The 56674-nt window shown below is 67.3% G+C and carries 50 protein-coding genes (1 of these 50 cut by a window edge); 28 read left to right on the forward strand and 22 right to left on the reverse strand.

Features of this window, described 5'->3' with window-relative positions; translation table 11 throughout:
- On the reverse strand, positions 1-830 hold an 830-nt coding region (locus ACFW0B_RS00005), incomplete at its 3' end, for a dihydroxy-acid dehydratase domain-containing protein (protein WP_449145913.1).
- A 362-nt stretch (positions 831-1192) separates the two neighbouring features.
- Between ACFW0B_RS00005 and ACFW0B_RS00010 the strand changes: the two genes are divergently transcribed.
- The 3 genes from ACFW0B_RS00010 (at position 1193) to ACFW0B_RS00020 (ending at position 2413) form a co-directional block, all read left to right on the forward strand.
- On the forward strand, positions 1193-1321 hold the full coding sequence (locus ACFW0B_RS00010) for a hypothetical protein (RefSeq protein ID WP_449145914.1): 129 nt from the start codon (positions 1193-1195) through the stop codon (positions 1319-1321).
- Between the two features lie 63 nt (positions 1322-1384).
- Positions 1385-1810: an organic hydroperoxide resistance protein gene (locus ACFW0B_RS00015; protein WP_449145915.1), complete on the forward strand. Its 426-nt coding sequence runs from the start codon at positions 1385-1387 to the stop codon at positions 1808-1810.
- Between the two features lie 285 nt (positions 1811-2095).
- On the forward strand, positions 2096-2413 hold the full coding sequence (locus ACFW0B_RS00020) for a heavy metal-binding domain-containing protein (RefSeq protein ID WP_449145916.1): 318 nt from the start codon (positions 2096-2098) through the stop codon (positions 2411-2413).
- 1 nt (position 2414) lies between these two features.
- Here ACFW0B_RS00020 and ACFW0B_RS00025 read toward each other — a convergent pair whose 3' ends face one another.
- From ACFW0B_RS00025 to rfaH, 3 genes are all read right to left on the reverse strand, one after another.
- Positions 2415-3887: an MltF family protein gene (locus ACFW0B_RS00025; RefSeq protein WP_449145917.1), complete on the reverse strand. Its 1473-nt coding sequence runs from the start codon at positions 3885-3887 to the stop codon at positions 2415-2417.
- Between the two features lie 32 nt (positions 3888-3919).
- The gene (gene ppk2, locus ACFW0B_RS00030) at positions 3920-4744 is read right to left on the reverse strand and encodes a polyphosphate kinase 2 (protein ID WP_449145918.1); all 825 of its coding nucleotides are present in this window, start codon (positions 4742-4744) and stop codon (positions 3920-3922) included.
- Positions 4745-5144: 400 nt separating this feature from the next.
- Positions 5145-5807, reverse strand: coding sequence for a transcription/translation regulatory transformer protein RfaH (gene rfaH, locus ACFW0B_RS00035; RefSeq protein WP_449145919.1), 663 nt, complete (start codon positions 5805-5807; stop codon positions 5145-5147).
- A gap of 357 nt (positions 5808-6164) precedes the next feature.
- On the opposite strand from rfaH, the gene ACFW0B_RS00040 reads away from it, so the two are divergent.
- The 22 genes from ACFW0B_RS00040 (at position 6165) to ACFW0B_RS00145 (ending at position 36999) form a co-directional block, all read left to right on the forward strand.
- Positions 6165-8054, forward strand: a complete 1890-nt coding sequence (locus ACFW0B_RS00040) for a phage tail sheath family protein (protein ID WP_449145920.1) — start codon at positions 6165-6167, stop codon at positions 8052-8054.
- 13 nt (positions 8055-8067) lie between these two features.
- Positions 8068-8586: a phage tail protein gene (locus ACFW0B_RS00045; RefSeq protein WP_449145921.1), complete on the forward strand. Its 519-nt coding sequence runs from the start codon at positions 8068-8070 to the stop codon at positions 8584-8586.
- 8 nt (positions 8587-8594) lie between these two features.
- Positions 8595-9329, forward strand: coding sequence for a hypothetical protein (locus tag ACFW0B_RS00050; RefSeq protein WP_449145922.1), 735 nt, complete (start codon positions 8595-8597; stop codon positions 9327-9329).
- Positions 9329-10165, forward strand: coding sequence for a hypothetical protein (locus ACFW0B_RS00055; protein WP_449145923.1), 837 nt, complete (start codon positions 9329-9331; stop codon positions 10163-10165). The genes ACFW0B_RS00050 and ACFW0B_RS00055 overlap by 1 nt, the downstream gene beginning before the upstream one ends.
- A gap of 2 nt (positions 10166-10167) precedes the next feature.
- Positions 10168-11337 (forward strand): Pvc16 family protein, encoded by a 1170-nt coding sequence (locus tag ACFW0B_RS00060; RefSeq protein ID WP_449145924.1) that lies wholly within the window; start codon positions 10168-10170, stop codon positions 11335-11337.
- Positions 11334-13445 carry an ATP-binding protein gene (locus ACFW0B_RS00065; RefSeq protein ID WP_449145925.1) on the forward strand — a complete coding sequence of 704 codons (2112 nt, stop codon included), beginning with the start codon at positions 11334-11336 and terminating at the stop codon, positions 13443-13445. Before ACFW0B_RS00060 ends, ACFW0B_RS00065 begins: the two co-directional genes overlap by 4 nt.
- A 16-nt stretch (positions 13446-13461) precedes the next feature.
- Complete coding sequence (locus ACFW0B_RS00070) at positions 13462-13725, forward strand: hypothetical protein (RefSeq protein ID WP_449145926.1); 264 nt, start codon at positions 13462-13464, stop codon at positions 13723-13725.
- A complete protein-coding gene (locus ACFW0B_RS00075; protein WP_449145927.1) occupies positions 13722-14387 on the forward strand; it encodes a hypothetical protein in 666 nt (221 codons plus the stop codon). Before ACFW0B_RS00070 ends, ACFW0B_RS00075 begins: the two co-directional genes overlap by 4 nt.
- 23 nt (positions 14388-14410) lie before the next feature.
- Positions 14411-14683 (forward strand): hypothetical protein, encoded by a 273-nt coding sequence (locus ACFW0B_RS00080; RefSeq protein ID WP_449145928.1) that lies wholly within the window; start codon positions 14411-14413, stop codon positions 14681-14683.
- A gap of 2 nt (positions 14684-14685) precedes the next feature.
- On the forward strand, positions 14686-15831 hold the full coding sequence (locus ACFW0B_RS00085; RefSeq protein WP_449145929.1) for a hypothetical protein: 1146 nt from the start codon (positions 14686-14688) through the stop codon (positions 15829-15831).
- Positions 15832-16419, forward strand: coding sequence for a phage baseplate assembly protein V (locus ACFW0B_RS00090; protein ID WP_449145930.1), 588 nt, complete (start codon positions 15832-15834; stop codon positions 16417-16419). It begins immediately after the preceding gene.
- Positions 16416-16745: a hypothetical protein gene (locus tag ACFW0B_RS00095; protein WP_449145931.1), complete on the forward strand. Its 330-nt coding sequence runs from the start codon at positions 16416-16418 to the stop codon at positions 16743-16745. The genes ACFW0B_RS00090 and ACFW0B_RS00095 overlap by 4 nt, the downstream gene beginning before the upstream one ends.
- Before the next feature lie 2 nt (positions 16746-16747).
- The gene (locus tag ACFW0B_RS00100) at positions 16748-17134 is read left to right on the forward strand and encodes a GPW/gp25 family protein (protein ID WP_449145932.1); all 387 of its coding nucleotides are present in this window, start codon (positions 16748-16750) and stop codon (positions 17132-17134) included.
- 12 nt (positions 17135-17146) lie between these two features.
- A complete protein-coding gene (locus ACFW0B_RS00105; protein ID WP_449145933.1) occupies positions 17147-19708 on the forward strand; it encodes a baseplate J/gp47 family protein in 2562 nt (853 codons plus the stop codon).
- Positions 19708-22359, forward strand: coding sequence for a baseplate J/gp47 family protein (locus ACFW0B_RS00110; protein WP_449145934.1), 2652 nt, complete (start codon positions 19708-19710; stop codon positions 22357-22359). The genes ACFW0B_RS00105 and ACFW0B_RS00110 overlap by 1 nt, the downstream gene beginning before the upstream one ends.
- Positions 22356-24701, forward strand: coding sequence for a phage tail protein (locus ACFW0B_RS00115; protein WP_449145935.1), 2346 nt, complete (start codon positions 22356-22358; stop codon positions 24699-24701). The genes ACFW0B_RS00110 and ACFW0B_RS00115 overlap by 4 nt, the downstream gene beginning before the upstream one ends.
- Before the next feature lie 13 nt (positions 24702-24714).
- Positions 24715-29439 carry a hypothetical protein gene (locus ACFW0B_RS00120; protein ID WP_449145936.1) on the forward strand — a complete coding sequence of 1575 codons (4725 nt, stop codon included), beginning with the start codon at positions 24715-24717 and terminating at the stop codon, positions 29437-29439.
- Positions 29440-29685: 246 nt separating this feature from the next.
- Positions 29686-31653: an eCIS core domain-containing protein gene (locus tag ACFW0B_RS00125; protein WP_449145937.1), complete on the forward strand. Its 1968-nt coding sequence runs from the start codon at positions 29686-29688 to the stop codon at positions 31651-31653.
- A gap of 81 nt (positions 31654-31734) precedes the next feature.
- Positions 31735-33018 carry an eCIS core domain-containing protein gene (locus ACFW0B_RS00130; protein ID WP_449145938.1) on the forward strand — a complete coding sequence of 428 codons (1284 nt, stop codon included), beginning with the start codon at positions 31735-31737 and terminating at the stop codon, positions 33016-33018.
- 83 nt (positions 33019-33101) lie between these two features.
- On the forward strand, positions 33102-33926 hold the full coding sequence (locus ACFW0B_RS00135) for a hypothetical protein (protein ID WP_449145939.1): 825 nt from the start codon (positions 33102-33104) through the stop codon (positions 33924-33926).
- Positions 33927-34182: 256 nt separating this feature from the next.
- Entirely contained in the window at positions 34183-35988 is a 1806-nt protein-coding gene (locus tag ACFW0B_RS00140) for a monovalent cation:proton antiporter-2 (CPA2) family protein (RefSeq protein WP_449145940.1), read from the forward strand.
- A gap of 81 nt (positions 35989-36069) precedes the next feature.
- On the forward strand, positions 36070-36999 hold the full coding sequence (locus tag ACFW0B_RS00145; protein ID WP_449145941.1) for a LysR family transcriptional regulator: 930 nt from the start codon (positions 36070-36072) through the stop codon (positions 36997-36999).
- Here the strand turns inward: ACFW0B_RS00145 and ACFW0B_RS00150 are convergent.
- Positions 36984-37502, reverse strand: coding sequence for a DinB family protein (locus tag ACFW0B_RS00150; RefSeq protein WP_449145942.1), 519 nt, complete (start codon positions 37500-37502; stop codon positions 36984-36986). The genes ACFW0B_RS00145 and ACFW0B_RS00150 overlap by 16 nt on opposite strands.
- Positions 37503-37797: 295 nt before the next feature.
- On the opposite strand from ACFW0B_RS00150, the gene ACFW0B_RS00155 reads away from it, so the two are divergent.
- Positions 37798-38409: a chemotaxis protein CheD gene (locus ACFW0B_RS00155; protein ID WP_449145943.1), complete on the forward strand. Its 612-nt coding sequence runs from the start codon at positions 37798-37800 to the stop codon at positions 38407-38409.
- 137 nt (positions 38410-38546) lie between these two features.
- On the opposite strand, the gene dmpG is transcribed toward ACFW0B_RS00155, so the two are convergent.
- From dmpG to ACFW0B_RS00175, 4 genes are read right to left on the reverse strand one after another with little or no spacing between them, the layout of a single operon-like run.
- A complete protein-coding gene (gene dmpG, locus ACFW0B_RS00160; RefSeq protein WP_449145944.1) occupies positions 38547-39581 on the reverse strand; it encodes a 4-hydroxy-2-oxovalerate aldolase in 1035 nt (344 codons plus the stop codon).
- 13 nt (positions 39582-39594) lie between these two features.
- A complete protein-coding gene (locus tag ACFW0B_RS00165; protein WP_449145945.1) occupies positions 39595-40503 on the reverse strand; it encodes an acetaldehyde dehydrogenase (acetylating) in 909 nt (302 codons plus the stop codon).
- A gap of 15 nt (positions 40504-40518) precedes the next feature.
- A complete protein-coding gene (locus ACFW0B_RS00170) occupies positions 40519-41310 on the reverse strand; it encodes a fumarylacetoacetate hydrolase family protein (RefSeq protein ID WP_449145946.1) in 792 nt (263 codons plus the stop codon).
- A complete protein-coding gene (locus tag ACFW0B_RS00175; protein ID WP_449145947.1) occupies positions 41307-42134 on the reverse strand; it encodes an alpha/beta fold hydrolase in 828 nt (275 codons plus the stop codon). Before ACFW0B_RS00175 ends, ACFW0B_RS00170 begins: the two co-directional genes overlap by 4 nt.
- A 308-nt stretch (positions 42135-42442) precedes the next feature.
- Between ACFW0B_RS00175 and ACFW0B_RS00180 the strand changes: the two genes are divergently transcribed.
- Positions 42443-43216: an SDR family oxidoreductase gene (locus ACFW0B_RS00180; RefSeq protein WP_449145948.1), complete on the forward strand. Its 774-nt coding sequence runs from the start codon at positions 42443-42445 to the stop codon at positions 43214-43216.
- Positions 43217-43382: 166 nt separating this feature from the next.
- On the opposite strand, the gene ACFW0B_RS00185 is transcribed toward ACFW0B_RS00180, so the two are convergent.
- The 7 genes from ACFW0B_RS00185 to ACFW0B_RS00215 all read right to left on the reverse strand — a co-directional run bounded on the left by ACFW0B_RS00185 (position 43383) and on the right by ACFW0B_RS00215 (position 49876).
- Positions 43383-43772, reverse strand: coding sequence for a nuclear transport factor 2 family protein (locus tag ACFW0B_RS00185; RefSeq protein ID WP_449145949.1), 390 nt, complete (start codon positions 43770-43772; stop codon positions 43383-43385).
- A gap of 10 nt (positions 43773-43782) precedes the next feature.
- A complete protein-coding gene (locus ACFW0B_RS00190; protein WP_449145950.1) occupies positions 43783-44985 on the reverse strand; it encodes an acetyl-CoA C-acyltransferase in 1203 nt (400 codons plus the stop codon).
- A 153-nt stretch (positions 44986-45138) separates the two neighbouring features.
- Positions 45139-45597, reverse strand: coding sequence for a MaoC family dehydratase (locus tag ACFW0B_RS00195; RefSeq protein ID WP_449145951.1), 459 nt, complete (start codon positions 45595-45597; stop codon positions 45139-45141).
- 2 nt (positions 45598-45599) lie between these two features.
- Complete coding sequence (locus ACFW0B_RS00200; RefSeq protein ID WP_449145952.1) at positions 45600-46382, reverse strand: SDR family oxidoreductase; 783 nt, start codon at positions 46380-46382, stop codon at positions 45600-45602.
- A gap of 14 nt (positions 46383-46396) precedes the next feature.
- Complete coding sequence (locus tag ACFW0B_RS00205; protein WP_449145953.1) at positions 46397-47584, reverse strand: acyl-CoA dehydrogenase family protein; 1188 nt, start codon at positions 47582-47584, stop codon at positions 46397-46399.
- The gene (locus ACFW0B_RS00210; RefSeq protein ID WP_449145954.1) at positions 47581-48738 is read right to left on the reverse strand and encodes an acyl-CoA dehydrogenase family protein; all 1158 of its coding nucleotides are present in this window, start codon (positions 48736-48738) and stop codon (positions 47581-47583) included. The genes ACFW0B_RS00205 and ACFW0B_RS00210 overlap by 4 nt, the downstream gene beginning before the upstream one ends.
- A gap of 172 nt (positions 48739-48910) precedes the next feature.
- Positions 48911-49876, reverse strand: a complete 966-nt coding sequence (locus ACFW0B_RS00215; protein WP_449145955.1) for a GlxA family transcriptional regulator — start codon at positions 49874-49876, stop codon at positions 48911-48913.
- 191 nt (positions 49877-50067) lie between these two features.
- Here ACFW0B_RS00215 and ACFW0B_RS00220 point away from each other — a divergent pair, with 191 nt between their 5' ends.
- Positions 50068-50856 (forward strand): cysteine hydrolase family protein, encoded by a 789-nt coding sequence (locus tag ACFW0B_RS00220; RefSeq protein WP_449145956.1) that lies wholly within the window; start codon positions 50068-50070, stop codon positions 50854-50856.
- A gap of 189 nt (positions 50857-51045) precedes the next feature.
- Here the strand turns inward: ACFW0B_RS00220 and ACFW0B_RS00225 are convergent, their stop codons facing one another.
- The 6 genes from ACFW0B_RS00225 to ACFW0B_RS00250 all read right to left on the reverse strand — a co-directional run.
- Complete coding sequence (locus tag ACFW0B_RS00225) at positions 51046-51921, reverse strand: SDR family oxidoreductase (RefSeq protein ID WP_449145957.1); 876 nt, start codon at positions 51919-51921, stop codon at positions 51046-51048.
- 163 nt (positions 51922-52084) lie between these two features.
- Positions 52085-53233 (reverse strand): acetyl-CoA C-acetyltransferase, encoded by a 1149-nt coding sequence (locus tag ACFW0B_RS00230; RefSeq protein WP_449145958.1) that lies wholly within the window; start codon positions 53231-53233, stop codon positions 52085-52087.
- Positions 53234-53351: 118 nt separating this feature from the next.
- The gene (locus ACFW0B_RS00235; protein ID WP_449145959.1) at positions 53352-54404 is read right to left on the reverse strand and encodes an acyl-CoA dehydrogenase family protein; all 1053 of its coding nucleotides are present in this window, start codon (positions 54402-54404) and stop codon (positions 53352-53354) included.
- Between the two features lie 10 nt (positions 54405-54414).
- The gene (locus tag ACFW0B_RS00240) at positions 54415-55581 is read right to left on the reverse strand and encodes an acyl-CoA dehydrogenase family protein (RefSeq protein WP_449145960.1); all 1167 of its coding nucleotides are present in this window, start codon (positions 55579-55581) and stop codon (positions 54415-54417) included.
- A 4-nt stretch (positions 55582-55585) separates the two neighbouring features.
- Positions 55586-56344 (reverse strand): enoyl-CoA hydratase family protein, encoded by a 759-nt coding sequence (locus tag ACFW0B_RS00245; RefSeq protein WP_449145961.1) that lies wholly within the window; start codon positions 56342-56344, stop codon positions 55586-55588.
- A gap of 80 nt (positions 56345-56424) precedes the next feature.
- Positions 56425-56674, reverse strand: partial view of an NAD(P)H-dependent flavin oxidoreductase gene (locus ACFW0B_RS00250; protein WP_449145962.1) — the final stretch only. 824 nt of this gene lie beyond the right edge of the window; only the last 250 of its 1074 coding nucleotides appear in the window; its start codon lies beyond the right edge, outside the window; the stop codon is at positions 56425-56427.

The following is a 56674-nucleotide window of genomic DNA, read 5'->3' on the forward strand; positions in this document are numbered from 1 at the left end:
GGCAGGAACTGCCCGCCCTGGCGGGTCAGCCGCGTGACCTGGCGCGCGGCTTCCACGGTCAGCGCCTCGCGCAGCGGGGTACCGGGGTTGACGAAGGAGGCGCCCGGCAGGTGCAGGCCCATCACCTCCATGAGCATCTGGTTGGTGTTGGCGGTGCCGTAGAAGGTGCAGGTGCCGGGGCTGTGGTAGGCGGCCATTTCCGAGGCCAGCAGCTCGTCGCGGCTGGCCTTGCCTTCGGCGTAGCGCTGACGCACCTCGGCCTTGTCCTTGTTGGACAGGCCCGAGGGCATCGGGCCGGCGGGGACGAAGAGCGCCGGCAGGTGGCCGAAGCGCAGGGCGCCCATCATCAGGCCGGGGACGATCTTGTCGCAGATGCCGAGGAACAGCGCCGCATCGAACATGTTGTGGGACAGCGCCACGGCGGTGGACATGGCAATCACTTCGCGGCTGGCGATGCCCAGCTCCATGCCCGGCTCGCCCTGGGTGACGCCGTCGCACATGGCCGGCACGCCACCGGCCACCTGCCCCACCGAGCCGATGTCACGCAGGGCCTGGCGGATCTGTTCCGGGTAGTGCTCGTAGGGCTGGTGCGCCGAGAGCATGTCGTTGTAGGCAGTGACGATGGCCACGTTGGCCGCATCCATCAGGCGCAGGCGCTGCTTGTCGCCGCCCCCGCAGCCGGCCACCCCGTGGGCGAAGTTGGCGCACTGCAGCTTGCCGCGCTGGGGCCCGTCGCTGGCTGCCTTGTGGATCATCGCCAGGTAGCGCTCACGGGTGGCGCGGCTGCGCTCCACCAGGCGCTCGGTAACTTCAAGGACGCGGGGATGCATGGATTCAGCTCCAGGTAGCGGGTGAATTTGTTTTTATATAAACCACAATACTGCCACTTAGATCATGAATTCACTAGGCAATGCAAAATATTTTGTTATTACAACAACAAAATCAAAAAGAACCCGCTTCCATTCATATAGACCACCCGGCACGGCGGCGGCACGCAGCATAACCCCGGCCCCGCACCGTCACCTATTCCACGCATGACGCATTGCAGAGCCTTATGACCAGATCAGCATGGGGCTAGTGCGAAATGCTCTAAAAAATAACTTGCGCACAAAATAACTCAGCAGTAACTTTTGCTTCACCAACTTACTTGGCGCACCAAAGATTAACGAACCAACGACTACGGAGACTCGCCATGAAAGCCCTGATCACCTTCACCGCCGTCCTCGCGTTTTCCTCCGCCAGCTTCGCCGACGCCGGCAAGCCGGACAGCCGCCGCAGCGGCGCGCTGTATCCGGAATGGCTGATCCACCACGACGGCTGATCCGCACAACCCGACCACCCACGCACACCACGCACTGCAAACCTGACCGAAAAGGAAACCATCATGAGCATTGAAAACGTTCTCTACCGCGCTTACGCAGAAGCCACCGGCGGCCGTGACGGCCGCGCCATCTCCTCCGACGGCGTACTCGACGTCAGCCTGACCACCCCGCGTGAGCTGGGCGGCGCCGGCGGCGAAGGCACCAACCCCGAGCAGCTGTTCGCGGCCGGCTACTCCGCCTGCTTCCTCGGCGCGCTGAAGTTCGTCGCCGCCCGCGACAAGCACAAGCTGCCGGCGGAAACCTCCATCGAAGGCATCGTCGGCATCGGCGCCATCCCCAACGGCTTCGGCATCGAAGTGGAACTGCGCATCGACATCCCCGGCCTGGACCGCGAGGAAGCCCGCGCCATCATCGACAAGGCCCACATCGTGTGCCCGTACTCCAACGCCACCCGCGGCAACATCGACGTGACCCTGACCCTGGTCTGAGTCGCGCAACCAACGACGGCGGATGACCCGAAAGGGGCATCCGCCGTTCTTTATTTCGGCCTGCAGCGCCGGGATGACTGTGGGGGCGAATTCATTCGCTGAGGGCAACGCAGTTGCCCCCTCCAAAACCCGAGGGCAGACCTGCGGTCAGCCTGGCGATTGAAATCGCCCCCACAGGGATTTGCGCAGGTCCAACCCGGGAAGCACCCGGAAACCGCTTTCTCCCTTGCCCCTGGCGATTCGCCCCTACAATTGGTCTCTCTTCCCATTGCCAAGGAGCGCAGCATGATCCTCTCCACCACTCCCACCCTCGAAGGCCGTGCCATCCGCGAATACAAGGGCATCGTGGTCGGTGAGGCCATTCTCGGTGCCAACGTGTTCCGCGACCTGTTCGCCGGCATTCGCGACATCATCGGCGGACGTTCCGGCGCCTATGAAAAGGAACTGGCCAAGGCCCGCGAGATCGCTTTCGATGAGTTGTCGGAACACGCGGAGAAGCTCGGCGCCAATGCGGTGGTCGGCATCGACATCGACTACGAGGTGGTCGGGCAGAACGGCAGCATGCTGATGGTGAGCATCAGCGGCACCGCCGTGGTGATCTGATTCAGCCGCCCGCGGTCTTTCGTGCCTGCTTGTCCCGCGCCAGCTTGTAGGCCACGTAGTACTTGTAGATGTTGCCCACGTAATCGACCGTCTCGCGCCCGACCAGGCGCGCGGCGGCGTGTTCGACATTGCCGAACCAGACGTTCTTGTCCAGGCCCGACTTCTCCGCCAGGCGGCGGAATTTGCGCAGGTTGCCCGGACCTGCGTTGTAGGCGGCGAAGGTCATCAGGGTGCGGTTGAGTGGCGTCAGCTCGGGATCGTTCAGGTACTTGTCGGCCAGCAGGCGCATGTACTTGCTGCCGGCCTCGATGTTGCGGTCAGCGTCCTTGTCGATCTCCGTGATACCCACACTGGGATCGGCGGCAGTGCTGGGCAGCAGTTGCATCACGCCCACCGCGCCCCGGTGGCTGCGCGCCTGCTGGTTGAGCTGGGACTCCTGGTACCCCTGGGCCATCAGCATCAGGTAATCGAAGTCGTAGGTGCCGGCGTGCTTCTCGAAGAAGCCCACCAGCTCGGCGAAACGCTTCATTTCCGCCTCATCGGTGGCGTCGTACAGCGCCTTGCTGTTCTTCACGTACTTGTTGCGGATCGTATTGCCGAAGGTGGTACCCAGTTTGTGGCCCTTGGCAAACTGCGCCAGCACCTTGAGCAACTGCGGGCTGTTCTTGCGAACCGCCCAGGCGATCTCGGTGTCGTCACGAATCGGGAAATCCTCGTGTATCACCAGGTCCTGGAGCATGGATTTCCATGTCTCGGCGATATAACGGTCCACCACCGTCGCGTTCACCAGCCCGACGTTCACCATTTCCAGCAGGTCTTCGGACTCCAGGTTCTCATCGGCGGGTTTGATGATGAGAGGCGGCAGCCCCTTCTCGCGGAAGGTCTCGTTGAGCTCGATGAGGTGCTCGTAGTAGCTGCTGGAGGGCCGCACCATCACTTCCTTGCCGGCGAGGTCCTCCAGGCTGGCGACCTTCGTGCTCTTCGGCCCGGTGACCAGCACCTCGCGAATGCCGCTGGCGAAGGGCACGGAGAAATCCACCTGGGCCTGGCGCCTGTGGGTGACGGCCAAGCCGCCGGCGGTGATATCCCCTACGCCCTCCTGCAGCCTGGGAATCAGTTCGTCGCGGCCGACCGGAATGAACAACACCCGCCACTGCAGGGACTTATCGTTGAAGCGGTACTGCTTGTTCAGCCACTGCTCGAAGCCCTTGCCGATCTCATAGCTGATGCCGCGCTGGCGCCCCCGGTCGACGGCAAAGAAGGTTTTGCTGTAGGGAACCAGGATACGCACCAGGCGACGCTGGCGCATTCCCTCGAAGTCGCCCTTCCAGGCAGCGGGGACGGGCAGCACCATCGAATCCACTTCCGCCTCTTCGGCCGCGCTCAGCTCGACACTGGGCAGCTCCTCCGCCCAGCCTGCGCGCACCGGCAGGAACAACGCCAACATCAGCAGGAGCAAATTCAGCGTTTTCATGGCAACAACCTTCGCCGCCCGGAGCGGCGCGATCAGAAGATTTCCTCGACGAGCCGGAACGGATAGGGAGCGGGCTTGTACTTGCCGAGCTTGCCACGCTTGGGCAGCACCACCTTCTGGTCGCGGGTCAGGTCCTTGTAGGGGATCTGTTTGAGCAGGTGGCTGATGATGTTCAACCGCACCCGCCGCTTGTCCTCCGAGCGCGCCATGTACCAGGGCGCCCAGGACGAATCGGTGGCGGCGAACATTTCGTCGCGGGCCCGGGTGTAGTCGTCCCAGCGTGCATATGACTTGAGGTCCATGGGCGACAGCTTCCAGATCTTGCGCCCGTCGTCGATGCGGTCCTTGAGGCGGCGGGTCTGTTCCTCGGCGCTCACCTCCAGCCAGTATTTGATCAGGATGATTCCGGATTCGGCCATCATCTTCTCGAACAGCGGCGTGACCGTGAGGAACTTGTGCGCCTGCTCTTCGGAACAGAAGCCCATGACCCGCTCGACGCCGGCCCGGTTGTACCAGCTGCGGTCGAAGATCACGATTTCACCGGCCGCAGGCATATGCACCAGATAGCGCTGGCCGTACATCTGGGACTTTTCCCGCTCGGTGGGGGCCGGTAGCGCCACCACCCGGAACACACGGGGGCTGACCCGTTCGGTGATGGCCTTGATGGTCCCGCCCTTGCCGGCCCCGTCGCGGCCTTCGAAGACGATGCAGACCTTGAGCCCCTGGTCCACCACCCATTGCTGGAGCTTCACCAGCTCCACATGCAGGCGCTTGAGCTCACGTTCGTACTCCTTGCGGCCCAGTTTCGCCGGCTCCGCGCTTGCTTCGCCGACAGCCTTTTTCTTGCCTTTCGCCATGACCCGCTCCTCTGCTCGGGACTCCGATCACTACAAACTAGCTGAGCCTTGGCGAATTGCAGGGCCGCGCAGCAACCCCGCAGGCTGGTCCGGGCCCACGAGGTTCATAATGATGAAACCTTGGGTTTCGCTGCACTCAAGCGGAACCCCGTCGCAAGAAGAAACCGACGCCAATCAATCTCCCCATCAAATATTCAAATGCCCTGCCCCCAACTTCCAGCCACGGCGAATGTTCACCGAAGAGGTCAGGGTCCGGTCAGAATCTGCAACATATGAGGGCTGCAACGAGGACGCGAAACAGCGCCATAGTTGAACTTTCAATAAAGGCAAGTGCAACACCTAACAGACCTCACAACACTGAAAGGCAAGATAAACAAGTTCGACGAATCATATGAAATGATCAGGCAACAAGATGAGAAACAGGGATACTGACTTGTTGCTGGCGATTGAGAATATTCAACAGGAGCATCACCCGTTGTTCACCATCCATGGACAGGAAAATCGCGTCCATCTCCGCACATGGGCCGACACGGACCTGAACGCTATCCCCAGGGTGCAGGGCCGCGCACTCGACCTCTCTTTCACAACGTTGCCTGAGGTGTTCGATGATGCTTTCCGGCACCCGGGAAGGTTCGCTGGAGAAGCTCACAACCCTTACCACACCTCGCGTTGAGCGCAATGCGGTCCAGTTGTCCTGGGCGCCGAGGTGGACGAACAGGTAACCGGGAAACATCGGCTGGATCCCCCGCCTCAGTCGACCGCCCCTGAGACTTTCCACGTTCAGGGTCGGGCAGAAGCATTCGAATCCCTGTCGCAACAGGTGCTCCCGCGCGCGCGCTTCCTGGCGCGATTTGCATTGAACGAGATACCACGCGATGTCCGGGAGAAGTGCATCCTTGCTCATGGCAATTCCTGGAATGAATAAACCTTTTCCTGAAGCTAGTTCCTCCGTCGAGTTCGTCCAGCCGGACAAAACAACCTGCCGACTAATGGTCGCAATATGCCCTGCCGTCCGCTTGTCGGAAAGCATCGACAACGCACGAGGAAAAATTGTGCGTGCCATTTTGCGAACTATCCTGACTTCCTGTCTCCGGACGCACTAATTGAAGGCACTCTGCCATCAATGAATGCACATGGAATTGTGATCCCGAGTTAGTACACAAGTTCCAGCAAAGAACTTTCGCCCAACTTGTCGAGGGCGAGTGGCGGTAGCTTTGTCTCCGGATATTCGCGCACGGTCGAACAGGAAGCGGCCCCGAGCATCCCCTCTCCTCCTACGTGCCCTGCCGCCCTGACAACCCTGCTGGCGCAAGCGCCAGTCCCGTCCCGAAGTCGAACCGAGTCACCCAAGAGTCCACCAGGGACGCTTTCCGGCGCGTCCCTGGCTGGGTCCCCTGCACAGCGCAAAGGAGTCGGCGTCATGGTCCAAGTCAGCTATCCCGGTGTCTACATCGTCGAAAAGGCCAGCGGGGTACGCACCATCACCGGTGTCGCGACCTCCATCGCCGCGTTCGTTGGCTACACGCGCAAGGGCGTGCCCGACAAGGCCGTGGCCATCACCAGCTTCGCCGACTTCGAGCGCAGCTACGGCGGTCTCGACCGCGATAGCCCGCTGTCCTACGGCGTGCGCCAGTTCTTCCTCAACGGCGGCACCCAGGCCCTGATCGTGCGGGTGGCCGTCGGCCACGCCACCAGCGCCTGGGTGTTGGAGAACGGCGCGGGCGACCCGGTCCTCGAAGTCAGCGCCGCCAGCCCCGGTGGCTGGGGTAACGGCCTGCGCCTGAGCGTGGTGCACAGTGGCGTGCGCAACCCGGACAGCGACTTCAACCTGGTGGTCTCGCAGTTGCAGGCCGACGGCACCACCCTGGTCCCGGTGGAAACCCACCGCAACCTCAGCCTCGACTCCAACTCGGCGCAGTACGCCGTCTCGGTGATCAACAACGCCTCCGCCCTGATCCGGGTGGCGCGCAGCGGCGGCCTGACTTTCGCCGAGGCGGGTCGCGCGATCAGCGCCGAGCTCACCAGCTTCCCGCTCGACCCGGGCAACACCAGCATCGGCGGCACCCTGGACGGCACCACCCCGTTCCTGCTCACCCTGCCAGATGCGCCCTGGGCCACCATCGGTGACCTGGTGACCGCAACCAACGACGCGATCACCGCCGCTGGCCTGGCCGCCCAGCTGCTGGCCTCGGAAACCGGCGCAGACGGCTCCGCCGGCAGCGACCACCTGACCCTGGAATCCCTGAACCCGGGCGAATCCTCCAGCGTCACCATCGCCGGCGGTGCCTTCGGCGGGCTCACTGCCACCATCCACCTGGGTCTGGCCAATCTGGGCCGCGAAATCACCGGGGCCGCCGAGCATCGCCCGGTGGAAGTCACCAACCTCGCCCCCGCCACTGCGGGCGCGGATGGTGCCCGTGGCGGCGCCCTCGAACTGGTGGGCAACGAATCGGCGAAGACCGGTATCTACGCCCTGCTGGACGTGGACCTGTTCAACATCCTCGCCATCCCGGAAACCTTCGACATGACCGCTGGCCAGGAAGCCGGTGTGATCCCCGCCGCGACCGCCCTGTGCGAGGCCCGGCGCGCCTTCTACATCGTCGACGCGCCCTCCAACCGCACCCTGGCCAACATCGGCACCTGGGCCAACGCCGCCTCGCAATCACGCAACGCGGCCACCTACTTCCCCGCCGTGCGGATCGTCGATCCGCTGGACGGCCTGCGACCACGGGCCATGGCCCCGTCCGGCACCCTGGCCGGGATCTATGCCCGCACCGACGCCACCCGCGGCGTGTGGAAGGCTCCGGCCGGGACCGATGCCGTGCTCAACGGCGTGCTCGACCTGGCCCTGCCGGTCAACGACCTGGAGAACGGCCAGATCAACCCGCTCGGGGTCAACGTGCTGCGCAACTTCCCCGCCTACGGCCGGGTGTCCTGGGGCGCGCGGACCATGAAAGGCGCCGATGCCCAGGCCGACGAATACAAGTACATCCCCATTCGCCGCCTCGCCCTGTTCCTCGAAGAGAGCCTCTATCGCGGCACCCAATGGGTGGTCTTCGAACCCAACGACGAGCCGCTCTGGGCGCAGATCCGCCTGAACCTGGGCGCCTTCATGAACGGCCTGTTCCGCCAGGGCGCCTTCCAGGGCAAGACGCCCCAGGAAGCCTTCTTCGTCAAATGTGACAAGGAAACCACCACCCAGGCCGACCGCAACCTCGGCATCGTCAACATCCAGGTCGGTTTCGCCCCGCTGAAACCGGCGGAGTTCGTCGTCCTCACCATCCAGCAGATCGCCGGCGATCTGCAATAAAGGGAGTCGGATCATGGCCCAATTCGCCGTCAACACCCACCGTTTCGATCCCTACAAGAACTTCAAATTCCGCATCAAATGGGACGGTCGCTACGTCGCCGGCGTGAGCAAGGTCGGCGCGCTCAAGCGCACCACCGAAGTGGTCGAGCACCGCGAAGGCGGCGACCCCTCCACTTCGCGCAAGTCTCCGGGGCGCACCAAGTACGAGGCGATCACCCTCGAACGTGGCGTTACCCATGACCTGGAGTTCGAAGCCTGGGCCAACAAGGTCTGGCACGTCGGCACCGGGCTGGGCGCGGAGGTCAGCCTGAAGGACTTTCGCAAGGACCTGATCCTGGAGGTCTACAACGAAGCCGGGCAGGTGGTTCTGGCCTACAAGATCTACCGCTGCTGGGTGTCCGAGTTCCAGGCGCTGCCTGATCTCGATGCCAATGCCAATGCCATCGCGATCCAGACCCTCAAGCTGGAAAATGAAGGATGGGAACGTGACCCCGAGGTCGCCGAACCCACGGAACCCGTCCTGGCAGGGTGACTTGAGACATGCATCCGCTTGCCTCCCACATCGTCATGCGGCCGTTCGGCGAACTCGCGGACCTGGACCTCGACTTCGCCGACCGCGATCGCCCGCGCCTGGTCACCGCATTGTTGAGCCAATGCGGCAGCGGCACCGACGCGGCCTACTGGTGGGCGCGGCCGGTCGGCCAGCGCAGTGCGGCACTGCTGAAGCTGGTGGCCGCTACCGACGGCGTACACAGCCTGCCCTTCACGGCCCAGTGCGCGGCCTGCGGCGAAGCGTTCGAATTCGAGCTGCAACTGGCGGCACTGCTGGACAGCGTTGACGACGAGGCGCCGATTCGCGTGGAGCTGGGCCCGGACAGGCAGGCGACCCTGCGCCGTCCCACCGGTGACGACCTGCGCCGCTGGCGCCTGGCCCAACCCGCGACCCGAGCCGAGGCACTGCGGCTGATGCTGGACAGCCTGCTGCTGGAGGGGCGGGTAGCCCCCGAAGACGCAGCGCAGTTGTCGCAGGTGATTGCCGCGGCAGACCCGCTGGTAGCCCTGAGCGTGGCCTGTGACTGCCCGGCTTGCGGGGCGGACAGCGAAGTCCCCATCGACCTCGACGACACCGCCCTGGCTCGCCTTGGCGCACGCCAGCGGGCCTTGCTGCGCGACGTGCACTGTCTCGCCTCCCGCTACGGCTGGAGCGAAGCCCAGATCATGGCGTTGCCCCCGGCGCGCCGTGCCCACTACCTGGCCCTGATCGAGGCATCGTGATGAGCGACTACTTCGCCGCCCTGATGCGCGCCAGCGGCCTCTTCACCCAGGCGGCCACGCCCACCGCGGGTGCGCCCCTGGAACTGGCCGTGGAGACCCCGGTTCCTGTCGCGACGCCTACACCCCCGCCTCGCCCCGCGCCCCCGATACCGCGAGACATGGACATCCGGGGCAGGCTGGCGACCGTTGACCAACCCACCGTAGAGACCCCGGCGCCACGGGAAATGCCTGTGGATAATCCGCAGGAGCCGGGCCGTCCCGTCGCCAATCCCCAATGGGACCCGCCTGCGCAATTTCAGCCGCGCGCACCGATCCAGTCGCAACCTGCAGCGCCGGCACCACAGAGTGAAATCGGGCCCCACGAGCAGAAGGACGCCCCCGTCCGCGCCAACGACCTGATGCGGGCAGCCATGCGCTGGGTGGCGGCCGATCCGCAGGCGGTGGCGCCACGCGAGCGGGCGCAAACCGGCCTTCCTGAAACAGCCGCAACCGGTCGCTCCGTCCTGGATGTGCAGCGCGCTGAATCGCCCCACCAGCCCGATCCCATGCGCCTGCCCGAAGTCCAGGCGTGGAAAACCGCTCCACGGCATGACAGCTTGAGCCTGCCGGCCGCGCTAACCCAGCCGGCGACTCCCAGGGTCGAGCCCGAAGCCGCTGGCCGGGAGCCGGAAGCCCCCCTGGAAATTTCCATCGGCGCCATTCACCTGCGGGTCGAAGCCCCGGCTCCGCAGACCGTGGCCCGTCCCCTCGCACCGCCTGCCCGCGACCAGCAGCCGGCAGCCCCGGCCCCTTCCACCCGTAGCGGCCTTTCGCGCCGCGCCCTGCGGCGGTTCTGAACATGGCCCTGGCAGACTCCGGCAAGGCCATCGGCGCGGTGACCCGCCTGCTGCAGGATCACCTGATCCGGCGCGGCTTCGACGTGTCCATCGGCAAACCCGAGGACGCCGCACAGAACGACTCCAACGAGAAGCTCAACCTCTTCCTCTACGAAACCGCCTTCGACCCGCAACTACGCAACCTGTCCCTGCGCGATGGCGAGCCGCCGCCCCTCTGGCTGGTGCTGAAGTTCCTGCTCACCGCGTTCGACATCACGGAAAGCAGCGACACCGCCGCCGCTCACGATCTCCTCGGGCAAGGCCTGGCGGCCCTGCACGAACTCAGTTTCCTCCCCCTCGATTCGCTGGTGGCGCTGGATGTACGCCAGGCCCTGGAGCACAACCCGGAGCCGCTCAAGCTGAGCTTCGACGAGTCCGGTGCCGACCTCCTCGCCAAGACCATGCAAGGCGCCGAGGAACGCTATCGGCTCTCGGTGGCCTTCCAGGTGCGGCCGGTGATGATAGTGCCGGCCAGCCTGCCGCGCGGGTCGCTGCTGGTGGGTGTGGACTACAGCACCACGCCGGAGACACTGATCGGCCGCGAAGGCGTGCAAGTGGCGGTGATCCCGTCGCTGGGCTCGCGCCTGGACCGGGTCGAGCCCGCCCGGTTCGAAGCCGGCGCCACCCTCACCCTCTACGGCGACGATCTCAATCCGGGCAACCTGGAAGTCGTGCTGGGCAATGTCCAGCTCACCGTGCTCGAACGCCAGCCGCAGCGGCTGGTGGTGAGTGCCGAAGGTAGCCCGGGCACGCCCATTGCCTCCGGCACCACGCTGTCCGCCGGCGAGATGCCGCTGGTGGTGCGCCGGCGCCTGTCACCCACGCGCACCCGCTCCAGCAATCTGCTGGCCGCCCGCCTGCTGCCGACCCTGGACAGCGCCGCGCTGGTCGGCGACGACCTGCACCTGCAAGGCACCCTGCTGGGCACCGACAGCGATGACCTGATGGTGCTGTTCTACCGCGAGAGCGACGGTGTGACCGTGCACCGGTTCGAGAACGCCACCACGGCCGGCGACCAGCAGAGCCTGGTCATAACCGACGCGGCAGCAGCGGTTCCGGCCGGCAGCTACCGGGTGATCCTGCGGGTGAACAACCAGCAGGCGAAAGCCAGCCCGTATGTGGTGGTGCCATGACCAATCCCCTCAGCGCCCAGGCACTCGCCGACCCGGTGGCCTTCCTGCCCGGCATCCACGGCCGCGACCCGCACGCGCGCTACTGGTTGTCCCAGGTCACCCTGCGCCTGCGTCGCGAAGTCTGCTGGCTGTGGCGCGAGCGCGCCCAGGCGGACGGTGGCGACAGCGCGTTGCCGCCTCCGGTCGACAGCGCCCTGGCCGCCCTCGACCTGTTGCGCTACGAGCGCGAGAAGCGCACCTTCTTCGCCGACGACATCACCGCCCGCTACCTCAGTGAGCGAATCGCCACGACCGCGCCGCTGGAGGTGGCCGACGCGCCGCGCGGTTCCTTCGGCTGGGTCGCCCGGCAATTGGAGCTGGCCCCGGTGGAGTGCTTCGTGCTGGCACTGGCGCTGCTGCCAGGCGTCGACAGCGCTGCCGGACAGGTGATCGCCAGCTGCCTCAACGACCCCTCGCGCACCAGCCCCAACCTCGCCCTGGCGCAACGCCTGTGGGACGAGCCGGACGAGCTGCTGAACTGCTTCGACCCGGCCCATCCCCTGCTGCGCCATGGGCTGCTCCACAGCACTCCGCCCCACGACTGGAACAGCGCCCTGCAGGTGCCGGCACTGGTAGCCCGCGAGCTGCTGTTCCCCGCCGGCCGACTGCCGTCGGCATTGCTGACGGTGTCCGCCGCACCCGCCAGTGCAGCGCTGGAAGCAGCCGCCGCACGGGTCCGCGCCACCCTCGCTGCACCCCGTGGACTACAACTGCTGCCGCTGCTGGGCGCCGCCCATGCCCCGCTGGCGGAAACGGCAGCGGCCTGTGCCACGCTGGCCGGCGTCCAGACCCTGCAGCCCAGTGCCGCCCTGCCCCGCGAGCACCTGGCCCAGGCGTTCTGCACCGCCTGGTTGCGCGGCTGCGCGCTCTATCTGCCGGCAAGGATGCTGGCCGACCCGACGGCCCACGATGACGGCCTGGAAGCCCCTCCGCTGCCCGGCCTGCCGCTGCTGGTGTTCGTCGGAGCCAATGAGCGCAGCGCCCTGCGCGGATTGGGCGAAACCCTGCCAGCGCTGGAGGTGCCACCCCTGGACTACCAGCAGCGCCTCGCCTGCTGGCGCCAGCACTTGCCGGATGCCGGATGCGCACCGCTGCTGCCCGAGCTGGCCCGGCGCTTCCGCTACGAGCGCCCGGCCATCGAGCGGGTCGCCGGCGAACTCGCGGGACTGGGCCGGCCGCCCAGCGCCGGAGAACTGTTCGCCGCCGCGCGCGCCGATCTCGACCTGGGTGCCCTGGCCCAACCCGTCGCACCGCGCTTTGCCCGCGCCGAACTGATGCTGCCGCCGGCCCAGGCCGCGCAGATCGATGAGCTCGTCCAGGCCATGCACAACCTCACGCGTGTGCACTACCACTGGGGCACCGCGCGGGCCTGGAACGAAGGCGGCCTCAGCGCCCTCTTCGCCGGCCCGCCGGGCACCGGCAAGACCATGGCTGCCGAGGCCATCGCCGCCGAACTGGGCCTGCCGCTCTATCGCATCGACCTGTCCCAGGTGGTCAACAAATACATCGGCGAGACCGAGAAGAACCTGCGCCGGTTGTTCGACGCCGCCGACACCGCGGACCTGATCCTGTTCTTCGACGAAGCCGACGCCCTGTTCGGCAAGCGCACCGAGGTCAAGGACGCCCACGACCGCTACGCCAACCTGGAAATCAGCTACCTGCTCGAGCGCATGGAACGCTTCAAGGGCCTGGCGATACTCGCCACCAACCGCCGCAAGGACCTCGACGAAGCCTTCCTGCGGCGCCTGCGCTTCGTGGTGGAGTTCCCCCTGCCCGGCGTGGACGAGCGCCTGCGCATCTGGCGCAGCGTGATCCCCGAGGGAATCGACACCAGCGACCTGGACTTCGACTTCCTCGCCCAGCGCTTCGCCCTGGCCGGCGGGCACATCCGCGGCGTGGTGTTCAACGCCTGCCTGCAGAGTGCCGCCGAAGGCGCACCACGGCGCCTGGACATGCCCGCCGTGGTGCGCGCCCTGCAACGCGAGTACGACAAGCTGGACCGCGCCAACAGCCTAGACCAGTTCGGCCCCTACGCCGCGCTGGCCGCTACCCACAGGACCCGCCGCTAGGCCATCGGAGAACGCCATGAGCAGAGCGACACCGCGACAGCTCCGGATAGAGTCCCTCGAACTCGACTTGCGCGGGCTCGCGCCGGAGCTCGCCGAAGCCGCCGTCCGCGCCCTCGGCCCGGCTCTGGCCCAAGAGCTGGCCGGACGCAGGCTGCAACCCGACTCCCAGGCACAGCTGGATGCCGGACACCTCACCACCGGCGCCTCACCGCAAGCCGGCGAACTGGCGACCGGCATCGCCCGGCAGATCGCCCGCAGCCTTGCAGGAGAACGCCCATGAGCCTGCTGCGTGGTGCACTGATCGAGTACGGCACCGACCTGATCGGCCCGATCCCCAACGTGGTGATCTTCCAGTTCAACCCCGAGTCCCTCACCCGCACCCTGGAGATTCCGCCGCGCCCCACCGTCGCCACCCAGCGCGAGACGGCCCAGGCCGGGGAAAAGACCTTCGAGAAGATCACCTTCAAGGCCCACTTCAGTGCCGCCAACATGCTCGACGAAGGCAAGGTGCTGGCCGAGCTGTTCGGCATAGGTCCGCAGCTCGCCGCGCTGGAAAAGATGGTGTTGCCCAGCGCCAAACTGGCCGGCCTGATCGGCGCCGCCCTGGACGCCATAGGCGACGCCCTCGGCGGCGGTGACGACGCGCCGGCCCAGCCGATTCCCCGCGAGAAGTACCCGCGCATCCTGTTCATCTGGGGGCTGACCCGCGTCCTGCCGGTAACCATCGACTCCATGGGCATCACCGAACTGGAGTACGACGCCCTGCTGAACCCGACCCGCGCAGAGGTGGACATCACGCTCAGCGTCATCGCCGTCGACGACTGCTCCGATGACATGCTGGCCAAGGGCGCGCTCGAATACTCGACGCTCGCCAAGGAAGCCCAGGCCATCGCCAACCTGGCCAATACCGCCGAACAGATCGTCGAGCTGATCCCGCTCTAGCGTCCTTGTGCAAGGGGGCCGCCATGTTCCTGCCCAATTCCCGCTATGCCCGTGTCGCCACGGTGGAAACCACCAGCTCCACCGGCGAAACCGTCGTCGCCCTCAAGCTGCGCCGCCTGACACCCGTGACGGGCGAGCCGCGCATGGTCGAGGCAAGTGACCGCCTGGACCTGCTGGCCTACGCCAGCAGCGGGGACGCCACGCAGTTCTGGCATGTGGCCGACGCCAACACTGCGCTGGACGGCCGCAGTCTGGTGGAAACCCCCGGCGATACCCTGCTGGTGCCCGGGAGCTGAACATGGCCGAGCAACGCTTCCGCGTCTGGTTCGGCGAGAGTGCCGCCAGCGAGGACCAATTGCGCCGCATCGAAGACATCGAGGTCACCCAGGAAATGGATGCGATCTGGGAGGCGCGGATGCGCATGGTGCTCTGCCTCGACGCCAATGGCGCCTGGCTGCACTGGCCGGGCGACACCAGCGAGCCGTTCTCGCGGGTGCGGATCGAACTGGATATCGGCGACGGACGCTTCATACCGCTGATCGACGGCCCGCTGGTGAGCATCGATGCCGCCCTCGACTCGCAACCCGGCCGCAGCACCGCCACCCTGGTGGTGCGCGACGACAGCGCCTTCCTCAACCGTGACGAGGAAACCGAGCCGCCATTCGAACACCGCAGCGCCAGCGACCTCGCCGAAGAGCTGTTCGGCCGCTTCAGCCAAATCGCCGACACGCGCATCGACAGTACCGACGCCACACCCGAAACCACTACCCGACGCGGCACCGTGCTGCAATTTTTGCGTGAACTGGCCGCGGCCAATGACCGCCACGCCTATGTCCTGCCGGGCGAGTCACGCGGCGCCAGCGTCGGCTGCTTCCTCGCCGACCCGACCGACGCCGTTGACCTGCCACCGCTGGTACTGATCGGCAACGGTCGCAACCTGGCCAATGCCAGCGTCACCCAGGACCCGGAGGGGGGTGAACGCACCAGTGCCCAAGTGCTGCGCGTCGACGACCAGGGGGTGACCCGTTTCGAAACCAGCGCCGCCGACCTCGGCCTGATGCGCGGACTGCCGGCGCTGCCGGCGGACCTCACGCCCCGGCGCCTGCTGCCGCCGGGCGAGGCCACGGGCGAAGACCCGACTGCCGCCACGACCTCACGCGCTCGGCGCGGCGGCTACATCTTCCATCTGGTCAGCCAGGTGATACCGGGCAGCTACGCCGCCGTGCTGAGCCCCTATCGCAAAGTGCGCCTCGATGCCGGCGCCACCCCCTACAGCGGCGACTACCTGCTCACCAGGGTGGTCCACCGCATCACAGCGTCGCTCTACACCCAGGAAATCGAAGCCAAGGCCGACTCGGTGTCCGAAGTCTCCGGCGCCGCGGTGGCTGAAGCCCTGGGCGGCGGCCTGCAACTTTCCGTTTCGGCAAGCGTGGGGATCTTCTGAATGGACCAACTCCTGGAAAACACGGTCGAGGCACTGGTCGAGCACGCCGGCAGGCGCTTCTACGGCAAGTACCGGGGCATCGTCACCGACATCGGGGACCCCAACGACCAGTGCCGCATCCGCGCCACGGTGCCCGCCGTGCTCGGTGAGCATCCCTGCGGCTGGGCGATGCCGGCCGCGCCCTTCGCCGGCGATGGCCACGGCATGGTGCTGCTGCCCAGGGTGGGCTCCGGGGTCTGGATCGAGTTCGAGGCGGGCAATCTGGACGCCCCCATCTGGTCCGGCGCCTGGTGGGCCAGGGCCCAGCGCCCCGAGCCAAAAGGCGCCGGGGTGCGGGTCATCGTCTCGGAACAGGGCCACAAGGTGGTGCTGGACGACGACGCCAACGAGGTCCGCATCAGCCATGGCGACGACATGATCGCCAAGACCATCACCCTCACCGCCAGCGAAATCATCATCACCTGCGGCGCCTGCGAGATTCGCCTGAGCAACGAGACCATCTCGCTGAACAACGGCCTGATCAAGGTCGGCCTGGCCGGGGTGAGCCTGGTCAATGGCGCCATGAGTTTCGGGGTACCGCCCACATGATCCCGATCCTCACCACCACCAGTACCGTGATGTGCCCGCACGGCGGCATGGCCCAACTGATCACCAGCCATAGCGAGGCGCTGGTGGACGGCGCGCCCATGCTGCTGATCACCGACCAGCACCCGATCATCGGCTGCGCCTTCGCCCCCGGCGGCGTGCCCTCGCCCTGCGTCCTGGTCCGCTGGATAAGCGCGGCGACCCGGACCTCGCTGCGCAATGTGCCGGTGCTGCTGCAGAACAGCGTCGGCCAGTGCCTCAACGCCGCACAAGTCGTCCAGGGCATCGCCCTGGTGGTACAGACCCAGCAGAAAGCCAAAGGGATATGAGCATGGCACTCTCCAATGGACGGCACCTCGCATTTCCCTTCCGCATCGGCGGCGACGGTCGCAGCGCCGCGCCGGCAGACGATGACGCCCATGTGCGCGACGAGCTGCTGCAACTGCTGCTGACCAGCCCCGGCGAACGCCTGTTCCTGCCGGACTTCGGCGGCGGCGTGCGCAAGCTGGTCTTCGAGCCGGCCTCGGAGGTCTTGCGCGGCGTGGTCAAGGCGCGCATCACCAATGGCCTGACCCGCTGGCTGGGGCACCGGCTGACGGTGGAGTTCATCGATGTGGCCTGGGACGACGCCAACGCCACCCTGGAAGTGACCCTCAAGTACCGGCCCGCGGGCAGCCCGGACTCGCGCGTCATCAAGTTCCAGCGCAGCTCGCGCTAGGGGAATCCCAGCATGGCCGCCATCAAGTTCCCCGACCTGGTCGACGAACGCGCCGAGCAGTTGCAGAGCCACGGCCTGAACGGCCTGAAGCTGGCCCTGGTGAGCCTGCCGGCCGGCCCCAACCCCGGCCACGCGGACCTGGAGCTGCACTTCTTCAACGACCTGCACCTGGCCGCGATCCTCGCCGACATCGGTGCCGATCCGCTGCGCGCCCGGCAGGTCTTCCGCATCCGTGGCGGCAGCCGGATAGTGGCCGGCAACGCCAGCGGCCAGGTTCAGGTCAGCGCGGTAGCTTCGCTTGACGCCACGCGCCTGTCCCTGCGTATCGAGCCCGTCGGCGACTACTCCACCTACCGCCTGGAGCTGGTCTGGGACGCCGCCCTGATCGATCCCTTCTTCAGCGCCATCGGTTTCCGTTTCCGCCCCGGCTGTTTCACCAACGACTGCGCCCCGCCCCAGGGCGGGCGGCCACCGGCGCCCAACCCGGCGATCGACTACCTGGCCAAGGACTACGATTCCTTCCGCCATACCCTGATGGTCGCCATGGCCGGGCGCGTGCCGGGTTGGGCCAGCACCAGCGAGGCCGACCTGGATCAGGTGCTGATCGGCCTGTTCGCTGCCGCCGCCGACGAGCTGAGCGACTTCCAGGACCGCGTCATGGCCGAGGCCTACCTGGCCACCAGCCGCAAGCGCGTGAGCCTGGCCCGCCACGCGCGACTGATGGACTACCACCTGCACGAAGGCAACCAGGCCAGCACCTGGCTCGCGCTGGAAGTGGTCGCCGGCCAGGCCCCCTTCAGCCTGGACGACCAGGAACTGGTGGCCTGGACCGGCGCTACCCCGCCCACGGCCGACGCGGTGTTCTTCGCCAGCCGCCAGCGCCGCCTGGAACCCTCGCGCCGCCAGTACCTGGACCCGCGTCTGAATCGCTTGCGCCTGTACACCTGGGGCAATGCCCAGCCCGCCCTTGCCGCTGGCAGCACCGCCGCCGACCTGGTGCCCGAGCCGCCGCTGGCCTCCCAGGCCGAGGCCGATGCCCTGCGTGACCTGGTGCGCCAGGGCCGCTGGCGCGAACTGTTGATCGAGGAACGACTCAATCCGCTCACCGGCCAGCCCGCCGGGCGCAATCCCCTGAAGCGGCAATTGTTGCGCCTGCTGCCAGGGGACGACCTTGAGGGCGGTGCCGCCGAAAGCCGCTTCGATCCACTCACCGGCACCTGGATGCTGCGAGTCAGCTGGCGCGAGGAAGACGCCCTGCGCTTCGACTTCGCCTTCACCAGCTTCTGCCCCGGCCCGCCGCCTACCGCAGTGGAAGACATCTCGCTGTTCCACGGCAACCTGCTGCCGGTGCATGAAGGACGTCCCCTGCAGGTGCAGTTCTTCGAACCTGGCAGCCTGCTGCCCAGCGACGTTCCCGGCCTGCGCCATCGCCATTACCAGCGCCTGGATCGCTACGGCAACGGTCGCGACTGGGTGCTGGCCCTGCTGCCGGACGACGGCCCGCTGGCCTACCTGCCCCCGCGCCAGGGCGGTGCTCCCACGGGTGAGGAACCGGCTCGCTCCACGCTCTGGCTGCAGGTGGAAAGCCCCGGCGGCGCACGGGAAGACTGGGACGAAGTGGAAAGCCTGGTGCACAGCGACGACTCGGCGGAGAACGGCGACCACTTCATGGTCGAGACCGACGAACGCCGCCGCAGCCTGCTGCGCCTGGGCAACGGCACCAATGGCCGCCTGCTGCCGGCCGGCGCGGTGCTGCACGCCGAGTACCAGGTGGGCGGTGGCCATGCCGGCAACATCGGCGCGGACCAGTTGATCAACCTGCAGCCACTGACCGGCGCCCTGAATGGCGCGGTGCTGGCCGTCAGCAACCCTTTCGACGTCAGCGACGGGCGTGATCCGGAACCGCTCGAACGCATCCGCCGCAATGCCCCCGAGGCCTTCCGCGCCCGCCAGTTGCGGGCAGTGACGCTAGCCGATTACGTCAGGCGGGCCGAGGAGGTTCCCGGCGTGTCCCGCGCGGTCGCCCGCTACGCCTGGACCGGCAGCTGGCGCACCGTGCGCATCGCCCTCGACCCGGCCGGCTTCACCGCCCTGGGCGACGAGCGCTCGGAGGCCCTGTGGAACGAACTGCGGCCGCGTGTGGCGGATCATCTGGAAGCGGTTCGGCTGATCGGTGAAGACATCGAACTGCGGCCGCCGCGCTATGTGCCGCTGGAAATCCACGTGGTGGTCTGCGCCGACGACGCCTACTGGCGGGAAGACCTGCGCTTCGTGCTGGAGCAGGAGTTCTCCGATGGCTGGACCGCCGATGGCCGCCGGGGCTTCTTCCACCCGGACCAGTGGACCTTCGGCCAGTCGCTGCAGCGCAGCATGATCGAGGGCCGCCTGCAACGCATCGCCGGCATCCGTCATCTGGTAAGCCTCGACATGAAGCGCTTCTCCGCGCCGCTGCCCGGCCTGCCCGGTGCCGCCGTGCTGGAAATCGGCTTCGACGAGACCCTGCTGCTGGCCAATGACCCGGACCACCTCGAACGCGGACTGATCCGCTTCGAGATCCAGGGAGGGAGACGCTGATGCCCTGCAATCCGCTGATCCACGATCCCTTCGTGTTTCCCCGGCGCATCGACAACCGCCCGGCTCTGCCGCGCATCGCCTATCGCATCGGACGCTACGCCGACTTCCGGGAAGCCATGATCCGCGCCCTGGACGCCGCACCGGAACTGGCCGCCTGGACCCACCGTGGAGCGGACGACCCCGGCATCGCCCTGCTGGAAGGGGCGGCGATCATCGGCGACATCCTCAGTTTCTACCAGGAGCACTACGCCAACGAAGCCTACCTGCGCACCGCCGCCTGGCGTGAAAGCATCGCCGAACTGGTAAGGCTCACCGGCTATCGCCTCGCTCCCGGCATCGGCGGGCGCGCGACGCTGGCCTTCGAAGTACGCGGCGGCCCCCTGACCCTGCGCGCAGGCTTCCCGGTCAAGGCTGAGCTGCAGGGGCTGCCCGCGGCCGCGGACTTCCAGACCGACGCCGAACTGCTCGCCTGGCCACACCTCGGCCGCTTCAATCTGTACCGCCCACGGGCCTATGCCGCCACCCTCGCCGCCGGGGCCACCCGCTTCGAGCTGCACAGCGTTGGCAACGCCAGCGACAGCGCCAGCCTCGCCGCCTTCGAACTCAAGCCCGGCGACCAGTTGCTGCTGACGCCGCCGGAGCCCGGCTGGACCTCCAGCGGCAGCACCCTCACGGCCCAGCAGGCGCCGCAACAGGTCAAGGTGAAGACCGTCACCCGCCTGCTCGGTCGGGTGATCGTGGAAACCGATACGCCGCTACAGCACAGCTGGAGCCAGCCAGTGGCGGCTTTCCGGGTTGGCCGAAGCTTCCGCCACTTCGGCCACAACGCGCCGGCCAAGACCATCACCAGCCGCAAAAGCGGCAGCGAAATCATCGGCGCGCTCGAATCCGCAACCGCTTTCCAGCGCCACCTCTATCCCCACGACTGCACCAATACCAGCGCTTCCATTGCGCTGCCGGCCGACCTCTTGCCGCTGGACTCGGAAGTCAGCGACCTGCGTCCCGGCATGCGCGTCGTGGTACAGGCGCGCGTGGCGAAAAGCGGCGTCACCCAGCCCGTTGCCCTGACGGTGGTACGCAAGGTCATGGCGGTACGCTCGGCCACCCTCGGCTTCGGCAACCTCAATGGCGCCAGCAGCCTGCTGACCCTCGAACAGCCGCTGATTCGCCACGCCATGAGCGGTTCGCCCTGGAGCGATGTGCGCGACGTGCTGGTCCGTGAAGTCACCAGCCCGGCACTCGGCCTCAAGCCGGTGTCCAACCCCGCCTCCGGCGCCTTTGCCAATGGCAGCGCTGCCCTGTTCTTCCACGGCACCGCCACCCAGGCGCGGGCGCTGGCGGGTCGCCGGCTGTATCTCAGCCATGCCGATGGACGTAGCGTCGAACTGACCTGCACCAGCAGCGCCAACAGCTTCCCCACGCCGACACCCGATGTGGCCCGCCCTTGGCTGCTGAACTTCGACCGCCCGCCCGCACCCTTCACCCGCGCCGACTTCGACGAGGCTGAACCGACGGTGACGGTCTACGGCAACCTGGCGGACGCCTCCCAGGGCAAGGCCGAACACGAGGCGGTGCTGGGCAACGGCGACCATCGCCAGCCGTGGCAGACCTTCCCCTTGCCCAAGGCGCCGCTCACCTACTTGCTCCGCGCCGGGGCCGTACCGCCGCACACCCCGGAACTGGAAATCTGGGTCGAGGGCCGCCTGTGGAGCCGGGTCGACAGCTTCTATGGCCACGGGGCTGAGGAGGCGATCTACATCGTCCGCGAAGATGCCGAGGGTCGCAGCTTCGTGCAGTTCGGCGACGGCCAGACCGGTGCCCGGCTGCCGTCCGGCCTGAAGAACGTGGTCGCCCGCTATCGCAGCGGTGTCGGCGCACGCGGCCCGATCAAGCCGGGTGCCACGCCGACATCGAGCGAGCGGCCGGCGGGGTTCGACAAGGTCTCCCTGGCCGGCATCGTCTCCGGCGGCGCCGACCCCGAGCCGGGCGACAAGGCACGCGAGGCGGCACCCGGCAAGGTGCAGAGCCTGGGGCGGCTGGTCAGCATCCGCGACTACGAGAGCGAAACCCTGTCACTGCCCGGCGTGGTCCGCGCCGCCGCAGCCTGGGACCTGCACGAGGGTGTTCCGGCGGTGATCCTGCGGGTGCTGCTGGCCGCCGGACGCGAGGCCGAGTTCAGCGCCGTGCAGGCCGCCCTGGCCCACGCCCAGCGCTGCCGGGGGCCGGACCGTTTCCCGCTGGTGGTGCAACAGGCCCGCCTGCGCCATGTCTTCGTCGACCTCAGCTATGCCCGTGACCCGCGCCACCGCCAGGAGGATGTGGAAAGCGCGCTGCGCGCCACCCTGGGTCTTGCCGGCGTGGTCGCCGACGAACGCAGCGGACTGTTCGGCCTCCAGGCGCGACGCCTGGGCGAACCCGAGTACGCCAGTCGCATCGAAGGCCGGGCGCAGAATGTTCCGGGCGTGCTCTGGTGCCGGGTCAGCGCATTCGGCCTGTTCGCGCCCGGCAAGGACGGCAGTGCCGCCCTGCCCGCCGCGCCACGGCCGCTGGCCCAGGTCCTTCCCAGCAGTCCCCATGAACTGCTGCAACTGGCAGCCGCGCACCTGAGCCTGACCGCGATTGCCGAACCTGCTGCGGGGGAATGCCCATGAGCCGAGTCCCCTTGTTCGAACGCCTGCCCGAGATCTACCGCACCCGCGATGCCGAGGTCACGCCGGCCAACCAGTTGCGTGCCTACCTGGGCGCGATCGAGGGCCCCTTCGAAGCGCTGCACCAGAACATCGCCCAGCTCTATGAAGACCTGTTCATCGACACCTGCGACGACTGGGTCATCCCCTACCTCGCCGACCTGCTGGGAACCACCCACCTCAAGGGCGATCCGCGCACCCTGCGTGCCGACGTGGCCGACACCATCGCCCTGCGCCGGCGCAAGGGAACCCTGGGGGCCATCGAGCGGCTTGCCGTCAATCTCACCGGCTGGGCCTGCCGGGGCGTCGAGCTGCGGGAGAACCTCGGCTGGACCCAGCACCTCAACCACCTGCGTCCCGACGCCGGTGGCCTGCCGCCCCTGGGCAATCCGGCGCTGACCCGCTTCGACGTGCCCCGTGGCGGTACCGCACCGGTCCGCTCCCCCGCCACCCTGGCGCTGCTCGGCAGCCCCTTCGACCCCTTCGCCTACAGCGCCGACACGAAGCCCGCCGTGGACGACCAGCGCCACATCAACCTGCCCAACCTGGCGATCTTCCTCTGGCGCCTGGCAGCCTACCGCCTGCCCCGCGTTATCCCCCTGGCCAAGGGACTCATCGACCTGGGCGCACCCTCGGCCGGGCAGGCACGCTTCGTCCTGCGCTTCGACCTGCACCCGCTGGACATTCCCGTGCGCCTGTTCAACACCAGCCGCCCCGGCTTCCTCCGTGCGGCCACCTCAGGCGGCGTGGTGGCGCCGCTGACCGAAGCCGATGCCGTCCCCGGCCCGATGCTCGATGCGCGCCTGGCCCAACGGGCCGACGCCTATGTGCGGGTGGACTTCTACGATCCGGGCACCACGCCCCCCAGTGGTTTCGACCTGAGCGACGTGGGCCTGAACCTGTTCCTGCCCCAGGACCTGGCACCCTTGCTGGTACCGCCGGCGCCCCAGGCCGAATGGCACTGGCAGTTCCGCGGGGACAACCTCTGCGCCTGGGAAGAAGGCCTGCGGCGCCCCGTCGCCATCGGCGAAGTCGTCATCGACGCGAATATCGGCCGGGTCCTGATCGGGCTGGAAAGCGCGGAGCAGGCCGGCTTGCTGATGGTCGAGGACAACGGTGCCCTGGTCTCGCGCCTGCAGGCCAGTTTCACCTATGGCGCCACCGGGCCGGTAGGCGCGCACCCGCTGTCGCGGCATTTCCCCGCCCCAGCGGCGGATGCGCAGGTCCGCCACGTAGGCGACGTGGCCGGCGGCACCAGCCTGCAGCAGGCACTGGAAGGACTGGAAAGCGCGACAGGGCCGGTGATCGTGGAAATCCACGACAGCCTGGTGCACCCGCTCGACCTCGCCATCCTGACCGGCACCGCCATCGACGGCACCCACTCGCTGCGCCTGGCGCACTCGCTGACCCTGCGCGCGGTGGGCGAGCACCGGCCGATCCTGCTCCTCGCCCAACCCTTGTCCCTGCGCGTGCTGGACGCCGCCGCCGCGACGCCCTTCACCCCCCAGGTTCGCCTGGAAGGGCTCTACCTGGCGCCCGACCCGGCGGCCCCCTTCCCCGCCGGCCAGGCCCTGATCGACCGCGCCGCCGTGGCGCGCCTGGAGCTGGTCGGTTGCACCCTCGCGCCCGGTGGCCACAGCCTGCGCAACGGCCAGCGTGCGCCCATGCAACCGGCGTTGCACCTGGTGGACGGCTACGGCTTCGATGCCGCCGACCGCGATGCCTTCACCCCCACGCCGGACATCCTGATCCAGCGCTCGATCACCGGTTCCATCGCCATCGACTCGCGCTACCGGCTGGACATCCAGGACAGCGTGGTGGACGCCGGCCTCGGCTTCGACGACGCCGCCAGTGGCCAGTTCGCCATCGCCGCCGCCACCGACCCGGACACTGCCTGGGGCGCCGCCCTCGACTTCCAGGGCCTGACCTGCTTCGGCCCGGTGCGGGTAGCCGCCGTCGGTGGCCTGGGCGGCATCTTCAGCCAGCGCTTCGAAGTGCTGGACAACCAGCACGGCTGCATCAAATGGAGCGCCTTCAGCGGAGACAACGACCGCCTGCCGGCCAATCACTTCTGCGTACACGCGCCGGATGCGCGGGTGTACTTCACCTCGGAACGCTTCAACGACCCGGGCTATGCGCAGCTCCAGCGGGAAACCGACCGGCGCGTGCGCGAGCTCGGGCCGGACGACGATGCGATGGGTGCCTTCGGCTTCCTGCTGGAGGCGCACAAATGGACCAACCTGCACGTGCGGCTGGGCGAATTCATGCCGGTAGGCGTGAGGCCGCTGGTTGTACCTGTCACCTGACGAAGGGGGAGCCATGCAAGGCGATTTCTCGATACTGAACTTCGACCCCCATCAACACGAACGCGGCGTCAGCCAGCCGGCCCAGGGCGTGTTGCGCAACCTCAGCGGCGTGCTGCACCAGCAAGGCCGCGTGAGCCTCGACGCCGACTTCACCGAGGGCGAGTTGCTGGAGCTGGCCTGGAACGGTCAGGCCGGCCGCGACATCCTCGGCGCTGGCGTTTGCGCGGTGCCGGCCAGCGAGCCGGAGGGTTTCCGGGTGGACGCGGCGGCGGTGGTGGATGGCGTGGTGCACCTGCGCCTGCGCCCGGGCCGGGCCTGGGTGGACGGCATTCTTACGCGCCTGCCCGGTGTCGCACCGGACCCGCTGGCGCTGGTCACGCGCCTGGCCACCTACATCGGCGCGCCCCTGGCCACGCCCATGCCGACGACCGGGCAGATCGCCGATGGCATCCGTGACGCGGTGATCCTTGAGGTTTCCGAGGAAGCCCTGCACGGCTTCCAGTATCCGCAGCGGCTCATCGAGCCGGCGCTGGGCGGGCCGGACACCACCGAGCGCGCCTTCGTCAATTTCCGCCTGCGCCTGCTGCGCCTGGCCCAGGGGGAGGACTGCAGCAACATCCTCGCCCGCCTGCGCGATGATCCCGCCAGCAAGGGACGGCTCAGCGCCACCCTGGCGCCCGTGCTGAACCTGGTGGGTGACTGCCCGGTGGTGGGCGGTGGCGGTTATACCGGTTTCGAGCACTGCCTGTACCGCATCGAGATCGCCGACGCGCCCGAAGGCGTACCGGTACGCTTCAAGTGGAGCCAGTGGAATGGCGGGCTCGCCGGCCGTGGCCGCTTCGACGCCAGCGGCGATCCCGACCGGGTGATCATCGACGCCGGCCGCGCGGCCATCGTCAATTCGGGCCTGACCGAGTTCTACCTGGAGGCCCTGCAGTACGACGAGTTGGTGGGCACCTGGGTGGTGGTCTACGGCAGCATGGCGCGCCTGAATACCGACCACGACCTGGAGCTGGAAGCCCCGGCCAGCTTCGGCAGCCTGCCAGGCACCAGTGACCCGGTGTTCTTCCGCCTGTGGAACGGGCTCGGGGAAATCCAGGACTACCCGGAAATCGCCAACCCGAGGGAACTGCGCGATGGCATTCGCCTGGCCTTCGATGCCGCCGGCCACTACCGGCCGGGCGACTACTGGACCTTCAGCGTGCGTGCCGGCGAGATCGGCAACCCGCCGGTGCTGCTGGACCGCGCCGCGCCCGCAGGCATCGTCTATCACCGTGTGCCCCTGGCGGAAATCAACTGGACCGGCCGGCGCAACACGGAGATCTCCGGCAGCATCGAGGACTGCCGCAAACGCTTTCGCCCCCTGACCAACCAGAAAGTCTGCTGCACCTTCCTGATCGGCGACGGCACCAGCAGTTTCGGCGACTTCAACTCCCTCGAAGAAGCCGCCGCCCATCTGCCGCCAGCCGGTGGCGAACTCTGCCTGCTGCCCGGCGTGCACCGCGCCAACCTGCGCCTGGAACGCCGGCACAACGTCAAGATCCACGGTTGTCGCTGGCGCACGCTGGTGCTGCCGCGCACGGAAACCCGCAGCCAGCCGCTGCTGCATTTCGTCGATTGCAGCGGGATCGAAGTCTGCGACCTCGACCTGGTCACCTTCGACGGCATCGCGGTGCGCATCGACGGCAGCCGCGAAGACGGCTGCCAGGACCTGGACATCCACGACAACCGCATGATCGCGCGCACCAACGCCATCCGCGCGACCCTGGCCGTCGGCCTGAAGATCGCCGGAAACCGCCTGCACCTGCTGGACACGGTCGATGGTCGCGCGACGCTGTCGATTGCCGGCGATGACGTGCTGGTGGAACGCAACACCCTGGTGCTGCTGCCGTTCATCGACACGACGCCGGATGCGCCGGACGAACCGGACGACGACCCCACCCGCGACCCCGCCGACCCTTGCGCCAGGCCGGAGATCCTCTACCTGCACCCGCACCTGGTGCTGAACTACGCCTTTGCCGCGTGGGCCGTGCTGGTGGTGCAGTTACTGCCGCAGCAACCCTACCGGGCCATCGGCGGCATCCATGTGCGCGCCGGTTGCGAGCGGGTCCGCCTGCTGGAAAACACCCTGGTGGGCGGCGCCGGCAATGGCGTCACCCTGGGCGGCGACCTGGACCCGGAGGAGGCGCCGCCAGAGTCCGAGCCGCCCGTCATCCTCGCCACAGGAGCGCCAGCAGGCGTGCCGGCAACCGTGAATGTCGCCGCCAATGGCCAGTTCCTCGCGCTGCTGCAGGACGAACAGGGCAAGCCGCTGTCCGGCGTCGACCTCTACCTCGAAGACACCACGGTCGCCACCGACCGCAGCGACGCGCAAGGCATGGCCAGCGTCAAGACCGCTGCGGGCACCTACCGCCTCGATGTGTCGCCGCAGTACCAGGTGCAACGCATCGCCGAGGCACGGGACGACGGCGTGCTGGTCAACGTCGTGACCCTGGCGGCACGCGCCGCCGATCAGCTGCGTGGTTTCCTCCATGAAATCACCATCGAGGCCAACGACATCTCGATGATGGGCCTGTCGGGCATCGGTTTCGCCCCGCGCCACGGCGCCGACCTCAAGGGCCCCTCCCGCGCGATTCCCGGCAACGACCCGAAGGCCGCCCTGCTCGCCTACCTCGACGCCGCCCTGCTGAACCTGGCGCTGACGCCACTGCTGCGCGCCACCGACCCGGTGCGCGATCTGGTGATCCTCAACAACCGCCTGCACCACAATCTGCGCAATCCCTTCACCGAGGCGTTGCTGGACGAGGCGCAGTTCATCGGCCGGGGCGGCATCTCCCTGGCCCTGGTCGAAGCGGCGCGGATCAGCGGCAATCACATCCACGAGAACGGTCCCCGTGCCGTTGACCCGGCGTGCGGCGTGTTCGTCGGCTACGGCGACAACCTGGAGGTCACCGACAACGTGCTCGCCGCCAATGGCGCGGCCACCACGGGCTTCGAGGACAACCGCAACGCGGGAATCCGCGGTGGTGTGTACGTGCGCTTTGCCGGGGCACTGACCGCGCACCTGTCCCGCTCCAGCGGCCGCCATGCCGCGCTGCGGGTGCACGACAACCGGATCGACCAGCCCGCCGGCCGCGCCCTGACCGCCTTCACCTTCGGCCCGGTATCCGTGGCCAACAACCACCTCAACAGCGAACACAGTGGCCTGTTCGGTTTCCTCGATACCGCAGTGGGCGGGGTGCTGATCATCAATCTGGGCGGCATCCATCGTGTGCTGGCGCGGCTCTTCGGCGCCTACCTGGCCTTCGAGCCCGGCCAGTCCGCCAAGGGCCGCTTCGTCACCGCAGCCGAACGCGCCTTACCGGGCGGCGAGACGCTGTTCGACGACAACTACGTGCGCCTTGGCCTGGACAACCGCTCGATAACCTCACACCTGTTGTTGACCCTGGACGACCTGGGCTACGCCGCGAACACCTCGGCCGTGTACCGCGGCGATCCGTTCTTCGCCAACGCGGTGCTGATGGGCGACAGCGTCCGCGCCACCGCCTCCCGCCTGCGCGAAGACGTGACCCGCACCCTCTCGCTGTTGACCACGGGCTTGCGCATGAACATGACGGCGCTGAACCAGGCGGACCATTGCATCGTCGCCCAGCCCACGGCGGGGACGGCCCCCCTGCCGACCGTGGACCAGCCCAACCAGGTGCTGGATGCCGACCTGTGCAACCGGCTGTTCGCCAACCCTGCGGCTGTCGGCCAGTTCCTCCTCAGCGTGCTGGCCGCCAACGCCAACCAGCTGGGCGGCACGCTCTCTTCCGGCGCCTTCAGCTCGGCAGAGCTCGGCAGCCTGACGCAACAGACCGCAGCCCGCGCCGTTGCCCAGATCAACTCGACGCAGGTGGCCACCAGCAAGGCCTATCAGGTCGAAGCCCTGCGCATGACGCGCAAGCACGGCGCCGACTTCCCGACCAGCGCCGCGCTTAACGCCCGCAGCCAGGCCAGCGCGGAAACCAGCAGCCTGCTGGCCACCAGTTCGGAAACCCTGTCGATCCGCGTGCCGGGCAGGCCAGAAGGTGGTTCGACCCTGAGCGGCCGCCTCATCAACGACCGCGGCCAGGGGCTGGCCGATTACAACGTGACGCTGCTGCGCAGCAATGGCACGCAGGTCGAAGCCGTGGGCATCACCGACGCCACGGGTACCTTCAGTGCCGCCTACGACGCTGCCCAGACCGCACGACTGGCCAAGGAGGGCGACCTGTTCGCCCGCGTCACCGACCTCGCCGGCAAGGAAGTGCTGCGCGACAAGACCGCGCTGCGCTTCGACACCGGAGCCACGCTGCAGGCCACCCTGGTGGTGCCGGTGCGCGTGGTGCCGAAGTCGGTGGTGGTGAACGCCACGCTGATCCACGGAACGCCTGCCGAGCCAGCACCGACAACACCGACGCCGCAACCGACCGAGCCGGCACCAGGGCCGGCGGTGCGTACCCCGCTTGACAAGCTGCAACTGGACGACAGCACGCTCAAACAGCTCGCCAAAGGCAAGATCGAGGATGTCGAGGGCATCCTGGAAACCGACCCGGCCAGGCTGGCAAGCATCGTTGGCGGCGAAGACAAGGCGAAGAAACTCATCGAAATGTCCAGCCGACTGCTCGGCCAGACCCCACCGCCGAGCCCGACGCGCAAGGCTGCCTCGACTGTGAAGAAAGCGGCCACCAAGTCCGCGCCGAAGAAGAAGGAGTGATTCCCGATGGGCGGCGCCGTGCAGAGCCCGGCCGTTCACGCTGAACGCGGCCGGCGGTCGACTGCAAGGCCGGGCGCCGGCCTCGCGCATTCCACCAGCGCCGGCCGGGCACAGCCGAAACCCTCGACGGGCCGGCCATGCGCCTGTGGCGGAGGTTGCCCGAAGTGCCAGCGCGCGTCCTCGCTGCGCATTGGGGCAGCCGATGCCGCCCATGAACGCGAAGCCGACGCCCTGGCCGGGCGCCTGATGCGCAAAGGCAGCGAGGCTGGCCCGGTCTCACCCGGCAAGTCCGGGGGGCTGGCCGGCCCATCCGCTCCCGCGTCCGTCGATGAGGTGCTGCGCTCTCCCGGAACACCGCTGGACTCCGGCACGCGGACATTCTTCGAGTCCCGACTGAGCCGCGACCTCGGCTCGGTAAGGGTGCACACCGATTCCAGGGCCCAGCGCTCGGCACGGGAGGTCAACGCCAACGCCTACACCGTCGGGCGCGACATCGTGTTCGCTTCCGGGCAGTTCGCCCCGGCCACCACGGCCGGCCGGCACCTGCTCGCCCACGAATTGACCCATGTGCTGCAACAGCGCGACGGAGGGCAGAAGCTGCTCGCGCGCGACCCGGGCGATGAAGACGGCAACGTGTCCGGCGTAACCATCGATTGCGCCGGGAACAGCATCACCTTCAATACCTCCCGCGGCGTCTTCAGCTACACCATGAACCACTGCAACGTCACCCCGGGCGAGTACGAGGCCAGGGTGAACGTCGCGCCGGGCCGGTTGCATCTCAATCTCGGCGACGACGTACCGGATACGGTCAACTTCGAGTTCAGCTACGAAATCGCGGCCGACCAGCCGAATCCGAGCACCTTCTTCGGCAGCCAGCGCCAGGTCCACGTCTCGGCGCCGTCCCCCACGGAACTGCCCGGCGCGCTCACCGAGATCCCCATCGAATTCATCGCCGAACCAATCGATGGCGCCCCCATGCTTGACCCCGCCGCAGCGAGCGAACTGGGCGCGACCTTGAGCACCACAGTTTCCGGCACGGGCGGCAGTGACTTTCCGGGCTATCCATTGAGCGTGGCGGGCCTCGGCAGTCACGTACTGGCGAGCGGCGACTTCAGCTGGCTATCGCGGGCCGACGCGGCCAGCCGCGTGCTCTCGCGCGAATACTGGTCGCCACTCTTGCCAGGCCGCCATTTCGTGACGCTGGATCGCCTGACCAACACCTTGCCGCGCAACCTGCACCCTCGAATCGCCAGCGAACTGGCCAGCGGCGGCCCATTTTCCTGGGTGGTGAGTCGTGGATTCACCGAAGCGGAACTGCGCAGCATTCCCAGCCTCGTAGCGCGGCTCAACGAGTCCGGCGTGGACAGCCTGAGCGCCGCCGAACTGGCGATGCTGCGTCGCGCAGCCGCGTTGCACATCGGCGGCGCCACTCCGGGTGCCCCGTTCGCCTCGTATTCCAGGGCGGGGCATACCGCGCCTTTCCTCGAGGCGCAACCGCCGCGCTACAGGGTCCGCATGGAGATTCCCCGCTCCGCGGCACTCGACGTGTCCGGGCCGAACGCCTTCACCCTCGGCGAGCAGGCTCTGACCAACATCGAGGAAGCCGAGTTCCTGGTGGTCGCCAATCATCGCGGCCGCATCGTCAGCGTGCAGCGCATTGCCGAATCGGCCGCGGAACCCGGCTTCCTCATGCGTCACGCAGGGACGATCCGCTGGGGCGGCAGGGTTCTCGTCGTCGCGGGTGCGGCATTGTCGGCATACCGCATCGCCTCCGCCTCACCGGAAGAACGGGGCGTGGTTGTCGCCGAGGAAGCCGGTGGACAACTTGGCGGGATGGCGGGCACTGCACTGGCGGTGGCCGGTTGTGCATTCTTCGGCGTGGCCACCGGCGGGATCGGCCTGTTCGTTTGCGGACTCGGCGGAGGCATCATCGGCGGCGCACTGGGCAGCACGGTGATGGGTGACCTCGCTCGCGAGAGCGGCGGACCGATGGACTCCACCGTCTGCCCGTCCTGCCACGCCATGCAGCGCGACTGGGAACGGCAACGCTCGGAGTCCATGTTGAGCGCTCCTCTGCCTGGCCTGGGCTTGTTGCCACTGGATGCAGTACCGCTCGCCCCGCGCCCGGGCGTGCCGGGGACGGTTCCCCTGAGCCCTGACGAGTTGGCGCTCATCCAGCGCTGGCTGGCCGAATCGGCCGAGCAGGCGCCGTGACGGGCCACTGAAACCCAGGCTGGCAGGCGCCTTTCACCGACGCCGTGCTTTCCACGCCCTCAAACGGGGACATCGACGAACATGTTCACTCTCCAGCAGCCTCCCCTTCACATCCAGCGCTCGGCGCCAGCCGCGACGAACTCCACCACCCAGGCCGCACCCCGCGCGTCCGGACAATCGCCTTCGGCCTGCGCCTGCGGTGGCGGTTGCCCACGCTGCAATGGCGCCGGGGCGCTCAGCATCAGCGAGCCGGGGGACAGTCACGAGCGGGAGGCGGACCGGGTCGCCGCCGACGTCATGAGCCGCTCGCCGTTGAATGGCATCGGCGCCTCACCGGTGCAGATCCAGCGTCATGGCGGGAACGACGGGGGGCACGTGCAGGCGGCACCGGCAAGCGTCGAGCGCACCCTCTCCAGCCCCGGCCAGGCATTGGAGCCCGGTCTGCGGGCAAACATGGAGCGGCGCTTCGGCCATCCCTTCGCCGATGTGCAGGTACACCTGGGTAGCCAGGCGGAACGCTCGGCCCGCGAGGTGGGCGCCGACGCCTATGCGGTGGGGCGCGATATCGTTTTCGGCGCCGGCCAGTACGCCCCCGACACCAGGGCCGGGCAGCACCTGATCGCCCACGAACTGACCCACGTCGTCCAGCAACGCGGCGCGCCAGCTTCCAGCGCAGGGCGCAGCCTGTCCCGCTATCGCAGCAAGGGACCGGACACCATCGCCTTCGACGCCGCCAACGAAACCCTCACCGACCCGAAAAAGCAGCCCTGGATCGAGAGCATCAGCATCCACTTCGACAAGGCTGTGGTGGACGACGGGCACAAGGCCGCGGCAAAGGCGGCCGGGCAACTGGAACCACGCATGCCCACCGGCAAGCTGACCGCCAAGTACAGCGGCAAGTCGAGCAATGTCCCGGCGGATGTGACGCTGCCCATCGCCGGCGGCTCCACCATGCTCGGCATCGGCCTGACCGACCGGGTCAAGAAATCCAAGGTCATCCGCCTGGAAGGCCTGGGCTACACGGACTCGGAGAACGTTCGTCTCGGCAACCTCACCGACCCGGTGGCGAAAACCGGCAAGGGCGCCCGCTATTCCAAGAGCGGCGCCGGCACCATGAACTACGCGATCTTCTTCAAGGGCATCCAGGCCATCCACCAGGGGCAGCTCGACACCGGTTCCCACGCCTGCGTGCATGTCGGCAACGGCACTTCGATGCGCGACCTCAACTACCACACGCGGATCGGCGTCACCACGGTGACGGTGAGCTACGACAGCTCCGTGCTTGCCGACCTGTGCTGCCACCGCAAGAAGACCGGCAACACCAGATGGAACGCCAACCCCTGCGAGTCCACCAAATGCCCGTGAAGGAGGCACCGGCAGACCGATAGCGGGCAAGCCCCGCTATCAGGTGGCCAGCGGAGTCGGCGCAAACGGAGAAAACCATGGCCATGACCAGCAGAATGCAAGAGGAAAGCGCGCCCAGGGCACGTAGCCCGGCTGCCGCCCAGCAGGCCTGCGCGGCAGCAGGCCCGCCGCGCCCGGTCCCTGCCCAGCGCCGATTCGCCCGTTCGACCTGTGCCTGCGGCGGCAGCTGTCCGAAGTGCAGCGAGGAGAAACACCTCACCGGCCCCCGCCAGGCCCGCGACGGCGACCAGGCCCCGGTCGCCGACGAGGCCCAAGCCCTGGCCGAACCGGCGGCCACACCCGCTTACCGCGATTGCAGCGAGCGCATCACCGGCATCACCGACGCAAACGAGCGGCTGGAAACCGCCCGCCAGCGCGCCCGTGAATTCGTCGGTGCTGCGCGGCGCGCGCTGGGCGCCGCCCCGGCCGCCGGGACCACCTACGATACAGCCCTCGGCCGCCACTTCATCGCCCCCGGCGCAGCCGAACGCGCCACCATCGAAGACAACTACCGGCAGATACTCGGCACCCTGGTAGTCCCGAACTACATCTGCAACAGCCAGAACATCTGCGGCAGCGAACAGGCCTTCTGGATCGAAGCCGATGACCTTGTCCACGTGTGCCGGCCGTTCTGGGAACTGTCACCGACCTGCCGCGCCATCATCCTCATCCACGAAGGCGCCCACGACGTGGGTATCGGCATTGGCGGGACACACCCGCCAAACCGCGGCAGCGCCCAATACCCTACCGGCAATACCGCCCCACCGGCCGGCCAGACCACGGCGGGCCGCATGGACAACCCGGACGCCTACGCCTTCTTCGGCGCCCATATCTGGCGCGACACCGACACCAACAGGTCGTGCTTCTAGGCAACCTTCCCAAAACACCGTAGCGAGCTCTGCTCGCGAATGCCCTACCCAGCGAATCGCGAGTAGAGCTCGCTACATCCTCCCGGACTTCGCGCGAAGGCTTTAACGCTCTCCCCACTCACCTCATATCACTCCCCTTGAATGCCTCCGCCAGGAGGCCGATCAGGGGCCCGCGTCGTATTCGCGCGGCCACTGCGTCGGTGCCCGCACTACTCTAGAATGTCGCCCCTCAAGACATCCGACCTGGGAGAAATGCATGCACCACGAAGGCAGCCTGCTGCAGGCAGCAGTGGTATTCCTGTTTGCAGCCGTGTTCACCGTTCCCCTGGCCAAGCGCCTGCAACTGGGAGCGGTGCTGGGCTACCTGCTGGCCGGGGTACTGATCGGACCGTCGGTGCTGGCGCTGGTCACCGACCCGGAAAGCGTGGCGCGCGTTTCCGAACTGGGTGTGGTGCTGCTGCTCTTCATCATCGGTCTGGAACTCTCGCCGCGACGTCTCTGGGTAATGCGCCGCTCGGTATTCGGCGTGGGCCTGGCGCAGGTGCTGCTGACCGCCCTGGCCATCGGCCTGGTGGCCTGGCTGGTATTCGCCAAGTCCCTGAATACCGCGGCCGTGCTGGGCTTCGGCCTGGCCCTGTCGTCCACCGCCTTCGGCCTGCAGATACTCGCCGAACGCAAGGAGCTGACCAGCCCCCACGGCCGCCTGGCCTTCGCCATCCTGCTGTTCCAGGACATCGCCGCCATCCCGCTGATCGCCCTGCTGCCGCTGCTCAGTGGCGCCGGACACCTGGATGCGGACGAGGTCGACCCGCAAGCCATTCTCCTGGCCCTGGGCAGCATCGGCGCGGTGATCATCGGTGGCCGCTACCTGCTGCGCCCGGTGTTCCGCGTCGTCGCCAAGACCAAGCTGCAGGAAGTCTCCACCGCCACCGCCCTGCTGGTGGTCATCGGCACCGCCTGGCTGATGGAGCTGGCGGGGGTGTCCATGGCCCTGGGCGCCTTCATCGCCGGCCTGCTGCTGGCCGACTCGGAATACCGCCACGAGCTGGAAGCCCAGATCGAGCCGTTCAAGGGCCTGCTGCTGGGCATGTTCTTCATGAGCGTGGGCATGAGCGCCGACCTCAGCCTGCTGCTGAACGAGCCCTTCGCGGTGCTGGTGCTGACCGTGCTGCTGCTGATGTTCAAGCTGCCCCTGCTCTACGTGGCAGGCCGCTACATCGGCGGGCTGGACCGCACCCATGCGCTGCGCCTGGGGATCATCCTGGCCGCTGGCGGCGAGTTCGCCTTCGTGGTGTTCAAGGTGGCACACGAGCAGGGCATGCTCGACGCCCGCCTGCACAGCCTGCTGGTGCTCAGCATCACCCTGTCCATGGCGGTCACGCCACTGCTGGTGCTAGCGCTGTTCCGCCACCTCGTCTCCGCGCCGGCGCCGGTTCAAGTGCCGGACGAATACCAGCGCATAGAAAGCGACGAACCGCGCGTTGTGGTCGCCGGGATGGGGCGCATGGGCCAGATCATCGCCCGCGTGCTGCGCGCCCAGCGCGTGCCCTACGTGGCGCTGGATACCGCCGTGGAAATGATCGAGTACGGCCGCAGCCTGGGCCGCATGCCCATCTACTACGGCGATCCGCTGCGCCCGGAAATCCTCCGCGCGGCCAAGGTGGACAAGGCCGAGTACCTCATCATCGCCACCGACGATCCGGACACCAACCTCAAGCTCACCGAGCTGGTGAAGCGTCTCTACCCCGACCTCAAGGTCATCGCCCGTGCGCGTAACCGCCAGCACGTCCACCGCCTGCTGGACCTGGGCGCCGTACCGGTGCGCGAAACCTTCCACTCCGCCCTGGAAATGAGCCGCCAGGCGCTGCTGGGCCTGGGGCTCGACGAAGACCAGGCCAACGCGCGCATCCGCCGCTTCCAGCGCCACGACGAAGAAGTCCTGGCTGCCCAGCACGAGGTCTATGATGATGCTGCCGCGGTGATCCAGACAGCCCGCGAGGCCCGGACCGAGCTGGAGCACCTGTTCGACGCCGACCTGATCGAAGACAAGGCTGTCAAGTAACCGGCCGCGCCTGGCAAGGCCGTTGCCAGGCGCGCGCAAGGCGCTTCAATCAAGCCAGCCAACGCCTGTGGGAGGTGCCGGATGAACCGGAACGATCTGCGACGTGTAGACCTGAACCTGCTGGTGGTTTTCGAAACCCTGATGTACGAGAAGAACCTCACCCGGGCATCGGAGAAGCTCTTCCTCGGCCAACCCGCCGTCAGCGCCGCCCTGGCGCGCCTGCGCGACTTGTTCGACGACCCGTTGCTGGTGCGCAATGGCCGAGTCTTCGAACCCACCAAGCGCGCGTTGGAAATCCTCGAAGAGCTGCAACCGGCGCTGGACGCGATCTCCGGCGCGGTCAGCCGGGCCAGGGATTTCACCCCGGTGACCTACCGCAATACCTTCCGCATCGGACTCTCGGACGACGTCGAGTTCGGCCTGTTTCCAGCGCTGCTCGCCCAGCTCCGCGAGGAAGCCCCCGAGGCCATAGTCGTGGTTCGCCGGGTCAACTTCCTGCTCATGTCGTCGATGCTCGCCTCCGGGGAAATCTCGGTCGGCGTCAGCTTCACCACGGAGTTGCCGGCCAATGCCAAGCGCAAGCGGCTGCGCAACCTGTGCTGCAAGATCCTGCGCGGCGACGACCGCCCCGGTGCGCTGACGCTGGACGATTACTGCTCGCGTCCCCATGCGCTGATTTCGTTCTCGGGCGATCTGAGCGGCAACATCGACAACGACCTCGCCCGGGTTGGCCGCAGCCGCCACGTGGTGCTGGCGGTGCCGCAGTTCGGCAGCCTGCGCTCGATCCTGAAGGGAACCGAGCTGCTGGCCACGGTCCCGGACTACGCCGCCGACGCGCTGATCGACGGCAGCGGCCTGCGCGCCGATGCCCCGCCCTTCCCCATCCACACTACGGAGCTGTCCATGGTGTGGAACAGCGGCACCGACAACGATCCCGCCGAACGCTGGCTGCGCGAACTGATCACCCAGCACATGTCCGCGCCGCCGATGCCCACTCAGCCCGTCGCGTAGAGCGGATGCGTCTCGCGCAGGAACACGGGAAGGTCGGTGATCGGCGGCTTCGCCGGAATCTCGGCGTACATCTGGATCACGCTGCCCCGGTGATAGGACGCGTGGTTGACCACGTGCATCAGCATGGCGCCGGCCGTCATCACGCCGGGGTCGCCAGAGCAGAAGACGAACTCCACCGGCGTGGCCAGCGAGGCGTCCGTCTGTCCGGCGCTCCATGAAACGAACCAGCCGTCCATGGCCGCCTGGGCCTCCCGCAGCCCGGCCAGTTCGGGGTGCGGCACTTCCAGCCGCGTCTTGTACGGATGCGACCTGCCCTCCAGGTGGGCGCGCCATATGCAATCGATCACGTAGATGTGATTGAGCGTGCCTATGATGCTCTTGCACAGGGAGACGCGCTCCTTGCCGACCTCGTCCGGCGGCAACCCGGCCAGGTCATCGAAGAGCCGTTCATCGACCCATTGTTTGTAGTGGGCAAGCATCCTGGCCGTGTGAGCGTTGATCATCAGAGGCCCTCCTTCGGAAGGTCGGAGCCATCGCGCGGGGTGGGAGAGGTGAGCGCAGGACGACCCGATCAGTGTAGGCGCGGCCAGGAACCACGGAGCCCCGACCGTCACCTTCCCGGGCCCCTGGGGAACTGGCGGGAACTAGCAATTTGACAGCAGGCGAGCGGCTTCTAGCTTTAAGCAGCGTTGCCGGTGGCCTGTTCTTCGCCGTCCACTCGCAACGCTTCGTGCAGGCCGGCCACGGGCTGAAACGGGTGGGCCGCACCCTCTACCAGCCCGTGCAGGGAGCCTCGACATGAAAGGAGAAACCGCAGGCGCCATCGCCGCCACCCGCTACTTCGACCCCGACTTCCAGCTGCCGGCGGTGAAGGTGCTGCCCGGCGAGTTCTACGCCACCACCGAGGACCAGGTGCTGGTGTCGGTGCTGGGCAGTTGCGTGGCGGTCTGCCTCTTCGACCTGCAGCGAGGCATCGGCGGCATCAACCAGTTTCTCTTGCCCGAACCCGGCCCCGGCAGCGGCCTGGCCAGCGCCGCCACCCACCACGGGGTGCGCATGATGGAACAGCTCAGCGAAGCGCTGCTGCGCCAGGGCGCCCGCCGCCACCAGTTGGCGGCCAAGGTGTTCGGGGCCGGCAACCTGCCCAACGACCTGCTGCGCTTCGACACCACCCTGCGCACCGTGGAGTTCGTCCACAGCTACCTGGATACCGAAGGCATTCCGCTGCTGGCCGAAGACGTGATGGGGGCCGAGGCGCGCAAGGTCTACATCTTCCCGTCCAGCGGCAAGGTGCTGGTGAAGAAGCTGAAAAGCCTGCACAACGACACCATCCAGCAACGCGAGCTGGAGTACATCCTCTATCTCAAGCGCGGGGAGGCGCTGGGACCCTACGACCTGTTCAAGGAGTGAGCCCGTGCCGATCAAGGTCCTGGTGGTGGATCGGTAAAGCGTGAGCCACCCGAACGTTCCAGGGAATGCAGGCTTGTTGTGGAGCGAATTCATTCGCGAATAAATTCGCTCCCACAAAGACCGGCGTCGAACCCGACCTACGTCGGCATCACCCCACGCTGCCGCGACAGGGTCAGGGCCAGGTCTTCGATCATGTCTTCCTGGCCGCCCACGGTGCCCCGCCGTCCCAGTTCCACCAGCAGCTCGCGGGCCGGGATGCCGTATTTCTGCTCGGCACGCTTGGCGAACAGCAGGAAGGAGCTGTACACCCCGGCGTAGCCCAGGGTGAGGGCGTCGCGGTCGACGCGGATCGGCTGGTCCATCATCGGCACCACCAGGTCCTCGGCCACGTCCATGATCCGGTACAGGTCGATGCCGGTCTCCACACCCATGCGCGCCAGCACCGCGACGAAGACCTCCAGCGGCGTGTTGCCGGCACCGGCCCCCAGGCCCGCCACCGAACCGTCGATGCGCGCGGCACCGGCCTCGATGGCAGCCAGGGAGTTGGCAATCGCCATGCCCATGTTGTGGTGGCCGTGGAAGCCGACTTCGGTGTTCGCATCCAGGCCGGCGCGCAGCACGCCGATCTTCTCGCTCACCTCATCCGGCAGCATGTAGCCGGCCGAGTCGGTGCAGTAGATGCAGTTGGCGCCGTAACTCTGCATCAGCTTCGCCTGCTCCAGCAGTTTTTCCGCGCTGACCATGTGCGCCATCATCAGGAAGCCCACGGTATCCAGCCCCATCTTCGCCGCCATGCCGATGTGCTGGCCGGACACGTCCGCCTCGGTGCAGTGGGTGGCGACGCGGATGGTGGACACGCCGCAGTCGTGGGCCATCTTCAGGTGGTCGACGGTGCCGATGCCCGGCAGCAGCAGGGCCGAAACCTTGGCCTGCTTGAGCTTGGGAATCACCGCATCGAAATATTCCTCGTCCGAGTGGGCCGGAAAGCCGTAGTTCAGCGAGGCGCCACCCAGGCCATCGCCGTGGGTGATCTCGATCAGCGGCACGCCGGCGGCGTCCAGGCCGGTGGCCACCGCCACCATCTCGTCGAGGCTGATCTGGTGGCGCTTGGCATGCATGCCGTCGCGCAGGCTCATGTCGTGCAGGCGCACGCGCTTACCTTGCAGGTTCATGTCGTTTCTCCGGTCAACGGGCAGGCAGTTGCAGGGCGCCCTTATGGGCCTCTTCGGCGAACATCTCCGCGGTGCGCAGGCCAGCGGCGGTCATGATGTCCAGGTTGCCGGCGGACTTGGGCAGGAAGTCCCCCAGCCCTTCCACCTCGATGAAGATCGACACCTTGCGGCCATCGAACACCGGGCCGTTGATCAGCTTGTAGCCCGGCACGTAGCGCTGCACTTCCTTGACCATGTGCAGCACCGAGGCGCGGATTTCCGCCTGGTCAGGTTCCCCTTCGGTGAGGCAGTGGATGGTGTCGCGCATCATCAGCGGCGGCTCGGCCGGGTTGATCACGATGATCGCCTTGCCGCGCCTGGCCCCGCCAATCTTCTCCACGGCGCCAGCGGTGGTGCGGGTGAACTCGTCGATGTTCTGCCGGGTGCCCGGCCCCACGGAGCGGGACGACACGGTGGCGACGATCTCGCCGTATTCCACAGGCTGCACGCGGGACACCGCCGCCACCATGGGAATGGTGGCCTGGCCGCCGCAGGTGACCATGTTGACGTTCATCGCCAGCCTGGCCGCGTGTTCCTTGAGGTTCACCGGCGGTACGCAGTACGGGCCGATGGCTGCCGGGGTGAGGTCGATCATGATCACGCCCAGCTCGTTGAGCTTGCGGCTGTTCTCCGCATGCACGTAGGCCGAGGTGGCATCGAAGGCGATACGGATGTCGTCGTCCAGCACGTGGGGCAGCAGGCCGTCGACGCCTTCCGCGGTGGTCTTCAGGCCGAATTCGGCGGCACGTTTCAGGCCCTCGGAGGTTGGGTCGACACCCACCATCCACACCGGTTCGATCCATTCGGAACGGCGCATCTTGATCAACAGATCGGTGCCGATATTGCCCGGCCCGATGATGGCCGCCTTGAGTTTCTTGCTCATGCTGTCTCCCCGGAGTCAGTCGCGGAAGGACACCCGGGCACTGCCCAGGCCGTCGATGGTCAGTTCGAAGCGGTCGCCGGCACACGCCGGCTCCAGCGGTACCAGGGAGCCGGAGAGGATGATCTCGCCGGCCTTGAACGGGATGCCGAAGGCGCCCAGGGTGTTGGCCAGCCAGGCCACGGCAGTGAGCGGATTACCCTGCACCGCCGAACCCAGGCCCTGGCTGATCGGCGCGCCGTTCTTGAACACCGTCATGCGCAGGTTGGGCAGGTCCAGCTCGCGCGGGTCCACCTGCTCGCGGCCGAGCACGAACACCCCGCAGGAAGCGTTGTCGGCCACGGTGTCCTGGATGCGGATCTTCCAGTCGTGGATGCGCGAATCGACGATCTCGAAGCAGGGCATCACGCATTCGGTGGCGTCCAGCACGTCCTGCTCGGTGACGCCCGGCCCCTTGAGGTCGCGCTTGAGCTTGAAGGCGATCTCGCCCTCGGCGCGCGGCTGGATCAGATGGTTGGCGAACAGCGAGATGCTGTCGCCGTCGTCGAACCACATGTCGCGGGTGATGAAGCCGAAGTCCGGCTGGTGCACATCGAGCATGCGCTGCACGGCTTCGGAGGTGACGCCGATCTTCTTGCCGACGATGGCATCGCCCGCCGCCACGCGCCGCTCGATGCTGTAGAGAGAAATGCGGTAAGCGTCCTCGATGCTGATTTCTGGCCAGCGCGCAGTCAGCGGCTCCAGGGTGCGGCCGGCGAGCAGGGCCTGATAGAGCTCCTCGCCGAATTCACGTTGCCGGGCTTCGCTCATGGCCGGCCCTCCGCAAGAAAGTCCAGGCTGGTGCGGTTGAACAGCTCGCGGTGTTCCACCATCACCCAGTGGCCGCACTCGCTGAGCATCACGAAACGGATGTTGCGGCAGGCTTCCAGCATGGTCTGGGCGCCGGAAGACGGGCAGAACTTGTCGTTCATGCCCCAGAAACCGAGGATCGGGCAGGACAGCTCGGACAGGCGCGCCGCCATGTTCGGCACCTGCATGGTGCTCAGCACGCAGCGTGGTTGCTGTTGCACCACGGCGACCCGCTCGCTGACGGTTTCATCGCTGATCAGCGAAGCATCGTAGAGCTGCAGGGCCAGCAGCCGACGCATGCCCTCGGCGTCGTTCAGCTCGCCATTGGCAAAGGCGGCGCCCATCTTCTGGATGCCTTCCATCTGCAGGTAGTACTGCTCCTTCTCCATCAGGCCGCCGGGGGCCATCAGCACCAGGCGGCTGACGCGGCGCGGCGCATCCAGGGCCAGCTTGATGGCGATGGCGCCGCCCAGGGAATTGCCCACCAGCACGCAGCGCGGGATGTCCAGGGCGTCCAGCAGGCCGCTCAGGGCAGCCACGAAGAAGTCCAGGGTGTATTGGGTTTCCGGCTTGTCGGAAAGGCCGTAGCCCGGCAGGTCGGGGACTATCACCCGATAGCCGGACTGCTCGAACACCGGGTAGTTCTGCTTGAAGTTGCTGTGGCCGCTGGCTCCGGGGCCGCTGCCGTGAATGAACACCACCGGCTCGCCTTCGCCAGCCTCCAGGTAGTGCAATCGCAGACCATCGGGCAGCGTGACGAAACGCCCTTGCGGTAGCGCGCCCATGGGACTCTCCTCGGCTTGTTGTTTGGCCGGATTATTCGGCGCGCCCCGGTGGGCAACATCGTCCGAGAGGACTAGCAGGCACCGGCGGACTGCTTCTCTGTGGGGGCGAATTCATTCGCTTAGGGCGGCGCAGCTGCCCCGGGGGCATTACAGGGCAGACCATCGGTCTGCTTAGCGAATGAATTCGCCCCCACAAGGAGTGCCCCTACAGGCCATTTCTCCCACATCGCCCTAGTCCTCCCGGACGTAGGCACCCCGCCCTGCCCGCCCTAGCCTCTGCCCATCGACAACCGACAGACGAGGCAGCCATGGGCGATGCAATGGATTTCAGCGGCAAGGTGGTACTGGTGACCGGGGGCGGCAAGGGCGTGGGACGGGGCATCAGCCAGCGCTTCCTCGCCTGCGGCGCCGAGGTGGTGATCTGTGGCCGCAATGCCCCCGACCAGCTGCCGGGCCATGCCGGTCGCGAGGCGCACTTCCTGCCCTGCGACGTGCGCGACATCGAGCAGCTGCAGCAGTTGGTGGACGCCATCGTCGACCGCTTCGGCCGCCTCGACGTGCTGGTGAACAACGCCGGCGGCGCGCCCCATGCCGAGGCTGCCACGGCCTCGCCGCGCTTCTCCGAATCCATCATCCGCCTCAACCTGCTGGCGCCGCTCAACCTCGCCCAACTGGCCAACCGGGTCATGCAGGCACAGCCGGGCGGCGGCGCCATCGTCAATATCTGCAGCGTCAGCGCTACCCGCCCCTCTCCCGGCACCGCTGCCTACGGCGCGGCCAAGGCCGGGCTGCTCAACCTGACCCGCTCGCTCGCCGTGGAATGGGCGCCGAAGGTACGGGTGAATGCCGTGACGGCGGGGCTGATCCTCACCGAACAAGCCGAACTGCACTACGGCGATGCCGAAGGCGTGGCGCGGGTGGCAGCGGGGATTCCGCTGCAGCGCATGGCCAGCCCGCAGGACATTGGCGATGCCTGCCTGTACCTGGCGTCACCGCTGGCCAGCTATGTGAGCGGCGCGGATATCTGCGTGCATGGCGGCGGGGAGAAGCCGGCGTTTCTTGCGGCGTCCGGCGTCAATTGAAGCGCTGATGGGTTTCGTACCTCTACCCATCCTGCGGAAGCGTGCCCGCAGGATGGCGTCGAGCGAAGCGAAACCCATCGAATGTGCTACGCGGATTCCACCATCGAATGCGCCCGGAACACCGTCTCGACGACCTTCCAGTGCCCGGCGATGCGCGCCTCGAGGCTCATGACGCCTCCCTCGGCACCAGGTTGGCCTGCCCCCAGTAGGCCTTCATCGAACGGATGCGGCCTTCGGCGTCGAACTCCATCACGTCGATTACCTGGATGGAGCACGGCGCGCCGTTCCACACCAGATCCACGCAGAACGGCACCGCGCCGCTGCCGGCGTGGCTGGCCGAGACAGGGCCGGTGCGACGGGCACGGGCGTTGGCGCGTCCCAGGCCTTCGCGGTAGAAGCGGCCGATGGCCTCGACGCCCACATGGGGTGGGCTGCCGATGGGGTCTTCCACGGTGGCGTCGGCGGCGTAGAGCGCGACGATGCCGTCGATATCGCAGGCATCCACCAGTTCGACATAGCGGGCCATGGTTTCCTGGATCTGTTGCGGACTGATCATCAGAGGCTCCTCAGGCAACTTCAAAGAGAGCGGCGGCGCCCATGCCGCCACCGATGCACATGCTCACCACCACGTAGCGCAGGCCGCGGCGCTTACCCTCGATCAGCGCGTGGCCAACCATGCGCGCGCCGGACATGCCGAACGGATGGCCGATGGCAATGGCGCCGCCATTGACGTTCAGGCGCTCGTCGGGAATCCCCAGGGTGTCGCGGCAATGGATGACCTGGCAGGCGAAGGCTTCGTTCAGCTCCCACAGGCCGATGTGATCCATGGAAAGTCCGTGGCGCTTGAGCAGCCTGGGAATGGCGAACACCGGGCCGATGCCCATCTCGTCGGAGTCGCAGCCGGCCACCGCCAGGCCACGGTAGATGCCCAGCGGCTCCAGGCCCCGGCGCGCCGCCTCTTGCGCGCTCATCAGCACCGAGGCGCTGGCACCGTCGGACAGCTGCGAGGCGTTGCCGGCGGTGATGAAGCGTCCGGCACCGCTCCACTGGCCGCCCTGCCACACCGGTTCCAGGGCGCGCAGGCTTTCGCGGGTGGTGTCGGCACGGTTGCATTCGTCGCGGGTCAGGGTCACGGATTCGTGGCGGCTTTCGCCGCTGGCCTTGTCCACCACCAGCTTGCGCACGGTGAGCGGCGCCAGTTCGGCATCGAACAGGCCGGCGCTCTGGGCCAGGGCGGTGCGCATCTGGCTCTGGTAGCTGTATTCGTCCTGGGCCTCGCGAGAGATGCCGTAGCGCTCGGCGACGATTTCCGCTGTCTCGATCATCGGGATGTAGGCGCGCGGGTCCTGCGCCAGCACCGCTTCGGACTGGTTGCGGTAGCTGTTCTTGTGCTTGTTCTGCACCAGGGAGATGGACTCCAGGCCACCGGCGACGGCGATGTCGATCTCGTCGCACATGATGCTCTTGGCAGCCAGGGCGATGCTCATCAGCCCCGAGGAACACTGGCGCTCCACCGCCATGCCGGCGACGCTGGATGGCAGCCCGGCGGCCACCGCGCAGAGGCGGCCGAGGTTATAGGCCTGGGTGCCCTGCTGGGCGGCGGCGCCCATGATCACGTCATCCACCTCACCCGGCTCCACACCGGCGCGGATCAACGCCTCGCGCACCACATGGCCGCCCATCAGTGGCGCTTCGGTGTCGTTGAAGGCGCCCCGGAAGGCCTTGCCGATGGGAGTGCGGGCGGTGGATACGATTACGGCTTCTTTCATTGCGTTGTCCTCGAAATTCGTTGGCCGGCTACGGCTTCTTTGTGGGGGCGAATTCATTCGCTATGCAGACCGAAGGTCTGCCCTGCAAGAACTGAAGGGGGCAGTTGCGCTGCCCTTTAGCGAATGAATTCGCCCCCACAGGGAAAAGCGGGATCAGGCCGGGAAATACCGACTGATGGTGTCCACCACACAGCCAGGCCGCTCCTCGCCTTCGATCTCCACACTGACGCGGATGGTCGCCTGCACGCCGCCCTTCACTTCCTCGGCGGCCACCAGCTGGGCGCTGCCGCGCACGCGGCTGCCGACGCGGACAACGTTGGGGAAGCGCACCTTCTCGCAGCCGTAGTTCACCCCCATGGAGATGCCGCGGACTTCGATGATCTGCGGCAGGAACAGGTTGACCAGGGCCAGGGTCAGGTAGCCGTGGGCGATGCAGGCGCCGAAGGGGCCGCTGGCGGCGCGGACGGGGTCGACGTGAATCCACTGGTGATCGCCGGTGGCTTCGGCGAACTGGTCGATGCGCGATTGCTCGATGCTGATCCAGTCACTGCGGCCCAGCTGTTCACCCACGTGTTCCAGCAGTTCCGCCGGTGTCGAAAAGATCATCGCCATGCTCAGGCCCTCTGGCTGGAAACCGACAGCACTTCGCCGGTCATGTAGGAGCTGTAGTCGCTGGCCAGGAACATCATCACGTTGGCCACTTCCCAGACCTCGGCGGCGCGGCCGAAGGCTTCGCGGGAGGCCAGTTGATCCAGCAGTTCCTTGGCCGCGGATTTCTTCAGGAAGTCGTGCAGGGCGATGCTCGGGCTCACCGCGTTGATGCGGATGCCGCGCTCGGCCGCCTCCATCGCCGCGCAGCGGGTCAGGGCCATGACGCCGGCCTTGGCGGCGGCGTAGTGGCTCTGTTCCTTCTGCGCGCGCCAGCCCAGCACCGAGGCGTTGTTGACGATCACGCCGCGACTGCGATCCATCATCTTCGGCAACATGGCGCGGGTCATGCGCATGGTGCCGGTGAGGGTGACGTCGAGGACGCGATGCCACTCCTCGTCGCTCATTTCCACCAGCAGTCGCGAACCGCCCAGGCCCGCGTTGTTGATCAGCACATCGACACCGTCCAGTTCGCGCTCGGCGGCGGCCACCAGGGCTTGCACCTGTTCTTCGTGGGTGACGTTGCAGACCTGGCTGTACACCTGGTCGAGGCCGGTGGCTTCGCGAATCTTCAGCGCCGCTTCCTGCAGCCTGCCTTCGTGGATATCGCTGATCATCAGCGCGCGGCAGCCTTCCTCGGCGGCGCGCAGGGCGGCGGAAAAACCGATGCCGGCACCGGCGGCGGCGGTGATCAGCACCGACTTGCCGCGCAGCAGGCCGTGGCCGGGAACGTAGGTGGGAATGCTCATGCAAGGTCCTCGGGTCAGGCGCGCACGCGCGGCTCGCGGGGCATGCCCAACGCGCGTTCGGCGATGATGTTGCGTTGGATTTCGTTGGTGCCGCCGTAGAGGGTGTCGGAGCGGCTGAAGAGGAACATCGACTGCAGGCGGCCGAGCTGGTACGGCCCGTCTTCCAGCAGTTCGGCGTCGGCGCCGAGCACGTCCATGGCCAGCTTGCCCAGCTCGACGTGCCAGTTGGCCCAGCACAGCTTGTAGATCATCGCCTCGCGGCGCAGCGAGCCGTCCTGCGTACCGGACAGCATGCGCAGGGAGTTGTAGCGCAGGATGCGCAGCCCGCCCCAGGCTTGGGCGATGCGCTGGCGCAGCAGCGGGTCGCGAGCGGCGCCGTTGGCCCGGGCGATGCGGATGATCTCTTCCAGCTCGTTGTGGAACAGCATCTGCTGACCGAGGGTGGACACGCCGCGCTCGAAGCCCAGCAGCGCCATGGCGATCTTCCAGCCGTCGCCCGGCGCGCCGAGGAGGTTGGCTGCGTCGGTCACGGCATCGTCGAAGAACACCTCGTTGAACTCGGAGGTGCCGGTGAGCTGTTCGATGGGACGCACGGTGATGCCCGGCTGGTGCATGGGCACCAGCAGGAACGACAGCCCCTTGTGGCCGACGCTGCGCGGTTCGGTACGGGCGATGACGAAGCACCAGTCGGACTCGTGGGCGAGCGAAGTCCAGACCTTCTGCCCGCTGATGCGCCACTGCCCGTTTTCCGGCACGGCGCGGGTCTTCACATTCGCCAGGTCCGAGCCGGCGCCCGGCTCGGAGTAGCCCTGGCACCAGAACTCGGTGCCGGCGACGATGCCCGGCAGCAGGCGGCGCTTCTGCTCTTCGGTGCCAAAGGCGGCGATGGTCGGGCCGGCCAGCCCCTCGCCGATGTGCCCCATGCGTCCGGGGCCGCCAGCGCGGGCGTATTCCTCGTGGAAGATCACCTGCTGGCTGATGGACAGGCCGCGACCGCCGTACTCGGGCGCCCAGCCCACGCAGGTCCAGCCGCCCTCGGCCAGCTTGCGTTCCCAGGCCTTGCGCTCCTCGGGGAAGCTGTGTTCGTCCCCCGGCCCGCCACGGAATCGCAGCGGCTCGAACTCGCCGCACAGGTTGTCCGCCAGCCAGCCGGCCACGTCGCGGCGGAAGGCTTCGTCCGCCTCACTGAATCTGATCTTCATGCGTATTCCCCCAGGAGCGCGGTGGCGATGCGCTCGCGGTGCCAGGACGGCGCGCCGAACAGCGCCTCGCTGGCCCGTGCGCGCTTGAAGTAGAGGTGCGGGTCGTACTCCCAGGTGAAGCCGACACCGCCGTGCAACTGGATGGATTCCGCCGCGCAGTGGAAGAAGGCCTCCGAGCAGCGCGACCTGGCCAGCGCGGCGGCCAGCGGCAGCTCGGCGGCGACGCCCTTGTCGCCATTGGCCGAGAGGACTTCTTCGGCGACGCAGGCGGCGTACCAGGCCGCCGACCGCGCGCACTCCACCTCCAGCATCATGTCGGCGGCACGGTGCTTGATGGCCTGGAAGCTGGCGATGGCGCGGCCGAACTGCTGGCGCTCGGCGGTGTAGGCCAGGGTCAGGTCCAGGGACTGCTGGGCGCCACCGGTCTGCTCGGCGGCCAGGGCGATGCAGGCCAGCTGCAGCACTTTCTCCAGCAACTCACCGCCCTGCCCCGGAGTGCCCAGACGGGCATCGGCAGCGACTTGAACCTGGTTGAGTTCGACTTCGGCCAGCTTGCGGGTCTGGTCCATCGTGGGAGTCAGGCGGCGGCTGATACCGGGGGTGTCTGCCGGCAGGGCGAACAAGCCAATGCCCTCGCGGCCACGGGCCGCCACGATCAAGAGCCCGGCGCTGTGGCCGTCGATCACCTGGCGCAGCTTGCCATCGATGACGAAACCTTCGCCCTCTTCGCGGACGCTGGCCTGCACGGCGTCGAGGCCATTGCGGTTGTTGCCGGCATAGGCGAGGGTCGCGGTCAGGCTGCCCTCAGCCAGTTGCGGCAGCCAGCGGGCCTTCTGGTCCTCGTTGCCTCCCAGCAGCAATGCCGGGGTGGCCAGGCAGGCACTGGCGAAGAACGGTGAGCAGAACAGGCGACGGCCCATCTGCTCCAGCAGGATCGCCAGCTCGACGAACCCCAGGCCCAGACCGCCATAGGCTTCGGGGATATGAATGGCCGGCCAGACCATCTCGCTGCACACCCGCTGCCAGAGCTCGGGGTCATGACCCAATTCAGAGGCCATGGCCGCCCGCACGGCGGCGGAATCGGAAACGTCCGCGAGAAAGCTCTCGGCGGACTCGCGGATCATCTCCTGCTCATCGCTGAACGCGAATTCCATAAGGCTGCCTTCTTGTGATTCCTGGGCTGGGCAGCAGTCTGGCGGCTCGGCGGCAGCGGGGAATCGTCCGGATGGACGACGAGGGAAATGCTCGTTGTGGCGGGGTAATTGTGCAGGCGGGGCGGATTTGTATGGCGTTGCTCGCGAGCAGAGTTCGCTCCTGCGGCGGTTGTTACGTGGGACCTTTTTCTTTGGCTTGGCGAGCGCTCCGGCGCAGTTCTTGTGGCGTCCGCCCGATGACACGCACGAAGCAGCGCAGCATGTGATCGGCATCGCCGAATCCAACAGCCCTGGCGATCTCCTCGAACGGCCGATGTCCGTCCTCGACCAGTGGCCGCGCTGCCTCGATACGCAGCCGCTCGACCGCTTTGGCCGGCGTCACGCCGACGGAGGCCGCAAACACACGGCCGAACTGACGTACGCTCATGTGCGCCACGTCTGCCAGACGCTCAACGGACAGGTCATCGCGCAGGTGATCGCGCGCATAGCTCAGCACCGTGCGGATGCGATCCGAGCCCGGGTCCAAATCCAGCAATGAAGAGAACTGGTACTGCCCCCCGGGCCGCCGATAGTAGACAACCAGCATGCGTGCGACGAAGCGTGCCACCTCCTTGCCGAGGTCCTGCTCGATCATGGCCAGGGTCATGTCGATGCCAGCCGACATCCCCGCGGACGTCCAGACATTGCCATCCTCGGTCCAGATCCGATCTCCATCCACGCGCAGCGAGGGATAGCGTGCCTGCAATTGCGGCGCGTAGTGCCAGTGCGTAGTCGCGACGCGGCCATCGAGCAGGCCGCTTTCGGCCAACACGAAGGCGCCGGTACAGACGCTGGCGATGCGGCGGGAACGCGTGGACATATGCCGGATCGCAGCCGCCATCGGCGTTATCCAGTCCCCCACCGGAGCCGCCGGCGCGCCAACGATGATCAGCGTGTCGAGGCTCTCGACATCCCGCAATGCATCGGTCACCACCTGCAGTCCGTCCGAGGTGCTGATCAGTCCGCCGTCAAGCGAAGCGACCGTGAATCGATAGCCCGAAGGGCGCAGGCGGTTTGCGTTGGAAAAGGCTTCCAGTGGGCCACTCAGGTCCAGCAAAACGAAGCCCGAGTAGATCAGGAAGCAGACGTGGCGCGGCATGATTCGATTGCCAAAAGCCTGGCAGAAACGTCATTAGACGCCGCCCCTTTGCAGATGGTCAACGGAGGAAGAACGAGGCCCGGACTTAGTCCGACAGCGCGAGATTGCGACCGAAATCCAGGGATAAACGTCCTTTTCGTTACGCTTCCTCGCCGTACCTTGGCCTCACCCCCACTTCCGAGGATACGCAAATGACCTTCAACAGCTCCCACCCCGGGAAAATGATCTACGCCGCCTTGCTGGGCGCGATCCTGACGGTGCCCGGCATCGGCTTCGCCGCCGGAAACCCCTACGCCGATCCGGTCGATCCGGCGCTTCCGGCGTCGACCTTTGAATGGGACATGAGCCGAACCGCGCTGGTCGTGATCGATCCGCAGATCGACTTCATGAGTCCGAAGGGTGCGGGCTGGAAGGTCTTCGGCGAGAGCGTCAGCGAGCAGCACCTGGTGCCGAACCTGAGTCGGCTTTTCAAGGCCTTCAAGAAGGCCGGGGCGACCGTGGCCATCTCGCCGCACTACTACTACCCCCACGACCACAAGTGGAAGTACGAGGCACCGGCCGAGACGGTGCAGCACAAACTTGGCCTCTTCGATCGCAAGGGAGCCCTGACGCTGGACGGATTCCGAAACTCGGGTGCCGATTTCATGCCCGAGTTCAAACCCTTCATCGAAGACGGCAAGACCATCGTCGCATCGCCGCACAAGTTGTACGGCCCGCAAAGCAACGACCTGATGCTGCAGTTGCACAAGCAGCGGATCGACAAGATCGTCCTTGCCGGCATGGCCTCCAACCTGTGTGTCGAATCACACCTTCGCGAGTTCCTGGAGCGCGGTTTCGAGGTGGTCGTGGTGCGTGACGCCGTCGCCGGTCCGAAGCTTCCCGACGGAGACGGATACGGCAGCGCACTGGTCAACTACCGCTACATCGCAAACGACGTGGTGACCACGGGCGAAGTCGTGGACAAGCTCGAAGGCCGCTGACCACGGGCCGATCAATCGACCGACCCGGCACGGGAGCCCATGCGGCTCCCGTGCCGCAGTCAATGGTGATTCGAGCTTTGGCTGGACGGGGTTGTTCGCGAGCAGAGCTCGCTCCTACGGGGGCTATTGCGTGCAGGCCATTTGGGGCAGCTGCGCTGCCCTTAGCGAATGAATTCGCCCCCACAGGGATCAGGTGCCGTACACCTTCTGCGCCGGGACGGCTTCGGCCAGCAGGCGTTCGACCACTTCGCCCACTTCGCCGGGCTGGTAGCGCGCGCCCTTGTTGAACTCGGGGCCGCGGCGCCAGCCGTCGGCGACGGAGAGCTTGCCGCCTTCCACCTCGAACATGCGCCCGGTGACGGCCTGGGAGGCTTCGGAACCCAGCCAGACCACCAGCGGCGCGACGTTTTCCGGGGCGAAATAGTCAAAGCCGTCTTCGGGCTGCTTCATCAACTCAGCGAACACCTCTTCGGTCATGCCGGTGCGCGCGGCCGGGGCCAGTGCGTTGGCGGTGATGCCGTAGCGCGCCAGCTCGGCGGCCTGCACCAGGGTCAGGGAGGCGATTCCGCCCTTGGCGGCGGCGTAGTTGGACTGGCCGATGGAGCCCTGCAGGCCGGCGCCGGAGCTGGTGTTGATGATCCGCGCCTTGACCTGTGCACCGCCCTTGGACTGCTCGCGCCAATGTTTCACGGCATGGCTGGCAAGGCAGAAATGCCCCTTCAGGTGCACCGCCATCACCGCATCCCAGTCGGCTTCGGTGAGGCTGGCGAACATGCGGTCGCGGCAGATGCCGGCGTTATTCACCAGCACGTGCAGGTCGCCGAAGGCCTCGATGGCCTGGCGCACGATCTCGCCGGCTGCGGCGTAGTGGGTGATGTCGCCGTTGTTGGCGATGGCTTCTCCGCCAGTCGCACGGATTTCTGCGACCACGGCTTCGGCGGCCGGCAGGTTGATGTCATTGACCAGTACCTTGGCGCCTTCGGCGGCGAAGGCCAGGGCATAGGCCCGGCCCAGCCCGCCGCCGGCGCCGGTGATGATGACGGAGCGGTCTTGGCAGATTGGCATGTGGGGTTCTCCGGTGAGTCTGGATTTGGGGCTAGCGGCCCTCTCCCTCAGCCCCTCTCCCTGAAGGGAGAGGGGAGATAAGCAGGCCGTGCCGGATTCAACCGCTGCACGGACAGCCCCCTCTCCCGCTCGCGGGAGAGGGTTGGGGAGAGGGCCAGCGAAGTCAGAGCCGTTCGATGATGGTCACGTTCGCCTGCCCGCCGCCTTCGCACATGGTCTGCAGGCCATAGCGGCCGCCGCTGCGTTCCAGTTCGTGCAGCAGGGTGCACATCAGGCGGGTGCCGGTGGCACCCAGGGGATGGCCGAGGGCGATGGCGCCGCCGTTGACGTTGGTGCGGTCAAAGGGGTAGCCGGTTTCCTTGAGCCAGGCCATGGCGACGGAGGCGAAGGCTTCGTTGATTTCCACGCGGTCGATGTCTTCCAGCTTCATGCCGGCGCGTTTCAGGGCGTACTCGGTGGCGGGAATCGGGGCGGTGAGCATCCATACCGGGTCGTCGGCGCGCACGCTCATGTGGTGAATTCGGGCGCGGGGCTTGAGGTTGTAGCGCTTGAGCGCAGCCTCGGAAACCACCAGCAGCGCGCTCGCGCCGTCGCAGGTCTGGCTGGACACGCCAGCGGTAACACGGTCGCAACCGAACAGGGTTTCCAGTTCAGCCATCTTGTCGAGGCTGGTCTGGCGCGGGGTTTCGTCGTGCTCGACGCCGGCCAGCGGGACGATCTCGCGGGCGAAGCGGCCTTCGGCGATGGCATGCAGGGCGCGGCGATGGGATTCCAGGGCATAGGCTTCCAGCGCCTGGCGGCTCAGCCCCCACTTCTCGGCGATCATCTGCGCCGAGCGGAACTGGGTCGGCGGCTCCTTGCCGTAGCGCTTCACCCAGCCTTCGGAACCGGAGAAGGGATCGGTGAAACCCAAAGGCTCGGCGGCGCTCATGGCCGAGGAAATCGGAATCTGCGTCATGGTCTGCACGCCCCCGGCGATCACCACGTCCTGGGTGCCGCTCATCACCGCCTGGGCGGCGAAGTGCACCGCCTGCTGCGACGAGCCGCACTGGCGGTCGATGGTGGTGCCGGGCACGGCCTGGTCGAGGCCGGCGGCCAGCCAGCAGGTTCGGGCGATGTCGCCGGCCAGCGGGCCGATGGTGTCGACGCAGCCGAAAATCACGTCGTCGTAGTCCGCGTCGGGGATGGCGTTGCGCGTTACCAGTTCACGCAGCACATGGGCGCCGAGGTCGGCGGCGTGGATCTGGCTCAGGCCACCCTTGCGCCGGCCGGTGGGGGTGCGCAGGGCGTCGACTATGTAGGCTTCGGGCATGGGTTGGTCTCGCTGCAATCAATAAAGGGCGTGCTCGTAGGAGCGAGCTCTGCTCGCGAAAGGCAATACCGGAAAGCTTCGCGAGCAGAGCTCGCTCCTACAGGTTGTTGTGGCGTGGTCAGAAGGTGTTTCCGGCGCCGGGCTGGATGCGGCCCTCGAACAATGCCTCGCGTACCCGTGCCTTGTGCCAGCCGCGGTCGCCCCAGACCTTATCCAGGGCCCAGGCGCGTTTCATGAAGAGTTGCAGGTCCACTTCCCAGGTGTATCCCATGGCGCCGTGGGTCTGGATGGCGTTCTTCGCCGCCAGCAGCGCCGCCTCGGCGCAGGCGATGCGTGCGTGGGAAACCAGGATGTCCTGCTCCGGCCGGCCGTTGGCGACGGCATGGGCGGCGCGGAAGAGCGGGCCCTTGGCGAACTCGATCAGCACCGCGACGTTGGCCATCAGGTGCTTCACCGCCTGGAAGGAGCCCACCGGCTTGCCGAACTGCTTGCGTTCGAAGCTGTAGTCCACCGCCAGGTCTACCATGCGCTTGGCCAGGCCCAGCAACTGGGCGGCGGTGCCCAGTGCGCCACGGTTCTTCGCCGCGGCCCACAGCGCCCGGCCCTGCTCGCCTTCGGCCACGCAGGTCTGCGCGCTCGGCGTCCAGTCGACGCGGAACAGCTGGCGGCTCGGGTCCACCGACTCATTGCGGGTGAGCTGCACCTGCGCGGGCAGTAGCGCATGCACTTCGTCGCCATGGGGCAGCAGCAGCAGGTCGGCCACATGGGCGTCGGCCACCAGCGGATAGCCCGGTTCCCCCACGGCGAGGCGCGCCTTGCCTTCGGCGATACGGGTCAGCCACTCGCCTTGCAGGTCGAGCTGGCCCTGCAGGGAGGCAAGCATCGGCACGCCCACCAGCATGGTGTCCACCAGTGGTTCGGGTAGGCCGGCGTAGCCGCACTCCTGGGCCAGCAGGATGAAGTCCAGCTCATTCATGTCCAGCCCGCCGAAACCGTCCGGCACGGTGATGGCGGTAAGGCCCAGTTCGGTGAGCTGGGCCCAGAGTTCATCGCTGCGGCCGGTCTCGCTCCGCCACAGCTCGCGGATGCGCTCCGGGATCACTTCGTTGGTGAGGAAGGCGCGCACGTTGTCCTGGAACAGCAGTTGGTCGTCGCTGAAGGTGAAGTCCATGGCGCGCTCCTCAGGCTCGCGGCATGCCGAGCATGCGCTCGGCGATGATGTTGCGTTGGATCTCGTTGGTGCCGGCGTAGATCGGCCCGGCCTGGGCGAAGAGGAAGCCGTCGAGCCAGTGGCCGACGTCGCCGGCATCCGGCGCGTGGGGCAGGAGTTCGCCGCGCCGGCCGAGGATCGACAGCGCCGTCTCGTGCATGCGCAGGTCCAGTTCGGACCAGAAGATCTTGTTGGTGGAGGATTCCGGGCCGATCTTGCCGCCCTTCACCAGCCGCGACGCGGTCATGTAGGTGTTCAGGGTGTAGGCCTCGGCATCCATCCAGGCGCGCATCACCGCTTCGCCGATGGCCGGGTCCAGGTCCGCCTGTTCGCGGTTGGCCAGGTAGAGCTGCACCAGGCGCCGCGCGGTTTCCTGGAAGCGCGCTGGCGAGCGCAGCATCAGGCCGCGTTCGAAGCCGGCGGTGGACATCGCCACATGCCAACCCATGCCCTCCCCGCCCAGCACGTTTTCCACCGGCACTTCCACGTCGTCGAAGAAGATTTCGGCGAAGCCCGGCAGGCCGTTGAGCTGCGGGATCGGGCGCACGGTGATGCCGGGGCTGTTCAGCGGCAGGAGGATGAAGGTCAGGCCGTGGTGGCGACTGGACTGCGGGTCGCTGCGGAACAGGCCGAACAGCCAGTCGGCCCAGACGGCGCGAGTGGACCAGGTCTTCTGCCCGTTGATCACGTAGACGTCACCCTTGCGCTCGGCGCGGCAGCGGATGGCCGCCATGTCGGAACCGGCGTTCGGCTCGGACCAGCCCTGGGCCCAGATTTCCTCGCCCGTAGCCATCTTCGGCAGGAAGCGTTCCTGCTGCGCGGCGGTGCCGAACTCCATCAGGGTCGGGCCGAGCAGGAAGATACCGTTCTGGTTCACCCGGGCCGGGGCGCCGGCGCGGTAGTACTCCTCTTCGAAGATCAGCCACTCGATCAGGTCGCAGCCACGGCCGCCGAGTTCCCTGGGCCAGGTCACCATGCCCCAGCGGCCTTCGTTGAGCCTGGCTTCCCAGGCGCGATGCTGGCGGAAGCCTTCCTCGCAGTCGAAGGATTGCAACGGCCGGGCCGGCACGTTGGCCGCCATCCAGGCGCGAACCTCCTCACGGAAGGCCTGCTGTTCTGCTGTGTAGGTCAGTTCCATGGGATCACCCCTTGAAGTGGGCTGCGCGCTTGTCGACGAAGGCATCGCGGGCTTCCTGGGAATCCAGCGAGCGGTAGGCCTGCAGGGTGAAGCCCTGCTCCCAGCGGTATTTGTCTTCGAGGTTGCCGTCTTCGATGCCGGTGAGGGCTTCCTTGGCCAGGGCGATCATCGCCGGACTCTTGGCGGCGATCCGGCGAGCGATTTCCAGGGCCGCCTCGCGCAGTTCGGCGCGCGGCACCACGCGCTCCACGGCGCCCAGGCGGTAGGCCTCGGCGGCGTCGATCATGTCGCCGGTGAAATACATGTGGCGCACCTTCTGCACCGGGAACAGGCGCTGCAGGTGGGCACCGCCGCCCATGGCGCCACGGTCCACCTCGGGCACGCCGAAGCGCGCGCAGTCGGAGGCGACCAGGATGTCCGCCGCCCCGCAGAGGCCGATGCCGCCGCCGAGGACGAAGCCGTGCACGGCGATGATCACCGGCTTGGGATTGCGGTGCACCGCCTTGAAGCTGTCGTAGTTGCCCTTGTTGACGGCGACGATCAGGTCCGGGGTGCTCGCCAGCTCCTTGATGTCGACGCCGGCGCAGAAGCCCCGCCCCTCGGCACGGATGAGGATGACGCGAACCTCGGGCGACTCGCCCAGGCGCTCCAGCTCGGCGGCAATGGCGGCCCAGCCCTTGCTGTCGAAGGCATTCACCGGCGGCTGGTCGAAGACCATCTCGGCGATGCCGTTGTCGATACTCACTTGAAATGGATTACTCATCCGGCTTCCCCTCGATTATTCGTTTATTCGCTCGCAGGGTGCGCCGCGCGCACCACTGGTTCCGGTGCGCACGGCGCACCCTACTCATGCCCTGTACGGCTGCACAGCTCGGCGAGCCGCTGCCCGGCCTGCTGCACGATGGATTCGATGAGTTCGGCGCAGCCCGGCAGGCTGTCGATGGCGGCGGCGACCTGTCCGGCGGGCAGCACGCCCTCGGCCGGAAGGCCGTCGACCATGGCCTTCTGGATCACCATGGGCGCGTTGGCGGCCATCAGGGTCTGGGCGGCGCTCAGGCCGTCAGCGCCGCCGAGCTTCAGGGCGCTGCCGAGC

The organism is Metapseudomonas phytobenefica (assembly GCF_043392685.1).
In the GTDB taxonomy this organism is placed as follows: Bacteria; Pseudomonadota; Gammaproteobacteria; order Pseudomonadales; family Pseudomonadaceae; genus Metapseudomonas.

What these genes read in the sequence shown, in the direction of transcription:
- ACFW0B_RS00235 (WP_449145959.1), bottom strand. Translation starts at nt 54,404, where the DNA reads ATGGACTTCACCTTCAGCGACGACCAACTGCTGTTCCAGGACAACGTG.
- ACFW0B_RS00020 (WP_449145916.1), top strand. Translation starts at nt 2,096, where the DNA reads ATGATCCTCTCCACCACTCCCACCCTCGAAGGCCGTGCCATCCGCGAA.
- ACFW0B_RS00095 (WP_449145931.1), top strand. Translation starts at nt 16,416, where the DNA reads ATGATCCCGATCCTCACCACCACCAGTACCGTGATGTGCCCGCACGGC.
- ACFW0B_RS00165 (WP_449145945.1), bottom strand. Translation starts at nt 40,503, where the DNA reads ATGAGCAAGAAACTCAAGGCGGCCATCATCGGGCCGGGCAATATCGGC.
- ACFW0B_RS00180 (WP_449145948.1), top strand. Translation starts at nt 42,443, where the DNA reads ATGGGCGATGCAATGGATTTCAGCGGCAAGGTGGTACTGGTGACCGGG.
- ACFW0B_RS00130 (WP_449145938.1), top strand. Translation starts at nt 31,735, where the DNA reads ATGTTCACTCTCCAGCAGCCTCCCCTTCACATCCAGCGCTCGGCGCCA.
- ACFW0B_RS00135 (WP_449145939.1), top strand. Translation starts at nt 33,102, where the DNA reads ATGACCAGCAGAATGCAAGAGGAAAGCGCGCCCAGGGCACGTAGCCCG.
- ACFW0B_RS00070 (WP_449145926.1), top strand. Translation starts at nt 13,462, where the DNA reads ATGAGCAGAGCGACACCGCGACAGCTCCGGATAGAGTCCCTCGAACTC.
- ACFW0B_RS00215 (WP_449145955.1), bottom strand. Translation starts at nt 49,876, where the DNA reads ATGCCGCGCCACGTCTGCTTCCTGATCTACTCGGGCTTCGTTTTGCTG.
- ACFW0B_RS00115 (WP_449145935.1), top strand. Translation starts at nt 22,356, where the DNA reads ATGAGCCGAGTCCCCTTGTTCGAACGCCTGCCCGAGATCTACCGCACC.
- ACFW0B_RS00110 (WP_449145934.1), top strand. Translation starts at nt 19,708, where the DNA reads ATGCCCTGCAATCCGCTGATCCACGATCCCTTCGTGTTTCCCCGGCGC.
- ACFW0B_RS00240 (WP_449145960.1), bottom strand. Translation starts at nt 55,581, where the DNA reads ATGGAACTGACCTACACAGCAGAACAGCAGGCCTTCCGTGAGGAGGTT.
- ACFW0B_RS00090 (WP_449145930.1), top strand. Translation starts at nt 15,832, where the DNA reads ATGGACCAACTCCTGGAAAACACGGTCGAGGCACTGGTCGAGCACGCC.
- ACFW0B_RS00060 (WP_449145924.1), top strand. Translation starts at nt 10,168, where the DNA reads ATGGCCCTGGCAGACTCCGGCAAGGCCATCGGCGCGGTGACCCGCCTG.
- ACFW0B_RS00105 (WP_449145933.1), top strand. Translation starts at nt 17,147, where the DNA reads ATGGCCGCCATCAAGTTCCCCGACCTGGTCGACGAACGCGCCGAGCAG.
- ACFW0B_RS00040 (WP_449145920.1), top strand. Translation starts at nt 6,165, where the DNA reads ATGGTCCAAGTCAGCTATCCCGGTGTCTACATCGTCGAAAAGGCCAGC.
- ACFW0B_RS00230 (WP_449145958.1), bottom strand. Translation starts at nt 53,233, where the DNA reads ATGCCCGAAGCCTACATAGTCGACGCCCTGCGCACCCCCACCGGCCGG.
- ACFW0B_RS00145 (WP_449145941.1), top strand. Translation starts at nt 36,070, where the DNA reads ATGAACCGGAACGATCTGCGACGTGTAGACCTGAACCTGCTGGTGGTT.
- rfaH (WP_449145919.1), bottom strand. Translation starts at nt 5,807, where the DNA reads ATGGCACGCACAATTTTTCCTCGTGCGTTGTCGATGCTTTCCGACAAG.
- ACFW0B_RS00175 (WP_449145947.1), bottom strand. Translation starts at nt 42,134, where the DNA reads ATGGGCGCGCTACCGCAAGGGCGTTTCGTCACGCTGCCCGATGGTCTG.
- ACFW0B_RS00075 (WP_449145927.1), top strand. Translation starts at nt 13,722, where the DNA reads ATGAGCCTGCTGCGTGGTGCACTGATCGAGTACGGCACCGACCTGATC.
- ACFW0B_RS00100 (WP_449145932.1), top strand. Translation starts at nt 16,748, where the DNA reads ATGGCACTCTCCAATGGACGGCACCTCGCATTTCCCTTCCGCATCGGC.
- ACFW0B_RS00185 (WP_449145949.1), bottom strand. Translation starts at nt 43,772, where the DNA reads ATGATCAGTCCGCAACAGATCCAGGAAACCATGGCCCGCTATGTCGAA.
- ppk2 (WP_449145918.1), bottom strand. Translation starts at nt 4,744, where the DNA reads ATGGCGAAAGGCAAGAAAAAGGCTGTCGGCGAAGCAAGCGCGGAGCCG.
- ACFW0B_RS00025 (WP_449145917.1), bottom strand. Translation starts at nt 3,887, where the DNA reads ATGAAAACGCTGAATTTGCTCCTGCTGATGTTGGCGTTGTTCCTGCCG.
- ACFW0B_RS00150 (WP_449145942.1), bottom strand. Translation starts at nt 37,502, where the DNA reads ATGATCAACGCTCACACGGCCAGGATGCTTGCCCACTACAAACAATGG.
- ACFW0B_RS00120 (WP_449145936.1), top strand. Translation starts at nt 24,715, where the DNA reads ATGCAAGGCGATTTCTCGATACTGAACTTCGACCCCCATCAACACGAA.
- ACFW0B_RS00055 (WP_449145923.1), top strand. Translation starts at nt 9,329, where the DNA reads ATGAGCGACTACTTCGCCGCCCTGATGCGCGCCAGCGGCCTCTTCACC.
- ACFW0B_RS00170 (WP_449145946.1), bottom strand. Translation starts at nt 41,310, where the DNA reads ATGAGCGAAGCCCGGCAACGTGAATTCGGCGAGGAGCTCTATCAGGCC.
- ACFW0B_RS00125 (WP_449145937.1), top strand. Translation starts at nt 29,686, where the DNA reads ATGCGCAAAGGCAGCGAGGCTGGCCCGGTCTCACCCGGCAAGTCCGGG.
- ACFW0B_RS00155 (WP_449145943.1), top strand. Translation starts at nt 37,798, where the DNA reads ATGAAAGGAGAAACCGCAGGCGCCATCGCCGCCACCCGCTACTTCGAC.
- ACFW0B_RS00065 (WP_449145925.1), top strand. Translation starts at nt 11,334, where the DNA reads ATGACCAATCCCCTCAGCGCCCAGGCACTCGCCGACCCGGTGGCCTTC.
- ACFW0B_RS00225 (WP_449145957.1), bottom strand. Translation starts at nt 51,921, where the DNA reads ATGCCAATCTGCCAAGACCGCTCCGTCATCATCACCGGCGCCGGCGGC.
- ACFW0B_RS00195 (WP_449145951.1), bottom strand. Translation starts at nt 45,597, where the DNA reads ATGGCGATGATCTTTTCGACACCGGCGGAACTGCTGGAACACGTGGGT.
- ACFW0B_RS00050 (WP_449145922.1), top strand. Translation starts at nt 8,595, where the DNA reads ATGCATCCGCTTGCCTCCCACATCGTCATGCGGCCGTTCGGCGAACTC.
- ACFW0B_RS00205 (WP_449145953.1), bottom strand. Translation starts at nt 47,584, where the DNA reads ATGAAGATCAGATTCAGTGAGGCGGACGAAGCCTTCCGCCGCGACGTG.
- ACFW0B_RS00010 (WP_449145914.1), top strand. Translation starts at nt 1,193, where the DNA reads ATGAAAGCCCTGATCACCTTCACCGCCGTCCTCGCGTTTTCCTCCGCC.
- dmpG (WP_449145944.1), bottom strand. Translation starts at nt 39,581, where the DNA reads ATGAACCTGCAAGGTAAGCGCGTGCGCCTGCACGACATGAGCCTGCGC.
- ACFW0B_RS00085 (WP_449145929.1), top strand. Translation starts at nt 14,686, where the DNA reads ATGGCCGAGCAACGCTTCCGCGTCTGGTTCGGCGAGAGTGCCGCCAGC.
- ACFW0B_RS00220 (WP_449145956.1), top strand. Translation starts at nt 50,068, where the DNA reads ATGACCTTCAACAGCTCCCACCCCGGGAAAATGATCTACGCCGCCTTG.
- ACFW0B_RS00015 (WP_449145915.1), top strand. Translation starts at nt 1,385, where the DNA reads ATGAGCATTGAAAACGTTCTCTACCGCGCTTACGCAGAAGCCACCGGC.
- ACFW0B_RS00140 (WP_449145940.1), top strand. Translation starts at nt 34,183, where the DNA reads ATGCACCACGAAGGCAGCCTGCTGCAGGCAGCAGTGGTATTCCTGTTT.
- ACFW0B_RS00080 (WP_449145928.1), top strand. Translation starts at nt 14,411, where the DNA reads ATGTTCCTGCCCAATTCCCGCTATGCCCGTGTCGCCACGGTGGAAACC.
- ACFW0B_RS00190 (WP_449145950.1), bottom strand. Translation starts at nt 44,985, where the DNA reads ATGAAAGAAGCCGTAATCGTATCCACCGCCCGCACTCCCATCGGCAAG.
- ACFW0B_RS00210 (WP_449145954.1), bottom strand. Translation starts at nt 48,738, where the DNA reads ATGGAATTCGCGTTCAGCGATGAGCAGGAGATGATCCGCGAGTCCGCC.
- ACFW0B_RS00245 (WP_449145961.1), bottom strand. Translation starts at nt 56,344, where the DNA reads ATGAGTAATCCATTTCAAGTGAGTATCGACAACGGCATCGCCGAGATG.
- ACFW0B_RS00045 (WP_449145921.1), top strand. Translation starts at nt 8,068, where the DNA reads ATGGCCCAATTCGCCGTCAACACCCACCGTTTCGATCCCTACAAGAAC.
- ACFW0B_RS00200 (WP_449145952.1), bottom strand. Translation starts at nt 46,382, where the DNA reads ATGAGCATTCCCACCTACGTTCCCGGCCACGGCCTGCTGCGCGGCAAG.